General features: G+C 65.0%; 43 protein-coding genes and 3 pseudogenes (1 of these 46 running past the window's edge). 29 read left to right on the forward strand and 17 right to left on the reverse strand.

The window, feature by feature from the left end; translation table 11 throughout:
- The 14 genes and pseudogenes from G3N61_RS12470 to G3N61_RS12535 form a co-directional block, all read left to right on the forward strand.
- Positions 1 to 127, forward strand: a pseudogene (locus G3N61_RS12470) (GMC oxidoreductase); the annotation flags it as partial.
- A pseudogene (locus G3N61_RS12475) lies at positions 112 to 297 on the forward strand (hypothetical protein); the annotation flags it as partial. The pseudogenes G3N61_RS12470 and G3N61_RS12475, both read left to right, overlap by 16 nt.
- Before the next feature lie 25 nt (positions 298 to 322).
- Complete coding sequence (locus G3N61_RS12480) at positions 323 to 1,594, forward strand: TadE/TadG family type IV pilus assembly protein (RefSeq protein ID WP_089452635.1); 1,272 nt, start codon at positions 323 to 325, stop codon at positions 1,592 to 1,594.
- A gap of 13 nt (positions 1,595 to 1,607) precedes the next feature.
- Positions 1,608 to 2,141, forward strand: a complete 534-nt coding sequence (locus tag G3N61_RS12485; protein ID WP_089452636.1) for a TadE/TadG family type IV pilus assembly protein — start codon at positions 1,608 to 1,610, stop codon at positions 2,139 to 2,141.
- Positions 2,138 to 2,581: a TadE family protein gene (locus G3N61_RS12490; protein ID WP_043183810.1), complete on the forward strand. Its 444-nt coding sequence runs from the start codon at positions 2,138 to 2,140 to the stop codon at positions 2,579 to 2,581. The genes G3N61_RS12485 and G3N61_RS12490 overlap by 4 nt, the downstream gene beginning before the upstream one ends.
- A 22-nt stretch (positions 2,582 to 2,603) precedes the next feature.
- Positions 2,604 to 3,812: an AAA family ATPase gene (locus G3N61_RS12495; protein WP_043183809.1), complete on the forward strand. Its 1,209-nt coding sequence runs from the start codon at positions 2,604 to 2,606 to the stop codon at positions 3,810 to 3,812.
- 19 nt (positions 3,813 to 3,831) lie between these two features.
- On the forward strand, positions 3,832 to 5,199 hold the full coding sequence (locus tag G3N61_RS12500; RefSeq protein WP_043183808.1) for a CpaF family protein: 1,368 nt from the start codon (positions 3,832 to 3,834) through the stop codon (positions 5,197 to 5,199).
- A gap of 33 nt (positions 5,200 to 5,232) precedes the next feature.
- Entirely contained in the window at positions 5,233 to 6,210 is a 978-nt protein-coding gene (locus G3N61_RS12505) for a type II secretion system F family protein (protein WP_043183807.1), read from the forward strand.
- A 36-nt stretch (positions 6,211 to 6,246) separates the two neighbouring features.
- Complete coding sequence (locus G3N61_RS12510; protein ID WP_043183806.1) at positions 6,247 to 7,215, forward strand: type II secretion system F family protein; 969 nt, start codon at positions 6,247 to 6,249, stop codon at positions 7,213 to 7,215.
- Positions 7,216 to 7,630: 415 nt separating this feature from the next.
- The gene (locus G3N61_RS12515; protein WP_205822536.1) at positions 7,631 to 8,128 is read left to right on the forward strand and encodes a hypothetical protein; all 498 of its coding nucleotides are present in this window, start codon (positions 7,631 to 7,633) and stop codon (positions 8,126 to 8,128) included.
- A gap of 202 nt (positions 8,129 to 8,330) precedes the next feature.
- Complete coding sequence (locus G3N61_RS12520) at positions 8,331 to 10,226, forward strand: protease modulator HflK (protein WP_205822537.1); 1,896 nt, start codon at positions 8,331 to 8,333, stop codon at positions 10,224 to 10,226.
- Positions 10,227 to 10,319: 93 nt separating this feature from the next.
- Positions 10,320 to 11,357, forward strand: coding sequence for a protease modulator HflC (locus G3N61_RS12525; RefSeq protein WP_205822538.1), 1,038 nt, complete (start codon positions 10,320 to 10,322; stop codon positions 11,355 to 11,357).
- The gene (locus G3N61_RS12530; protein WP_205822539.1) at positions 11,354 to 12,397 is read left to right on the forward strand and encodes a protease modulator HflK; all 1,044 of its coding nucleotides are present in this window, start codon (positions 11,354 to 11,356) and stop codon (positions 12,395 to 12,397) included. Before G3N61_RS12525 ends, G3N61_RS12530 begins: the two co-directional genes overlap by 4 nt.
- Positions 12,394 to 14,337 (forward strand): cation-translocating P-type ATPase, encoded by a 1,944-nt coding sequence (locus G3N61_RS12535; RefSeq protein WP_205822540.1) that lies wholly within the window; start codon positions 12,394 to 12,396, stop codon positions 14,335 to 14,337. The genes G3N61_RS12530 and G3N61_RS12535 overlap by 4 nt, the downstream gene beginning before the upstream one ends.
- Before the next feature lie 64 nt (positions 14,338 to 14,401).
- Here G3N61_RS12535 and G3N61_RS12540 read toward each other — a convergent pair whose 3' ends face one another.
- The 6 genes from G3N61_RS12540 to G3N61_RS12565 form a co-directional block, all read right to left on the reverse strand.
- Positions 14,402 to 15,664 carry a serine hydrolase domain-containing protein gene (locus G3N61_RS12540; protein ID WP_205822541.1) on the reverse strand — a complete coding sequence of 421 codons (1,263 nt, stop codon included), beginning with the start codon at positions 15,662 to 15,664 and terminating at the stop codon, positions 14,402 to 14,404.
- Between the two features lie 135 nt (positions 15,665 to 15,799).
- On the reverse strand, positions 15,800 to 16,756 hold the full coding sequence (locus G3N61_RS12545) for a transporter (protein ID WP_043183951.1): 957 nt from the start codon (positions 16,754 to 16,756) through the stop codon (positions 15,800 to 15,802).
- 36 nt (positions 16,757 to 16,792) lie between these two features.
- Positions 16,793 to 17,320, reverse strand: a complete 528-nt coding sequence (locus G3N61_RS12550; protein ID WP_205822542.1) for a flavin reductase family protein — start codon at positions 17,318 to 17,320, stop codon at positions 16,793 to 16,795.
- Between the two features lie 5 nt (positions 17,321 to 17,325).
- Entirely contained in the window at positions 17,326 to 18,564 is a 1,239-nt protein-coding gene (locus G3N61_RS12555) for a styrene monooxygenase/indole monooxygenase family protein (protein ID WP_205822543.1), read from the reverse strand.
- Positions 18,565 to 18,630: 66 nt separating this feature from the next.
- On the reverse strand, positions 18,631 to 19,419 hold the full coding sequence (locus G3N61_RS12560; RefSeq protein WP_205822544.1) for an SDR family oxidoreductase: 789 nt from the start codon (positions 19,417 to 19,419) through the stop codon (positions 18,631 to 18,633).
- Positions 19,420 to 19,459: 40 nt separating this feature from the next.
- Positions 19,460 to 20,707 (reverse strand): dienelactone hydrolase family protein, encoded by a 1,248-nt coding sequence (locus G3N61_RS12565; RefSeq protein WP_205822546.1) that lies wholly within the window; start codon positions 20,705 to 20,707, stop codon positions 19,460 to 19,462.
- 352 nt (positions 20,708 to 21,059) lie between these two features.
- Here G3N61_RS12565 and G3N61_RS12570 point away from each other — a divergent pair, with 352 nt between their 5' ends.
- Positions 21,060 to 22,085 (forward strand): AraC family transcriptional regulator, encoded by a 1,026-nt coding sequence (locus tag G3N61_RS12570; protein ID WP_205822548.1) that lies wholly within the window; start codon positions 21,060 to 21,062, stop codon positions 22,083 to 22,085.
- Here the strand turns inward: G3N61_RS12570 and G3N61_RS12575 are convergent.
- Entirely contained in the window at positions 22,082 to 22,486 is a 405-nt protein-coding gene (locus tag G3N61_RS12575; RefSeq protein ID WP_241017715.1) for a hypothetical protein, read from the reverse strand. The two genes, G3N61_RS12570 and G3N61_RS12575, sit on opposite strands and share 4 nt — an antisense overlap.
- A 125-nt stretch (positions 22,487 to 22,611) precedes the next feature.
- On the opposite strand from G3N61_RS12575, the gene G3N61_RS12580 reads away from it, so the two are divergent.
- Positions 22,612 to 24,774, forward strand: coding sequence for a TonB-dependent siderophore receptor (locus G3N61_RS12580; protein ID WP_205822550.1), 2,163 nt, complete (start codon positions 22,612 to 22,614; stop codon positions 24,772 to 24,774).
- A 22-nt stretch (positions 24,775 to 24,796) separates the two neighbouring features.
- Here the strand turns inward: G3N61_RS12580 and G3N61_RS12585 are convergent, their stop codons facing one another.
- A complete protein-coding gene (locus G3N61_RS12585) occupies positions 24,797 to 25,603 on the reverse strand; it encodes a response regulator (RefSeq protein WP_043183789.1) in 807 nt (268 codons plus the stop codon).
- Here G3N61_RS12585 and G3N61_RS12590 point away from each other — a divergent pair.
- From G3N61_RS12590 to G3N61_RS12615, 7 genes are all read left to right on the forward strand, one after another.
- Entirely contained in the window at positions 25,598 to 25,864 is a 267-nt protein-coding gene (locus G3N61_RS12590; protein WP_205822552.1) for a hypothetical protein, read from the forward strand. The genes G3N61_RS12585 and G3N61_RS12590 overlap by 6 nt on opposite strands.
- Positions 25,865 to 26,737: 873 nt before the next feature.
- Positions 26,738 to 31,813 (forward strand): YadA-like family protein, encoded by a 5,076-nt coding sequence (locus G3N61_RS12595; RefSeq protein WP_205822554.1) that lies wholly within the window; start codon positions 26,738 to 26,740, stop codon positions 31,811 to 31,813.
- A gap of 529 nt (positions 31,814 to 32,342) precedes the next feature.
- Positions 32,343 to 32,474 (forward strand): hypothetical protein, encoded by a 132-nt coding sequence (locus G3N61_RS40070; protein WP_277405094.1) that lies wholly within the window; start codon positions 32,343 to 32,345, stop codon positions 32,472 to 32,474.
- Between the two features lie 284 nt (positions 32,475 to 32,758).
- Positions 32,759 to 33,559, forward strand: coding sequence for a hypothetical protein (locus tag G3N61_RS12600; protein ID WP_205822555.1), 801 nt, complete (start codon positions 32,759 to 32,761; stop codon positions 33,557 to 33,559).
- An 85-nt stretch (positions 33,560 to 33,644) separates the two neighbouring features.
- Positions 33,645 to 34,139, forward strand: coding sequence for a hypothetical protein (locus G3N61_RS12605; RefSeq protein ID WP_205822556.1), 495 nt, complete (start codon positions 33,645 to 33,647; stop codon positions 34,137 to 34,139).
- Between the two features lie 209 nt (positions 34,140 to 34,348).
- Positions 34,349 to 34,756, forward strand: coding sequence for a VOC family protein (locus G3N61_RS12610; protein ID WP_179258790.1), 408 nt, complete (start codon positions 34,349 to 34,351; stop codon positions 34,754 to 34,756).
- A 195-nt stretch (positions 34,757 to 34,951) separates the two neighbouring features.
- Positions 34,952 to 35,701, forward strand: coding sequence for an SDR family oxidoreductase (locus G3N61_RS12615; RefSeq protein ID WP_205822557.1), 750 nt, complete (start codon positions 34,952 to 34,954; stop codon positions 35,699 to 35,701).
- A gap of 18 nt (positions 35,702 to 35,719) precedes the next feature.
- Here the strand turns inward: G3N61_RS12615 and G3N61_RS12620 are convergent, their stop codons facing one another.
- Positions 35,720 to 36,250, reverse strand: coding sequence for a toxin (locus tag G3N61_RS12620; protein WP_089452651.1), 531 nt, complete (start codon positions 36,248 to 36,250; stop codon positions 35,720 to 35,722).
- A gap of 460 nt (positions 36,251 to 36,710) precedes the next feature.
- Here G3N61_RS12620 and G3N61_RS12625 point away from each other — a divergent pair, with 460 nt between their 5' ends.
- Complete coding sequence (locus G3N61_RS12625; protein WP_241017716.1) at positions 36,711 to 37,925, forward strand: MFS transporter; 1,215 nt, start codon at positions 36,711 to 36,713, stop codon at positions 37,923 to 37,925.
- A 256-nt stretch (positions 37,926 to 38,181) separates the two neighbouring features.
- Here G3N61_RS12625 and G3N61_RS12630 read toward each other — a convergent pair whose 3' ends face one another.
- Positions 38,182 to 38,340: a hypothetical protein gene (locus tag G3N61_RS12630; protein WP_205822558.1), complete on the reverse strand. Its 159-nt coding sequence runs from the start codon at positions 38,338 to 38,340 to the stop codon at positions 38,182 to 38,184.
- Between the two features lie 273 nt (positions 38,341 to 38,613).
- Between G3N61_RS12630 and G3N61_RS12635 the strand changes: the two genes are divergently transcribed.
- The 3 genes from G3N61_RS12635 (at position 38,614) to G3N61_RS12645 (ending at position 45,565) form a co-directional block, all read left to right on the forward strand.
- On the forward strand, positions 38,614 to 40,311 hold the full coding sequence (locus G3N61_RS12635; RefSeq protein WP_205822559.1) for a M4 family metallopeptidase: 1,698 nt from the start codon (positions 38,614 to 38,616) through the stop codon (positions 40,309 to 40,311).
- A gap of 779 nt (positions 40,312 to 41,090) precedes the next feature.
- Positions 41,091 to 43,181 carry an EAL domain-containing protein gene (locus G3N61_RS12640; RefSeq protein ID WP_241017717.1) on the forward strand — a complete coding sequence of 697 codons (2,091 nt, stop codon included), beginning with the start codon at positions 41,091 to 41,093 and terminating at the stop codon, positions 43,179 to 43,181.
- A 53-nt stretch (positions 43,182 to 43,234) separates the two neighbouring features.
- Entirely contained in the window at positions 43,235 to 45,565 is a 2,331-nt protein-coding gene (locus G3N61_RS12645; protein WP_241017718.1) for an EAL domain-containing protein, read from the forward strand.
- Between the two features lie 203 nt (positions 45,566 to 45,768).
- Here G3N61_RS12645 and G3N61_RS12650 read toward each other — a convergent pair whose 3' ends face one another.
- Positions 45,769 to 46,308 (reverse strand): DUF4303 domain-containing protein, encoded by a 540-nt coding sequence (locus G3N61_RS12650; protein ID WP_205822562.1) that lies wholly within the window; start codon positions 46,306 to 46,308, stop codon positions 45,769 to 45,771.
- Positions 46,309 to 46,416: 108 nt separating this feature from the next.
- Positions 46,417 to 48,528: a radical SAM protein gene (locus G3N61_RS12655; RefSeq protein ID WP_205822563.1), complete on the reverse strand. Its 2,112-nt coding sequence runs from the start codon at positions 48,526 to 48,528 to the stop codon at positions 46,417 to 46,419.
- Positions 48,529 to 48,647: 119 nt separating this feature from the next.
- On the opposite strand from G3N61_RS12655, the gene G3N61_RS39535 reads away from it, so the two are divergent.
- Entirely contained in the window at positions 48,648 to 48,779 is a 132-nt protein-coding gene (locus tag G3N61_RS39535) for a hypothetical protein (protein ID WP_205822565.1), read from the forward strand.
- Between the two features lie 135 nt (positions 48,780 to 48,914).
- Positions 48,915 to 49,103, forward strand: coding sequence for a hypothetical protein (locus G3N61_RS12665; protein WP_043183775.1), 189 nt, complete (start codon positions 48,915 to 48,917; stop codon positions 49,101 to 49,103).
- Between the two features lie 309 nt (positions 49,104 to 49,412).
- On the opposite strand, the gene G3N61_RS12670 is transcribed toward G3N61_RS12665, so the two are convergent.
- From G3N61_RS12670 to G3N61_RS12690, 5 genes and pseudogenes are all read right to left on the reverse strand, one after another.
- The gene (locus tag G3N61_RS12670) at positions 49,413 to 50,783 is read right to left on the reverse strand and encodes an MFS transporter (RefSeq protein WP_043183772.1); all 1,371 of its coding nucleotides are present in this window, start codon (positions 50,781 to 50,783) and stop codon (positions 49,413 to 49,415) included.
- A gap of 558 nt (positions 50,784 to 51,341) precedes the next feature.
- On the reverse strand, positions 51,342 to 51,656 hold the full coding sequence (locus G3N61_RS12675) for a hypothetical protein (RefSeq protein ID WP_043183771.1): 315 nt from the start codon (positions 51,654 to 51,656) through the stop codon (positions 51,342 to 51,344).
- A gap of 447 nt (positions 51,657 to 52,103) precedes the next feature.
- A pseudogene (locus tag G3N61_RS12680) lies at positions 52,104 to 52,727 on the reverse strand (ISNCY family transposase); the annotation flags it as partial.
- A gap of 314 nt (positions 52,728 to 53,041) precedes the next feature.
- Positions 53,042 to 53,782 (reverse strand): hypothetical protein, encoded by a 741-nt coding sequence (locus tag G3N61_RS12685; RefSeq protein WP_205822567.1) that lies wholly within the window; start codon positions 53,780 to 53,782, stop codon positions 53,042 to 53,044.
- On the reverse strand, positions 53,724 to 57,671 hold the 3' portion of the coding sequence (locus tag G3N61_RS12690) for an RHS repeat-associated core domain-containing protein (protein WP_205822569.1). It continues 675 nt past the right edge of the window; the window shows 3,948 of its 4,623 coding nt (coding positions 676–4,623); its start codon lies beyond the right edge, outside the window — the gene reads right to left on this strand; it ends in the stop codon at positions 53,724 to 53,726. The genes G3N61_RS12685 and G3N61_RS12690 overlap by 59 nt, the downstream gene beginning before the upstream one ends.

Raw genomic sequence — 57,671 nt, forward strand, 5'->3', positions numbered from 1 at the left:
CGTGCATATCGCGAGCGCCGATCCGGGCGCCGCACCCGCGATCGCGCCGAACTATCTGTCGACCGAGCACGATCGCCACGTCGCCGCGAATGCGCTGCGCCTCACGCGCCGGATCGCGTCCGCGCCGTGACACAAGCCCAGATCATCGATCCGCATGCCGCCGAACACGCGGCCGCGACGACGGTGGTCAACGGCAACGCGGCCGCGTCGGCGCTCGACAACTACGACAAGTCGTTCAAGCAGATCGATCCGCCCACCAATGCGTTCGTGATCGGCATCGGCAAGGCCAACCAGTAACGACGGCACGCTCAGGGAGAACGCCATGAACAGCGCAGCTCGCTATCCGAAAGTCATGCGTCGCAGCCTGCATCGCCAGCGCGGTGCCGTCGCGATCATCGTCGGTCTCGCACTGGCGGTGATGATCGGGTTCGTCGGCCTCGCGCTGGATCTTGGCAAGCTGTACGTCACGCGCAGCGAACTGCAGAACAGCGCCGATGCGTGCGCGCTGTCCGCTGCGCGTGACCTGACCGGGGCCATCAGCCTCTCCGTGGCCGAGGCGGACGGCATCGCCGCCGGCCACCTGAATTTCGTGTTCTTCCAGAACAAGTCGGTGCAGTTGTCGACGAACGCGAACGTCACGTTCAGCGATTCGCTGACCAATGCGTTCCTGACGAAGAACTCGGTCACGACGCCGGCCAACATCAAGTACGTGCAGTGCACGACGTCGCTGAGCAACATCGCGCACTGGTTCATCGAGGTGCTGAACGTGTTGCCGGGCGCGAAGCTGGCGAACGCGGCGACCGTGTCGGCCAGCGCGATCGCGACGGTGGGCGGTGGCCAGACGACCTGCGCGATCCCGGTGTTCGTGTGCCGCGCAACCGGCGCGCCGTCCTACAACGTCGGCGACTGGATCACGTCGCCGTCCGGGTCGTCGTCGACCTACGGGCCCGGCAACTTCGGCTGGGCGGCGCTCGACGGCTCGACGAACGAACCCACCCTGGCCGGCGAGCTGTCGGGCAACACCTGCAACATCACGAGCCCGCCGGACCTCAGCACCACGGGCTTGAAGTCGGCGTCGCTGCGTGCCTGGAATACGCGCTTCGGCATCTATACGAACGGCGCGAACGGGTCGAGCGGCCAGCCCGATTTCACCGGTTACGCGTATGTCGGCCCGAACTACGGGCCGCCCGGAACGGCCGGCATCAAGGGCGACGCCTACACGCAGTTCGTGACCGACCGCACGACCTTCAAGGTCTACCAGGGCGACGGCGCGCCGCCGTCGGGCAGCGGGGTCGCGACCAACGGCACGTGGTCGCAGGCCAATTACCAGACCAACGGTGGCGACCGCCGCGTCGCGCTTGCCCCGGAAGGCGACTGCTCGACGCTGAACGGCAACAGCGGCAAGGTGCACGTCACGCAATGGGATTGCGTGCTGATGCTCGATCCGCTGCCGTTCAGCCCCGGCAGCGGCGGTGTCGTCGCGCACCTCGAATATCTCGGCTCGTCGGTTTCCGGCAACAACCCGTGCGCGACGCACGGGATGCCGGGCAGCGGCAGCGCGTCCGGAACCCAGGTTCCGATGCTCGTTCAATAGCGGAGAGACGATCATGAAAACCCGTCCGTTTCGCCGTTCGCGCACCCGTGGCGTCGTCGCCGTCGAGTTCGCGATCGTGCTGATGCCGATGATCCTGCTCGCGACCGGCGTGGCCGAGTTCGGCCGCGCGATCTACCAGTACGAGACGCTGACCAAGGCGACGCGGGATGCGGCGCGCTACCTGTCGGTCTGGCTGCCGACCGACAGCGCGTATCCGGTGTCGGCGGCGCAGTGCCTCGTCGTCTACGGCAGCACGACGTGCGGTGCGTCCGGCACCGAGCTGGTGCCGGGGCTCACGACCTCGATGGTGACGATCTGCGATGCGCAGCACACGACCGGCTGCAGCGACTCGTCCGACCCGTCGCAATTCGCGAACCTGCCGACTTACGACGCGAACAACAACGCGGCGAGCGGCTCGGCGTCGGGCGCGATCAACGTCGTCGAAGTGAAGATCAAGGGCTACAAGTACCAGCCGATCCCCGTGTATCCGGGGCTCACGTCGATCACGTTCGGCAACATCGTCACCGTGATGAGGCAAGTGTCATGAACGCGCGCCATTTCCCGCTATCGCGCCGGCGCGGCCAGCGCGGCGCGGCACTCGTCGAGTTCGGGCTGATCGCATCGGTCCTGATCATGCTGCTGATCGGCATCTTCGAATTCGGCCGCGTGCTGTTCTACTGGAACACCGCGAGCGAAGCCGTGCGCCTCGGCGCGCGCACGGCGGTGGTCTGCGATGTCAATGCCGCCGGGGTCGCGAAGCGCGTGACCGCGATGTTGCCGCTGCTGTCGAGCGCGAACGTGTCGGTGAACTACTCGCCGGCCAACTGCGACGTGACCTCGTGCTCGTTCGTGACGGTGAGCGTCACGAACGTCACGGTCAAGACGATGATTCCGTTCGTGAACGTCACGGTGAAGATGCCGCCGTTCACGACGACGCTGCCGCGCGAGAGCCTGACTTCCGCGACCGGCGGCGCCAACTGCAACTGATCGAACAGGCGAGGCACACGACATGATCAACATCCTCGTAGCTTCCGACGACACCGCGCGACTCACGCAGATCGCGCGCCTCGTGGCCGACTGCGGACGCTATCGCGCGACGCGCGCGACCGGCCGCCCGTCGCAGATCGAACATCGCACCGACGGGCTCGACGCGTTCGACATCCTGCTGGTCGACGGCACGTCGCTCGACGCCTCCGAGCTGTCGGCGATCGAGCGGATCTGCCGGGCTCACGCCGGGCTGACCTGCATCCTCGTGACCGCGGACGCGTCGCCGCACGTGCTGCTCGACGCGATGCGCGCAGGCGCCCGCGACGTGCTGCAGTGGCCGCTCGACCCGCAGGCGCTCGGCAACGCGCTCGAACGCGCGGCCGCGCAAAGCACGCGGCGCGACACCGACGATACGCGGATCGTGTCGTTCATGTCGTGCAAGGGCGGGGCCGGCACGAGCTTTGCGGCCAGCAACGTCGCATTCGAGATCGCGGAAGGCTTCAAGCGCCGTGTGCTGCTGATCGACCTGAACCAGCAGTTCGCCGACGCGGCCTTTCTCGTCAGCGACGAAACCCCGCCGTCGACGCTGCCGCAGCTGTGCACACAGATCGAGCGGCTCGACAGCGCGTTTCTCGACGCGAGCGTCGCGCACGTGACGGAAAACTTCCACGTGCTCGCGGGCGCCGGCGACCCGGTCAAGGCCGCCGAGATGCGCGAGGACGCGCTCGAATGGATCCTGGGCGTCGCCGCGCCGCGTTACGACTTCGTGATCTTCGACATCGGCGTCGGCATCAATCCGCTGTCGATGGTCGCGCTGGATCGCAGCGACCAGATCCAGCTCGTGATGCAGCCGACGATGCCGCACGTGCGCGCCGGCCGCCGGCTGCTGGAGATTCTCGTGTCGCTCGGCTACTCGACCGACCAGATGCGGCTCATCCTGAACCGCGCGACGCGCGCGAGCGACCGGACCCGCACCGCGCTCGAGGAAGTGCTCGGCCTGAAGGCCGCCTGCACGATTCCCGACGACGCCGACACCGTGCTCGAAGCGATCAACCAGGGCCATCCGGTATCGCGGCTCGCACGCGGCACGGCGGTCACGCGTGCGCTGCAGGGTTACGCGAAACAGCTGGTCGAAGGGGAGGTGCGCGCGGGACACGGCGCCACGCGCAGCGAACCGCTGATGTCCAGGTTCTTCGGCCGCAAGGCCACGCCGAAGCTCAAGTCCATGTAATTCTTTCGGGGAATCGATCATGTCATTGCGCGAACAGATGTCGTTGCACCGGACCCCGCCGCTGGCGGCGGGCAGCGAACCGGGCGGCCCGGCTCATTCGTCGGTACGCGACGCGTACCAGAAGCTGCGCCGTGAAATTCACCTGGCCGTGCTCGAGCGCGTCGAGCTTGAGCGTCTGTCGCGGCTGCAGCAGGATCAGGTCCGGCAGGAAATCGCCGCGCTGATCTCGCGCATCCTCGACGACGAACGGATGCCCGCGAACGACATCGAGCGCCGGCAGCTCGCGATCGACGTGTATGACGAGATGTTCGGCTTCGGCCCGCTCGAAGCGCTGCTGCGCGACCCCGGCATTTCCGACATCCTCGTGAACACGTACCGGCAGGTCTATGTCGAACGCAGCGGCCAGCTCGAACTGACCGACGTGACGTTCTACGACGACGCGCACCTGATGAAGGTGATCGAGAAGATCGTGTCGCGCGTCGGGCGCCGCATCGACGAATCGAGCCCGATGGTCGACGCGCGGCTGCCGGATGGTTCGCGCGTGAACGCGATCATCCCGCCGTCCGCGATCGACGGGCCGCTGATGTCGATCCGGCGTTTCGCGGTGAACCCGCTGAAGATGGACGACCTCGTGCGCTACCACAGCCTGACGCCGCCGATGGCCGAGCTGCTCGACGCGCTGTCGCGCGCGAAGGTGAACGTGCTGGTGTCGGGCGGCACCGGCAGCGGCAAGACGACGCTGCTCAACATCCTGTCCGGGTACATTCCGCGCAACGAGCGGATCGTGACGATCGAGGACGCCGCCGAGCTGCAACTGCAGCAGCCGCACGTGCTGCGGCTCGAAACGCGCCCGCCGAACATCGAGGGCAAGGGCGAGATCACGCAGCGCACGCTGGTGCGCAACGCGCTGCGGATGCGCCCGGACCGGATCATCCTCGGTGAAGTGCGCGGCGCGGAAGCGCTCGACATGCTCAACGCGATGAACACCGGCCACGAAGGCTCGCTCGCGACGATCCACGCGAACACGCCGCGCGATGCGCTGACGCGGCTCGAGAACATGATCAGCGTCTCCGGCCTGACGCTGCCGCCGAAGACGATGCGCCAGCAGATCGCGTCGGCGATCTCGGTGGTCGTGCAGGCCGCGCGGCTGACCGACGGCAAGCGCAAGATCGTCAGCATCCAGGAACTGACCGGGATGGAAGGCGACATCATCAACATGCAGGAGATCTTCACGTTCAAACGCACGGGCGTGGACCGCGACGGCTCGGTACGCGGCCACTTCTGCGCGACCGGCGTGCGGCCGAAGTTCGTCGAGCGGTTGCAGGCATTCGGCATCAACCTGCCGGATTCGCTCTACGACCCGTCGCAGCGTTACGAGACGAACTGACGACAGGGCGCCGTTGGCTGCCGGGGAGGCCTCATGAACACGATCTTTTACGCCTTTGTGATTCTCACCTTCGTCGCCGTCGTGTTGACGATCGAAGGCGCCTATCAATGGTGGAACGCACGGCATGGCACCGCCGTGCGCCGGATCGAGTCGCGCATCCGCGCGATGTCGGCCGGCGGCAACGTGCAGCAGGAGCGGCTGTCGATCCTGAAGAAGCGGATGCTCGACGAGTCGAAGCCGTTCGACCGGTTGCTGCTGCGCATGCCGCGCGTGCAGACGCTCGATCTCCTGATCCAGCAATCGGGCCTCGACTGGACGCTGTCGAAGCTGGTCGTGCTCAGCGCGGTGTTCCCGGCGCTCGCCTGGCTGGCGCTGAGCTTCGCCACGTTGCCGCAACTGGCCGTGCTGCCGATCGCGCTGTTTGCCGGATGCTGGCCGACGTTGTACGTGATGCGCTGCCGCCGGCGGCGCATGCGCAAGCTCGAACGGCAGTTGCCGGACATCTGCGACATGATCGCGCGCGCACTGCGTTCCGGTCATTCGTTCACGAGCACGCTCGGGATGGTGAGCGAAGAGTTTCCCGATCCGATGGGCGGCGAGTTCCGGATCACGTTCGACGAGGTCAACTACGGCGTGTCGTTGCACGACGCACTGACGAACCTCGCGACGCGCGTGCCGGTGCAGGACCTGCGCTATTTCGTGATCGCGGTGCTGATCCAGCGCGAGACCGGCGGCAACCTGGCCGAGCTGCTCGACAGCATCTCCGGGCTGATCCGCGAGCGCTTCAAGCTGTTCGACAAGGTGCGCGTGCTGTCGGCGGAAGGGCGGCTGTCGGCGTGGATTCTCGGGCTGCTGCCGTTCGGTACCGCCGGCGCGATCGCGCTGCTGAACCGCGAGTTCCTGTCGGTGCTCTGGGAGGATCCGGCCGGGATCAGGATGGTCGGCGTGATGCTGGTGTCGATGCTCTTTGGCCTGTTGTGGATCCGCCGCATTGTCCGGATTCGCGTCTGACGCGCGAGCCGAATAACGAACCGTTGCGAGGCTGTCATGCAAAACCTGAGCGTAGTCCACGCCGTCATGCTGGGTGGCTTGTTCCTCTTCGTGGCCGGCGGCGCACTTGCCGCGATGCTGCTGTTCGCGCCGCGTAACATCCAGCGCCGGATTCAGCAGGCCGGTGGCGCCGTCGTCGGCGCGGGCTCCGGCGACGGCGACGATACGACGTCGCGCTGGGTCGCGAAGCTGGTGGAACTGTCGACCCCGATCTCGAGGCTGTCGGTGCCGAAGGAGGGCTGGGAGAGTTCGCCGCTGCGCATCCGGCTGATGAATGCCGGCTGGCGCAACCAGAGCGCGGCCGCGCTGTATTTCACCGCGAAGACGTTGCTCGCGCTCTTGTTGCCGTGCGCGGCGCTGCTGGTGCTGGTCACGACCCGGCTCGGGAACGAGCGCGAGATCCTGTCGGTCATCCTCGTCGTGCTCGCCGGGATCGGCTACTACATCCCGAACATCGTGCTGTCGCAGCGGGTCAAGGTGCGCCAGCAGAAGATCTTCGAGGATTTCCCGGACGCGCTCGACCTGCTGACGGTGTGCGTCGAAGCGGGCCTGGGGCTCGACGCGGCGCTGATGAAGGTGAGCGAGGAGCTGCGGTTCAGCAGCGAGGTGGTCTCGAGCGAACTCGACCTGCTGCTGCTCGAGATGCGCTCCGGCTTCACGAAGGAGACGGCGCTGCGCAATCTCGCGCTGCGCACCGGTGTGGAGGATATCGAATCGTTCTGCACGATGCTGATCCAGGCCGATCGCTTCGGCACGAGCATCAGCGAATCGCTGCGCGTGCTGTCGGACATGCTGCGCACGCGGCGCCGCATGCGCGCGGAGGAGCGGGCCGCGAAGATCGCGCTGAAGCTGCTGTTCCCGCTGATCTTCTGCATCTTCCCCGCGCTGATGCTGGTGCTGCTCGGGCCGGCGATGATTCACGTGTATCGCGTGCTGCTGCCGACGTTCGTCGGGATGTCGCATTGAGCGATGAGCCGGCGTCACGCCGGGATCGACGGAATCGTCGATAAAGGTTTTGCGTGCCGGACGGCCACCCCCGCCGGCCGGCACGGCAACAGGCTTCATGGAGGCTCCCTCCCCAGGCGGCGCCGCGAGACAGGTTGACCATAGCGGCGTCAATGCATCCTGGACCCATGGTCGGCCATGGAACAAGCCGTAGTCCACCGCCTTACCGGCTGCCCCCTACTGCTAACCTGAATGCCGGCGAAGTTTGCCGGCATCGCGTTGTGCGCGATGACGCGGCGGTCGCGGATCGTGACCGGCGTGTCAGCGGCATCCCGGACGCAATCGCGGCGATGACAGGAGCGGCGCCGCGCGATAGCATGGTCGGCAATCGCGGCGCTGCACGCGCCATTTCCGGTCGAGACGCGCCAGGAGAACCATGCCGACTTTGACGACCGAACCGCTGGAGCCCGACGAGCGCGCCCGCTTGCGCAGCATGAAAGGCGGCGGCCTGCTGGTCGTCGTGGTGGCGCTCGTGTTTACCGCGGTGCCCGTCGGCCTCGCCTTCCTCACGGAGCGAATCAAATCTCCGCTGCTGACGTTCCAGTGGATCGCGGGGATTATCGTGCTGACCAGCCTGAGCATGTATCTGATGGGCAAGTGGTACGAGCGCAAAGTCTCGCTCGACCTGAAAGCCAACCGGAAGTTCGTGCTCGACACCACGGTGGCCCGGCTTGACGTGCGCCATGTCAGCGGCGTGGCGAGCTACTACCTGCTGATTGCCGACAAGGGCCCCGACGTGCCGCGCCGGCGCTTTGACGTCGACCAGGACACCTTTGACAACTTGCGTAGCGGCGAGCGTGTCCGTATCGCGTTCTTGCCGCATTCCGGCCGGGTGCTGGAGATCGAGACGGCGAAGTACCGGCACCGGATCTGAATCCCGGATGCTCGCCGTGCGGAAGGTCGGCGATCGCCGTTGGCCGCAAGGCGGCGGAAAGGTTCGATCCCGGCGACTGTTTCGTCCTTCGTACCCATCGCATCGATGCCTTGAGTTTCATCATCCGCCGCGCTACATTGCCGCTCGCAGCAATCCGCACGGACTCCTGCGCACCCTGTAACGCGTACGTAAGGAACCCCCGATGGGGCAACAGGCGGAAGGCAACGACGACATTCCCGGCAGCCCGTCCGGCCGCGACGCACTCGCGCCGGTCGCAGGCGCCGCCGCGTTGCTGGTCGCCGCGCTCGGCACGCTGAGCGCGGTCGACGTCCTGCCCGCCGACCTGCGCTGGTGCGCGCCGCTCGCCAGCGCGTGGTGCAACGTGCTCGTCGTCGCGATCGGCGTGCTGCTCGCCGGACGTGCGCGCCGCCATCCTCCGCAAGGATCGGCCGCCACGCTGCTCGCCGACTGGCTGCGCCATGCGTTCAGCCGCAAGCAGGAACCGGAGCACGACGACAACCTGTGGCCGGCGATCGCCGCTGCGATCGACTGGCGGCCGTGGGCCGTCACCGCCGGCGGTGCGCTCTCCGTCGCGCTTGCCGCACTTGCGTGGCAGCCGCCGTCGCCCGTCATGCTGATTCGCGCGATGGCCGCGCCCGAACCCACGCTCGCGGCCGGCGCGGCAGGCATCGTCCTCGCGTTTCTGACACTCGTCGCCGAACGCCATCATGCGGGGGCCGCCGGCAGTTCGGCGGTGTCCGCGTCGCTCACGCGGGTGCTGCGCGTCGCGCTCGTCACCGCGCTAGCGGGGGCGCTGGCCGCCGCCTGGTTCGCGTTCCGGCACCGCACGGCGGACTGGCTCGTGCATGCGGTGGCGCTGCTCAACGCCGCCGTCGCCGCGGAACTGGCGCTGCGCGGCGTGCTGTCGTGGTTTGCGGTGCCGCGCGGCGCGGTCGTGCCGACCAGCGCGATCGCCGGGCTGCTGAGCCGGCGCCCGTCGCCGTTCGCGTCGCTCGGCGCCGAACTGCGCCATCGTTACGGGATCGACCTGCGGCAGAGCTGGGGCTGGCGCAGCTTCGTGCGGCTGCTGCCGGGCGCGTTCGCCGCCACCGTCGCGTGCGCGTGGCTGCTGACCGCCATCGTCGTGCTGAACCCGGAGCAGCGCGCGGTGTATGAACGGTTCGGCGCGCCGGTCGCGGTCTGGCAGCCGGGCCTGCACGTCGGTTTGCCCTGGCCGTTCGGGCGCGCGCGCATCGTCGACAACGGCGCGGTGCACCAGGTCGCGATCGCGGGCAGCGCGAACGACGGCAGCGCCGATCCGACGCCCGTGCTGGCCGACGACCCGACGCCCGAACGCCTCGATCGTCTGTGGGACGCGCCGCATCCGTGGGAAACCACCCAGGTGATCGCCGGTGCGAACGGCGACCGCCAGAACTTCCAGATCGTCAACGCCGACGTGCGGGTCGACTACCGGCTCGGCCCGACCGACGCCGACGCGCGTGCGGCGCTCTATCGCACGATCGACCCGGAAAGCACGGTACGCACGAGCGCCAATCGCGCACTCGTGCACTACCTCGCGTCGCATACGCTCGAGTCGCTGCTGGAAACGAATCAGGCTGCGATGGCCGACCAGTTGAAGCGCGCGATCCAGCAGCAGCTCGACCGGCTGCAAAGCGGTGTCGACGTGATCGCGGTCGTGATCGAGAGCGTGCATCCGCCGACCGGCGCGGCGGCCGCGTTCCACGACGTGCAGGCCGCGCAGATCCGCGCGCAGGGCAGCGTCGCGCAGGCGCGCGGCTTCGCGGCCGGCCTGCTCGGCAACGCGCAGCAGCAGGCGCTCGAACGGGTCGCGCACGCCGAAGCGCAGGCCGGCGACACGGTGTCGTCGGCGCGCGTGCAGCAGATCGATTTCGATGCCGACGTGGTCGCGTACCGGCTCGGCGGCCCCGCGTTCCCGTTCGAGTACTACCTCGACCGGCTGCAACGCGGCCTGCGCAACGCGCGCATGACGATCATCGACGACCGGCTTGCCGACGGCACGCGGGCGACCGTCGATCTTCGCAATACTCCCGCCGGCGATCTGGCCGGCATCCATTGACATGTCGCGGCGTGATCCGCGCGGGCGGCGCACCACGGCGGCAGGCCGTGCCGCCGCTCAGCACGCGGGCGACGCCACACCCGGGGCGATATCGTGAGTCTGTTTCATTCGCACGCGCATGATCATGCGCACCACGGCCATGGCCACGACCACCACGCGCATCGCGGTGCGCCGCAGCCGCCCGGCGCGTTCCGCCTGCGCGTCGCCGTCGCGCTGCTGTGCGTGCTCGTCGCGCTCGCGGTCGCGAGCTTCGTGCAGGTGCGGGCCGGCGAGGCGTCGGTGATCACGCGCTTCGGGCGGCCGGTGCGCGTGCTGCTCGAAGCCGGGCTCGCGTGGCGCCTGCCCGCGCCGATCGATGCGGTGACGCCGGTCGACCTGCGCCTGCACACCACGTCGAGCGGCCTGCAGGATGTCGGTACCCGCGACGGGCTGCGCATCATCGTCGAGGCCTACGTCGCGTGGCGCGTGCCAGCCGATGCGCGCGACATCGGGCGTTTCATGCGTGCGGTCGGCAACGAGCCGGACGAAGCGGCGCGGCAGATCCGCTCGCTCGTCGGCTCCGCGCTGCAGACGACCTCCGCCGGATACGATCTCGCGTCGCTCGTGAACACCGATCCGGCCCAGGTGAAGATCGGCGAATTCGAAGATGTGTTGCGCCGGCAGATCGACGCGCAGCTCTATGCGGCTTACGGCGTGCGGGTCGCCCAGGTCGGGCTCGAACGGCTCACGCTGCCGGCCGTCACGCTCGCCGCGACGGTCGACCGGATGAGCGCGGAACGCGAGACGGTGGCCGCGCAGCGCACCGCGGACGGCAATCGCGAGGCCGCGCAGATCCGCTCGGACGCCGAGCGCGACGCGCGCATCGCGCTGGCCGATGCGAACGTGAAAGCCGCCGGCATCGAAGCGCAATCGCGCAAGGACGCGGCCGACATCTACGGCAAGAGCTATGCGGGCAACCCGCACCTGTACACGATGCTGCGTTCGCTCGACACGCTGAACACGGTGGTCGGCACCAATACGAACCTGATCCTGCGCACCGACGCCGCACCGTTCCGCGTGCTCGTGCAGGGCCCGGGCGATGCGTCGGGGCAGGCTGCGCCGGCGCCCAAGGCGCACAAGGCCGCGCGATGAGCGACCCGTCCGCACCGCCGCTCGGGCCGGGCGCGCAGGCCGTGCGCCTGTCGTTCTGGTTCGTCGCCGCGCTCGCGGTGCTCGCCGCGTGCGCGTGGGCCGGCTCGAACATCCGGCGGATTCCGGCAGACAGCCGTGCGGTCGTGATGCGTTTCGGCGCGCTCGTGCGCACCCAGGACGCCGGGCTCGTGATCGCATGGCCGCAGCCGTTCGAATCGGTCCTGCTCGTGCCGGGCGCCGCGCGCGTGCTCGAACAGCGGATCCGCTCGCTCGACCGCGATCCGCGGGCGCTCGCGCCGTCCGTGCAGGGCGTCGCGCGGTTGCCCGACGCGCTTGCCGGGTCCGGCTACGTGTTGACGGGCGACGGCGGCGCGGTCGCGTTGAGCGCGGTGTTCTATTACCGCGTCAGCGATCCGTACGCATATGTGCTGCAGCGGGACCGTCTCGACGCCGCGCTCGAGCGGATCGTGTCCGCGTCGGCGGTCGAGGTCGCGGCGACCCGCGATCTCGACGCGATCCTGGTCGCCCGGCCCGAGCAACTGGCCGCCGACCGGCAGATGGCCGCACGCCGCGAACGGTTGCGTGGCGATCTCGCCGATGCGATCGCGCGGCACCTGCGCGCGCTCGACGCGGCGCATGCGGGGCTCGGCGTCGAAGTCGCGCGCGTCGACGTGCAGCCCGCGTTTCCCGGTGCGGCCGCCGACGCGTTCAACGCGGTGCTGACGTCGCTGCAGGTTGCCGAGCGGACCATCGCCGAAGCACGCACCGCCGCCGAACAGCGGCGCCAGGACGCGCAGCAGGATGCCGACCGGATCGTCCAGGACGCGCAGGCCCACGCGGCCGAACGCGTCGCCACCGCGCAGACCGACACGCTCGACATCAGGCAGCTCGACGCGACGCTCCGCGAGAACGGCGATCCGGGGCTGCTGGCGCGGCTGCATCGCGATCGCGTGCAGCGCGTGCTGTCGAAAGCCGGGCGCGTGACGACGATCGATCCGCACGACACCTCGAACCTGATCCTGCCCGGAAACGCCCGATGAATTCGCTCGCCGAACCGGCCACGCAGCCGGACGCCGCGCCCGCCGGCACGACGGCTTACGCGCTGTCCTCCGACGAACGCCGCACGATCACGCGGCAGATCGCGCTGGCGCTGCTCGCGGGCGGCCTGCTCGTGCTGTCGTTCGCATGGCGCATGCTGTCGGCCGGCGGCGACACGCTTGCACAATTGCTTGCCGCGCTCGCGTCGCTGATCGTCGCGGGGCCGGTGTTTGCGAGTGCATGGCACAGCCTGCGCTCACCGAGCCTGCACGGCGTGACCGATCGCCTGATCGCGCTCGCGATGCTGGCCGCGTGGGCGATCGGCGACATGACGACGGCCGCGCTGCTGCCGATCGTGATGACGTTTGGCCATGCGCTCGAAGAGCGCAGCGTGCTCGGTTCGCAGGAGGCGATCCGCGCGCTCGGCCGGTTGACGGCCGGCCGCGTGCGCCGCATCGGCCCTGACGGCAGTGTGGTCGAAGTCGCCTATGACGCGCTGCGGACGGGCGATCGCATCGAAGTGGTGGCCGGCGCGCGCATTCCGGTCGACGGCATCGTGGTGGCGGGCACGTCGAGCGTCGACAACGGGCCGATCACCGGCGAATCCGTGCCGCTCGACGTCGATACGGGCAGCGTCGTGTATGGCGGCGCGCTGAATCTCGACGGCGTGCTGCGCATCGAGGTCACTCACACCGGCAAGGATTCGACGCTCGGCAAGATCATCGCGCTGATGCAGCACGCCGAGCAGGCGAAGCCGCCCGTCACGCAGGTGCTCGAGCGGCACATGGGCGAGTATCTCGCGCTCGTCCTGCTGATCGCGGCGATCGTCTGGTTCACGTCCGCGAATGCGTCGGCGATGCTCGCCGTCATCGTGGCCGCGTGCCCGTGCGCGCTGGTGCTCGCCGCGCCGTCCACGGCGATTGCCGGGATCGCGGTCGGCGCGCGGCACGGCATCCTGTTTCGCAATGCCGCGTTCCTCGACAAGATCGCCGAAGTCGATTCGCTCGTGATCGACAAGACCGGCACGCTCACCCGCGGGGAATTGCAGGTCCGGCAGATGTGGTTGCAGCCTGGCGTCGACGGCGCGCAGGCGCGTGCGCTGGCCGCGCGGCTCGGCGAAAGCAGCGCACACCCGGCGAGCCGTGCGCTGGTTCGCGATGCCGCCGCGTCCGGTCTCACCGGCGCCGCCGTTGCGCCATTCGAACGCACGCGGGAATTGCGCGGCCTCGGTGTCGTCGCCGATACGCCGGACGGCACGGCCGTGCTGGGTCGGCCCGCGCTGCTGGCCGACCACGTCGATGCGTTGCCGCCGGCCCCGGACGGTTTCGACGGGCCGCTCGTCGGCCTCGTGCTCGGCGGGCGGCTGCTCGCGTGGTTCGGTTTCGCGGATACGCTGCGGCCCGACGCGCGCGAGGCGCTTGCCGAACTGCGGACGCTGGGCCTTGCGCGGCAGACGCTGTTGACGGGCGACCTCGAGCGCGTCGCGAGCAAGGTCGCGGCCGAGACGGGCATCGAGACGGTGGTCGCGCAGGCGCTGCCGCACGACAAGCTCGACTACGTGATGCGCGAGATCGGCGCGGGCCTGCATCCGCTCGTCGTCGGCGACGGGCTGAACGACGTGCTGGCGATCAAGGCCGGCTCGACGAGCATCGCGATGGGCGAGCGCGGCGTCGACATCGCAATCGCGTCGGCCGACGTCGTGCTGCTGGGCGACGACCTGCGGCGGATTCCGACCTGCATCCGCCTGGGACGGCACTGCCGGCGCACGGCGACGAGCAATGCGGCGATCGGCCTCGCATGGACGCTCGCGGTGATCGCGCTGGCCGCGACCGGCATGCTCGGCGCCGTGTGGGCGGCGATCCTGCATAACGTCGGCACGTTCATCGTGATCGCGAACGCCGGCCGGCTGCTGCGGATCGACGAGGACGATCGCGGCGCGTGAGCGGAGGAGGGCGATCGTTCAGCGGCGCACCTCGTGCAACTTCGCGAAATTCGCCTTCACCCCATCACGGCCGACCTTCGCTCGGCACCTCGGCCGCCTTGCTGAGTTCCCCCATGATGATCCGCGCGATTTCGTTGGCCGGTGCGCGTCCATCGGGCGCGGCAGCCGTGTTCGACCACGTGACGATCGTCGTTTGCGTGACCGGGTCGTAGCCCATGAAGGTGTTGAAGCCGGGTATCTCGCCCGTATGTCCGTAGAACGTGCCGAACTTGGCCAGGCCCAGGCAGTAGCTCGCCGACATCGGGTCGGTCGCATCGATCGGCGTGCAACTGGCGAGCCGTTGCGCCTGCAGGTCGGCGTTCAGGTAGCCGCCGCCGACCATCCGCTGCACGTAGGCGGCCAGTTCCGTGACGGTTGAAATACCGGAGCCGGCCGTCCACGCCCACGACGTATTGACGCTGGTCACGTTCGTCGGTTGCAGCGCGCCGCTTTTCGCGTCAGCCTGGCGCTGGGGCGACAGTGCGTCGCTGTCGGTCGTCTCGGTATTGGTGCCCCATTGATAGCCCTGCGGTGCCGGCGCCGGCAGCGACGTATCCTGCTGCGGCGGGAGCAAGGTATTGGCCAGGCCGAGCGGCGCAAACAGGCGCGCGTTCATCGCATCGGCCGCGCTCATGCCGGTCAGCTGCTCGATGATGAGCCCTAGCAGTATCGTGTTCGTATTCGAGTAGCGAAAATCCGTGCCGGGCGGGAAATAGACCGGCTGGCTTTCGGCGATGCTCAGCAAATCGGACGTGGTCCACACCTTGTCCGGCTGCGCATCGAGTGTCTGGTTGAACGCGAGATTCGTCGAATAGTTGTAGAGGCCGCTACGCATCGTCAGCAACTGTTCGATCGTGATCGTATTGCCGTTGGGCACGTTCGGGACGAACTTGCTGACGGTGTCGCCGAGACTCAGCCGGCCTTCCTGGACGAGTTGCAGAATCACCGTGCCGGTCCAGGTCTTCGTCACGCTGCCGACTCGAAAGTGCGCATTCGTCGGGATCGGCGTATTCGTGCCTCGCACGGCCGTGCCGAACGATTCGAGCCAGTTGCCCTGCGGCGATTGCACATAGACGACCGCGCCGGGCGTCAGCGTGTCCGCGAGCAGCGCATTGATCTGCGGGCGCGCCGCGTTCGCGAACGCGGGCGTGCTCGAGGCCGGCGAGCTGTCGCCGCCGCACGCGGAAACGGCGAGGCCGATGACCACGGCCGGTGCGACGGCAACCATGCCGCGCACCAGCCGCCGCGATACGTTCGACAAAAACCGGGAGGTTGCTGAAGTCGCCATGGCGCGGACCCTCCGTGGTCGTGACGTATTGCCTGCGTTGCCTTCTCCAAAACTATAGGACAGGCGCGCGGCTGCCTGCAGTCCGCATTTTTCGTCTGACGATAGCGATCGGGCGCGTTCACCCGGTCGCGGCCGTCACTGAAAGTGATGCACGTACCGCAGCACCATCCGCGTGCCTTGCGGCCGGTTCCGCGCATAGGTCTCGAAGTACGCGTTGAACATCAGATGATCGTGCGGCGAGAAGCTAACCATGGCCCCCGGGCCGATCGCGAACACGGCCTCGCGCGTGCCGGGCACGTCCTGCCCGTTTTCCTTCATGTCGGTGGTCTGCCGCAGCCAGTAGCCGTTGAGCCCCAGCCGCAGGCCGGGGCGCACTTCATACTCGGTCGCGAAGTTCGCGTGGATGGCCTGCCCGGCCTGCGTCGACGTCACGTCCGGGCCGAGCGACGTGGCCGGCTGATGGTTGGTCGCGTTCCACAAATAATGCAGCCGCCACGACACGGTCCACTTGGGCGTGAGCCATAGCGTCGCCGCCCAGTACGGATCGAACGACCAGAAATGGCTGCCGGGGTTGATCGCGCGCGACGGATCGTAGGCGCCGGTCGGCGCGATGAACTGGAATTCCACGCGCTGCGCGAAGCGCGGGCCCTGTGCGCCCATCACCGGGTCGAACTGGATGAACGGGCCGATCAGCAGGTCGCCGAAGCCGGCACGCGCATTCAGCGCGACGTTGCCGATGCCGTCGTCGGTCCGCGCCGACGCGATCCACGGCAGGATCACGTCGAGGCCGGGATGCATGCCCGCGAACGTCAGCGGCGACTGATAGACGAGCTGGCTCAGCCCCGCGAACAGGTCGATGTCCTGCTTCGGCAGCCCGACCTTGTTGCCCGCATTGTCGTTGACGCGGCCGGCCGTGTAGTACTGCAGGTACTGCGTGCCGTACCAGCCGGAGCCGGCCGGCGGCATGCCGTCGAGGAAGCTGGTCATGCCGAGGTTGACCGCCGGCAGGTCGGCCGCGCTGGCCGGCGCGCTTGCGGCCATGCCGGCAATCGTGAGGCCTGCGACGACGAGCAGGCGAGAGCCGAATGTCATGTTCACCACCTCCTTTATGTTTATTTGCATAACTAATCAAATGGTGCGAAAAAGATCGGGATGATCGGCGATCGCGCGATACTGACCGGCATGGAACACCAGCGGGGCTTTGCCGAACGCGTCGAACTGTTCGATCTGGCCGATGAAGAGCAGGTGATCGCCGCCTTCGTAGTGGCCGACGTTGCGGCACACGAAGCGCGCACTCGCGCCGTCGAGGCAGGGCACGCCGCCCGCCTGCGAATCGACGTGCAGCACGCCGTCGAACTTGTCCGCGCTGGGCGTCGCGAAACGGCGCGACAGGTCGATCTGGTCGTGCGCGAGGATGTTGATCGCGAAATGGGTAGCCGCGACGAAATCCGGGCGGCTCGGCGCGAGCTTGCGCAGGCTCCACAGCACGAGCGGCGGATCGAGCGACAGCGACGAGAACGAATTGGCGGTGAGGCCCACTTTGCGTCCGTCGGCCGCGCACGTGGTGATCACGGTCACGCCGGTCGGGAATTGCCCGAACGCGGCGCGCAACTGCATCGGGTCGAGGGCCGGGCGATCAGTGGCGGTCGTTTCCATGGCGGTTACTCCGCACGCAGGCTGTGTTCGCGGATCATCGCCGCGCAGGCCGACGGCTCGAACCACCACGGCGAGAACCGGCGCGGATCGTCGAAGCCGTCGACGATCGCCGCGGCGAGCGAGGGCAACTGACCGGCCGCGCCGAGCAGTTCGAGGATGTGCGGCGGTGGCGGGGTGAGCAGCGAGTTGGTCCAGCGCACGACATGCTGCGCATAGGCCCAGTAGCCTTCGAACGTCTGCTGCATCCAGTCTTCGCCGAACGGTGCGGCATCGCGCGCGACGATCGCGTCGAAATAGGCCTTCGCGCATTTCGCGGCATTGTTCGATCCCTGGCCGGTGATCGGATCGTTGACGACCACCGCATCGGCCATCCCGAACACCGTGCGGCCCGACGGCAGCCGGAAGAACGGCTTGCGCACCGTCGGCGCGAAACGTCCGGCCAGCGTGCCGTTCGGATCGGTGAGCTCGACGTCGCGGCAGCGCTCGAATTCCCACGGCACGTAGTGCTGCAGGAACGACAGGCTGCGGTCCAGATGCTGCTCGGGCGTCTTCACGTCGGCCCAGCAGTCGAGCGGGCCGCCCGGAATGCCTTCGAACACCATGATTTCGCACGGGCCCGTCGTGGTCAGCGCGGGGAACACGAAATACTCGCCGATGCCTGGCAGCAGGTTGAAGCGCACCCGCGAATACGGCTGGCTCGGCGTCATCCCTTTCACATAGGTGAGGGCCAGCGCGCGTTGCGGGCGGTCGAACGCACTGCGCGCGTCGTCGCGGCCGAGCAGGTTGACGATCTCGCCCTTGCCGGCCGCGAGCAGCACGAGGTCGTGGCTGCGCGTCAGTTCCTCGAGCTCGGGCACGCCGATGTCGCCGATGCGCACGTCCGCACCACGGCGCCGCACGCCATCGAGCCAGTCGGCCATTTTCACGCGCTGGTCGACCGACTGCGCATAGCGGGTCAGCCGCGACGACCAGTCGAGCACCTTGCGGCCGTTGCCGTCCGGATGCGGCACCGCGATGCCGATGCCTTCGACGGACGGGCACGCTTCCTCCCACGTGTTCAGGCCGAGGTCGCGCTCGATCTGCAATGACGTGTGGAACATGCACTGGCTCGACATGACCTTGCCGGTGCGGATCTGTTCGGCGTCGCGATTGGTCGCGAGCGTGACGTGGTAGCCCTGGTCGAGCAGGGCGAAGGCGAGTTGCAGGCCGGACTGGCCGGCGCCGACGATAGCGATGCGTCTCATGGGAATGTCCTTGGTTGGCCGGATGCCGGCTGGCGTGATAGTGCGGGAAGCGGTGGCGACGATTGGTTATTCCGCGAGGCGCGGAATGGCCGGCACCGCCTGTTCGGGGCCCATCGCGGAATAGCCGCCGTCCACCGCGTAGTCGGCGCCCGTGACGAAGCTCGCTGCGTCGCTGCACAGGAACGTCACGACCTGCGCGACCTCGGACGGATCGCCGACGCGGCCGAGCAGGTGGAACGGCGCGGCGACGCGATCGGTCTTCGCCCGGTCGCCGTGCGTCAGCTCGTCCATCACGCGCGACCACGTCCATCCCGGCGACACCGAGTTGACGCGAATGCGATCGGGCGCGAGATCCATCGCCATGCTGCGCGTGAGCTGGCGGATCGCCGCCTTCGACGTCGGGTACAGCCAGCGGCCGGTCTGCGCGCACCGGGCCGAGATCGAGCTGAAGTTCACGATCGCGCCGCCGCCGCGCCGGATCATGTGCGGATGCACGGCCTTGGCGAGCATCGCCGCCGACACGACGTTGACGTCCATCGCGGCGAGCCAGTCGTTGCGGGTCGCCTGGATGCCGTTGTCGACGTAGCTGCACGCGAGGTTGACGAGCACGTCGATCGCACCGAACCGTTCGACGATGGCCGATATCGCACGCTCGATCGCACGATCGTCGGTGATGTCGAGCGCGACGAACATCGCCCGTTCGCCGAGCGAATCGGCGACGCGCGTGCCGTTCTCAGCATCGAGATCGAGGATCGCGACGCACGCACCGGCGCGGCTCAGGTCCTGCGCGACCGCGGCGCCGATCAGCGTGGCGCCGCCGGTGACGATCGCGACTTTGCCAGCAAGGGCAGTCATGGGGTGTCTCCGAACATGGTTGTGTGAGGGAAGGGCTGCGTCAATGCGCATCCGTCGGCGGCGCGCTGTCCTGCCAGCGGCGCATCAGGCCGTTCGACGGCACGGTTACGTCGAGCAGCTTGCGGGCCGTTTCGACGCCCGCGACCGGCAGGCCGTCCGGATCGAGCAGCCCGATCTGCACGAGCACGCTGGCCTGGTCCCAGTAGATGTGCTCGTGATAGAGCTTGTCGCCGCGAAACTTGACGATCGCGACGAGCGGAATCTCGACGCGCTTGCCGGTCGGCGCGACACCCGGCAGCATCCAGTCGATCTCGGTGGTGTGCGTGAAGCAGAACAGCAGTTCGTCGACGATCTGGCTCGCGCCGATCGTGCGCGAGATCGGCGTGATCGACGTGTCGGGCGGATTCGCATGCACGAAGTGATGCGTGTAGAAGCGCTTGAGCTCGTCGTAGCCGACGCCGCCCGTCAGCGTCGGAATATGGTTGACGTAGGGCTCGGCGACCATCGTCGCCATCGTCGCGTCGACGTTGCGCGTGTCGAACTCGTGCTTGAGATGCGCTTCCCACAGCGTGGACAGGTCGTAATGCGGACCGAGCGCGGCACGGAATGCGGCGATCGCGCGCTGGTGGGCCATCACCGCGGCGGCCGGGTCGAAATGATCGCCGCCGACGCGCGCGAACGCGTGATCGACGCCCGGATACACGTACACGTCGACGCCGTCGCGCCCGGACAGCGCTGCGGCAATGCGCTGCTGCGCATCGGGCGGGCAGAAGCGGTCCTGCCCCGCAATCTGCAGCACGAGCCGGCCGCGCAGGTGCGCCGCCTCGTCCAGCGTGTGTTCGATGCCCACGCCGTAGTAGCTGACCGCCGCGGCCACGCCGGGCAGCCGGCACGCGGCGAGATACGCGAGCTTGCCGCCGAGGCAGTAGCCGAGCACGCCGGCTTCGCCCGTGCATGCCGGCAACTGCTTGAGTGCGTCAAGCGCGGCACCGACGTCCTCGACGCCCTTGTTCTCGTCGTATTCGCGGTAAAGGGCCATCGCGCGCTCGACGTCGGCGGCCGCATAACCGAGTTCGATGCCCGGCGCCTGGCGCCAGAACAGGTCGGGCACGAGCACCGTATAGCCTTCCTCCGCGTAGTAGTCGGCCACCTCACGCATCGTCGCGTTCGCGCCGAAGATCTCGTGGCACAGCACGATGCCCGGCCCCGTGCCGCCGGCCGGCGTGCTCAGGTACGCGCGAAACGTGCCGCCATCCGGCGACGGAATCTCGATGTGACGTCCTTTCATGTGTCCCTCCATTCGTTTCATTGCTGCGACGAGCCCAGTATTGGCGGACGAAATGGGCACTTCTATCCGCTTTCTTCGGCCGGTATCCGCGAATTCCGGAAACCTGACGGTCCGGCCGCCGCGCGTGGGCAGGCGCACGGCCAACTGCGGGTATGTGCGGATGCGGAAGTCCCGCACAGTTTTCTACGATGCGCGAACGGTCCGCTTCTTGCGTCGTTTGCGCGGGACTTGCGTGCTTTGGCGGCCGGACTGTCCGGATACTCCGGGCGCTATCCGGATCGTGCGGCGGATGCCCCCATACCGGGAACGCATGCACGGCGCGAGTGCAATCGAGCATGACGGGAGAACATCGATGGCGCAATTTTCCGAAACAGGCTGGCTGGCCGACGCCGCCTGTTTCAATCACGACAACCTGCTGCTGCAGTCCAACGATGTCGACGAGGTTCGTGCGCGCGTCGCCGACGTGTTCAAGCCGCACCGGCTCACGCCGACCGGCGAATCGCGCGCGCTGCGCAGCTGCATGCATCATGCGCGCTGGGGCAACCTGTCGTTGAACCTGCTCGATTACGGCGGTGGCGTCAGCATCGAGCCCGGGCCGCTGGAACACTTCTTCCTGTTGCAGATCCCGCTGCGCGGTGACGCGGAGATCGAGTGCGGCGCGGCGAGTTTCGTGTCGTCGCCGGGCACCGCGTCGTTGATCTCGCCGACGCTGTCGCTGAAGATGCGCTGGGGCGATGCGTGCCCGCAAGTCATTCTGCGCATCGAGCGCGAAGTGATGGAGCGCCACGCGCAGCGGCATTTCGGCGACGACCGGCGCGCGCCGGTCGAATTCGAACCGGAATTCAGCCTGTCATCGTCGCAGGGGACGTGCCTCGCGCAGATGCTGCCGATCCTCGCCGGCGCGATCGCGACGGACGCGCATCCGCTGCGTCACCCACTCGCCTTCGAGCAGCTCGAATCGACGCTGCTCAACCTGCTGCTGCATGGCCACCCGAACAGCGCGCGCAACGGCACGCGGCACCTGCCGGTGGCGCTCGCGCCGTTCTACGTGCGGCGCGTCGAGGACTACATCCGCGCGCATCTCGACGAGCCGCTGACGATCGAACGGCTCGCCGAACTCGCCGGCGTCAGCCCGAGCACGCTGTTCGCCGGCTTTCGCCATCGCCACGGGATCACGCCGATGGGCTTCGTGCGGCAGTTGCGTCTGCAACATGTGCGCGAGGAACTGCTGGCCGACGCGTCGCCGGGGCTCGCATCGGTGACGGACATCGCGCTGAAATGGGGCTTCGCGCACCTCGGGCGGTTCGCGATCGAGTACAAGCGGGCGTTCGGGGAATCGCCTTCGGCGACGCTCAGGATGCGGCGCGTGCGCGGTTAGCGTCGCAGGCGGCAGCCCGCCCGCGGATCGCCGACGGCAGCGGCACGTTCCAGACTGCCGTCACACCCCCGCCGAGCCGCCATTCGATGAACGGGCGGCGCGGTGCGATGATCGTCGTGAAAGCGCGCGCAGGACGACTCGACCCGGCGCAGTTCATCGCGGAACGTCCACGGAAACAGGTTTTGCCTGACCGGCGTGAGTGCCGCGAAGCTTGCGGGATGCCCGACGGCCTCGATGACGAGGTTCGCCAGGCGGCCGATCGCGCCGTCGTTTTCCCGATCGGGATCGATCCCGAACCAACCCCCCCACGTGCCGGATGCCGGCTTGACCCGCGCGCGCACTTTTTTGAAGACCGCGCCACGTTCGCCCGGTATGATCGCTGCGCTCGCGAACGGCACCACGGGGCCAGCGCATGCCGACTCGCGCGCCACCCGTATCGCAAGCACGACAACACAGGGCGGGCGCCGGCGGTGCGTCGCGCCGCGATCGGCTCGAATCGGCCAGCAGCACGACGGAGCACAGAACGATGGTAGCGGGGACGGGGGCGGCGCGACGCGCGAGGGCGATCGCAGCCGGGGGCGCGTTGTACGTGGCGGCTGCGGGCGGCGCGCATGCGCAGGCATCGGCGGCGGCCGCGCTGCCGGAGATCGATGTGACAGGGAAGGCCGACGGCGCGTCGAGCGGGCTCGTCGGGCGGCGCACCACGGCCGGCACGAAGACCGACACGCCGGTGGCGGAGATCCCGCAAACGATCAATCTCGTGACCGCGCAGCAGATCGAGATGACCGGCGCGACCGATCTGAACCAGGCGCTGCGCTACGTGCCGGGATTCGCGACGTTCGGCGCCGACAGCCGCACCGACTGGTATGCGGCATTGCGCGGTTTCACGCCGACGCTGTACGTCGACGGCGTGGCCGCGCCGAACACCGCCGTGATCGCGAACTGGCGCGTCGACCCGTACACGATCGACTCGATCGCCGTGCTGCGCGGGCCGACGTCGGTGCTGTACGGCGCGGGCGAGCCCGGCGCGATCGTCGACGCACACACGAAGCTCGCCGACGGCGAACGCGTCCGCGAAGCCGGCGTGCAGATCGGCAATGACGCGCGCAAGCAATTCATGGTCGATGTCGGCGACGCGCTCGATCCGGACGGCCGATATGCGTATCGCTTCGTCGGCGTGGCGCGCGACGGCAACGCGGTGACCGGCCCGAACGGCGACCGGCGTGTCGCACTGGCGCCGTCGTTCCGATGGCGGCCGAACGCCGACACGTCGCTGACGCTCTCGGCGACGTTCCTGCAGGACAGCGGCGATATCTCGTCGAACTTCCTGCCCGCGTCGGGCACGGTGTTGCCGAACCCGAACGGCCGCCTGTCGCAGGACATCTACATGGGCGACCCCGCCTTCAACGACTACCGGAAGAAGCAGTGGTCGCTCGGCTACACGCTGGCGCACCGCGTGAATGCAATCTGGTCGCTGCACCAGGACGTGCGCTGGTCGCACCTGTCGCTCGACGACGCGACGGTGTTCGGCAACGGCCTCGTGCCCCGCAGCACCACCAACATGATCCGTTTCGCGGGGCTGTTCCAGCTCAACTACAGCCGGCTCGATATCGACCATTACGCGCAGGCGCGCTTCGGCACGGGGCCGCTCGACCATACGCTCTTGCTCGGCTTGCAATACGACCGGCAGACCACGACCCACAGCGCGTGGCTCGCGCTGGCGCCGTCGCTCAACCTGTACCAACCCGTCTACCGGCCCGTCACGGCTGCGATCTTCTCCGGCCCGACGTCGCTCGGCCACGTCGACCAGTACACGGCGATGAACGCGTTCGGCGTGTACGCGCAGGACCAGATCCGCTGGAAGCGCTGGACGCTGACGCTCGGCGGCCGCGAGGACTTCGTCAATGCGCGGTTCGACGACCGGACGGCCGGCACGCAGGCGCGGCAGGACGTCAGTGCGTTCTCCGGGCGCGTCGGCCTGACCTATCAGGGGGACGCCGGACTGTCGCCGTACGTCAGCTATTCGACGTCGTTCGATCCCGTCATCGGCGTGCGGATGTTTGGCGGCGGCCTGCCTGAACCTACGCGCGGCACGCAGACGGAAGCCGGGCTGCGCTGGCAGCCGCCCGGCCGGAACCTGATGCTGAGTGCGGCCATCTACCAGATCGACCAGACCAACGTCGTGACGCCGACACCGGTGCAGCTCGACCCGACCGGCACGACGTCCGTGCAGACCGGCAAGGTGCGCTCACGCGGGATCGAGCTGAGCGCGGTCGGCAAAGTCACGCGCGAGCTGTCGGTCGTCGCGTCGTATGTCTATCAGGACGTCAAGAACGTGCAGGCGAACGACGCGTCGCTGAACCACTGGCCGGTGGCCGTGCCGCTGCCACGGCAGATGGCGTCGATGTGGGCCGACTGGACCTGGCGCACGGGCGCACTGTCGGGCGTCGGGATCGGCGGCGGCGTGCGCTACCAGAGCGCGTCGGCCGGCGCGCCCGACAACTCGCTGACCGTGCCGAGCGTGACGCTGGTCGATCTGGCGTTGCACTACGAGATGTCGCACTGGCGGTTCGCGCTGAACGTCGCGAACCTGTTCGACCGGCGCTATGTCAGCGGCTGCCAGTCGTACGCCGTCTGCGTGTTCGGCAACGAGCGAACCGTGCTGGCCAGCGCGAAATACAACTGGTAATCGCGAATGCGCGAAACGCGTCTCAAGCGTCGCGTTGCGGTTCCCGCCGCACGGCACGTTCGCCGGCGTGGCGCTGGCGCCGCCACTCGGTCGGCGTGAGGCCGAAACGTTCGCGGAATGCGGTCGCGAAATTCGCCGGCGTGGAAAAACCGATTTCCTGCGCGATGCTGGCAATGCTGAGCGACGTCGAATCCAGCAGATCCTGCGCGATCCGCAGCCGCTCGTGCCGCAGATACTCGAACACCGTCTGGCCGAGATTGTCGCGAAACGCGCGCGACAGCCGTTTTTCATGGGTGCCGACCGCGCGGGCCAGTTGCTCCACCGTCGGCGGATCGTTCAGCGTTCGCGCGAGGTGGCGGATCGCCGCGCGCACGATGATGTCGTCTTCCTTGCCGGCCACGAACGGGCTTTCCGTGTCGACGGGCCGGGCGCGCTTCGCCCGCGCGAGCTGCACGCGAATCCGCGCGAGCACTTCGGCCGGCTCGAACGGCTTGACGACATAGTCGACGCAGCCGATTTCGAACCCCTCGAGGCGTTCGTGCAAGGCACCGGCCACGGTCAGGAAGATGACCGGAATCGCGCACGTCTGCGGATCGGCGGCAAGCAGCCGGCACGCAGTGAAGCCGTCCATGCGCGGCATGCGGACATCCATCAGGATCAGGTCCGGCATGAGCGCCTGCGCACGCTGGCACGCTTGCGCCCCGTCGGATGCAATGCTGATCCGGCACCCCGTGTCGCGCAGGATGTCGATCAGCAAGCGAAGCTGGTCGGGCTGATCGTCGACGATCAGGATATGGACGTCGCCCAATGCGGAGATCGATGGATGCATCGTGCACCTGTTCTGGAATGGCTGCTGGCTGCGTTCCTGCGGGTGGCCGGCCCGGTTCGAAATAATCGTCGGAAGCCGCTCTATGGCGACGCTCAAGTGCATCGGTATTCGGATTTCGTCCAACTACGCGACCCACAACCCGTCGGTGGAATACCCGGCATGGGTTGTTTTGATCGCTGCTCCGGTAAAGACGCGGAGCATTACCGTCGTCGTCCCCTGAAAAAAGTGTGGCTGCCGGTATCGATGCGGGCCGCATTGTAGGGGGTTATTTCAATTCTGACCAGAACCATCGACTCAATTCGGCTCATTCCGTCTTTCGGGTTTTTCAATGCGCGTCGAGGCGTGCGCTTGCTGCGTGGAACGGGAGGGGATCTCTGTCCATTTCCGCCATTCCCATTCTCGTCCCATGCGCAATCACGTAGTCCAGCGGATTTTGCATAAAAACTTTTTCCGGCATTTATCTTTAATCCGCTTCAGCAAAGTATTTGTCCGCTCAGCAAAACATTTCGATTAAATCCGGCGGCTGTAAATCGTTTGCGAGACGGAAAATGTTAATGTAACGCGTTGAATATATTGAATTTTACAATCTATAAAGAATGTCGCCTTCAATAATTTTAGATCGTGTCTCATAATTCGTCCGAACTTTGAATGCAGGGTTGCACAAGGTAACGCAAGGCGCGGCGGGTTGTGACGGACGTTGTGCGATTCGGATCCGGGGCATCAATTGATGTGTATCCGAACGCAGGTTCGTTGCGTGCAGGCGAAAATCCGGTTGCCGCGGATGAAATAAAAGAAGCGGGGTGGGTCGCGGTCGGCGCGACATCAAATCAGGGGTATCCATAACGGCGGGTTGAATCTCCGGATTCAGTCGCTGGGCGAATTCGTCCATACAAACCAATATGCATTCCTAATGCATTAGCCGGATTAACGGAACGGGCCGTAACACGAACGGCGTGCCCGGGCTTTCGAACGTCCCGTCGCCACGGGCGGACGATACGTGTCGCCTTCGACACGCTCGGGCCGGCACGGGAATCGGGTTCCGCACTGAAGTCGTAATCGCAATCGCAGCTGAAGCCTTCAATAAAAGTAAGTAGTCCGTATTCAAACCAAACGCTAAAAACGGAGCAGAAGACCATGAAGAGGAAGCAGATTTCGGCGCTGGCCGCCGCCATGTTCACGGGGGCAGGTGTCCTGATCGCGGGCGCCGCGCAGGCGGACAATTTCGTCGACCGCGGCAACCCGGACAACGCGCTGAGCGGTCAGTGCATCGACGGGACCAACCCGCAGTGCGTGTCGACCAAGAGCGGGAGCTACGCGGCGGTGAGCACCAACAACGTCACGATGGGAACGAACGCCAAGGCGAATGCCAGCGGGATCGCGATCGGCGACCAGTCGAATGCGGCCAGCAAGAGCGGTACCACCAGCGGCGGCGCGATTGCGGTCGGCGTCGGTGCGCAGGCGCTGGCGAACTCGGCCACGGCGATCGGCACGGTCGCCGTCGCGCAAGGGAATACGGCGCTCGCCATCGGCCGCCAGTCGGCCGCGGTCGGCGACTACTCGATGGCGCTCGGCAACGTCGCCGATGCGCACGGCACGAGCTCGATCGCGCTCGGCCACTCGGCGCTGGCGAGCGGCGATCGTTCGGTGGCGATCGGCGGCGCCAACCCGACGACGAGCGACGGCGTGTCGGCCGGCGCGACATATGACGCGGCCACCCAAACGCGCGCCGGCGGCACGCAATCCGTGGCAATCGGTGCGGGCGCGCAGACGAACGACAACAACCAGGTGGCGATCGGCTCGGGCAGCACCGGCGCGAACAACGGCGGCACGCCGGTGTTCGGCGGCACGGCCGCGCCGGTCGGCGGCGCGGTATCGTTCGGCGCGGTCGGCAAGGAGCGCCAGCTCAAGAACGTCGCGGCGGGCGCGGCCGATACGGACGCCGTCAACGTCCAGCAGCTGAAGAACGTGAACGGCACGCTCAGCACGAGCATTGCCACCGTCGACGCGCGTGTGACGTCGGTTGGCAATTCGCTGTCGACCACGATCTCGAACGTCGACCAGCGCGTGACCAACGTGGGCAACAGCCTCAGCACCAGCATCGTGACGGCGACGAAGAACGTCGTGAAATACACCGACGATTCGCACGCAGCGATCGCGCTCGACGGCAGCAACGGCACCAAGATCGGCGGTGTCGCGACCGGCGTCGCCGACACCGATGCGGTCAACGTGGGTCAGTTGAAGGGCACCGTCGCACCGTTGCAGACGTCGATCTCGACGGCAGCGTCGAACATCACGAACCTGCAGACCAGCGTTACCGGCATCAACACATCGCTGAGCACGGCGACCACCAGCATCACCAACCTGCAGGCGGCCGACGCCCGTAACGTGAAGTACGACGGCCAGAGCGGATTCGACTCGGTGACGTTCGCCGGCACGAACGGCACGACGCTGCACAACGTCGCAGCAGGTGTCGCGAACACCGACGCGGTGAACGTCGGGCAGTTGAACGGTGGCCTGTCGTCGCTCAGCACGAGCGTGACGAACAACCTCAGCACGACGCTCGGCAACCTGAGCACGTCGGTCACCAACCAGATCGGCAACGCGACGAAGAACGCCGTGCAGTACGACGATGACGCACACAGCGGCGTCACGCTGGGCGGCAAGGGGGCACAGTCGCCGGTCGGCGTGCACAACGTGGCGGATGGCATTGCCGCGAGCGACGCGGTGAACGTCGGCCAGCTCGGCAAGGCAACCGACACGCTGAATCAGTCGATTACGAATGTCGGCAACCAGGTGACGACGAATACGGGCAACATCGCTGCGCTCCAGCAGGACGCGCTGCTGTGGAACGCGAACCTCGGCGCATATGATGCGAGCCACGGCGGCAACGGCCCGCAGCGCATCGGCAATGTCGCGGCCGGCGTCGCCAATACCGATGCGGTCAACGTCGGTCAGCTGACGGGCACCGTCGCGCCGTTGCAATCGTCGATCTCGACGGCGGCGTCGAACATCACGAACCTGCAGAGCAACGTCACCGGCATCAACACATCGCTGAGCACGGCGACCACGAATATCAGCAACCTGCAGGCGGCCGACGCCCGCAACGTGAAGTACGACGGCCAGAGCGGATTCGACTCGGTGACGTTCGCCGGCACGAACGGCACGACGCTGCACAACGTCGCGGCGGGTGTCGCGAATACCGACGCGGTGAACGTCGGGCAGTTGAACGGTGGCCTGTCGTCGCTCAGCACGAGCGTAACGAGCAACATCAATACGACGCTCGGCAACCTGAGCACGTCGATCACCAACCAGATTGGCAACGCGACGAAGAATGCCGTGCAGTACGACGATGACGCACACAGTGGCGTGACGCTCGGCGGCAAGGGGGCACAGTCGCCAGTCGGTGTGCACAACGTGGCGGACGGCGTTGCCGCGAGCGACGCGGTGAATGTCGGCCAGCTCGGCAAGACAGCCGACTCGCTGAATCAGTCGATCACGACCGTCAGCAACAGCGTGACGACGCTCGGCAACCAGGTGACGACGAATACGGGCAACATCGCTGCGCTTCAGCAGGATGCGCTGCTGTGGAATGCGAACCTCGGTGCGTACGATGCGAGCCACGGCGGCAACGGCCCGCAACGCATCGGCAACGTCGCGGCCGGCGTCGCCAATACCGATGCGGTCAACGTCGGCCAGCTGACGGGCACCGTCGCACCGTTGCAATCGTCGATCTCGACGGCAGCGTCGAACATCACGAACCTGCAGAGCAACGTCACCGGCATCAACGCATCGCTGAGCACGGCAACCACCAGTATCACCAACCTGCAGGCGGCCGACGCCCGCAACGTGAAGTACGACGGCCAGAGCGGATTCGACTCGGTGACGTTCGCCGGCACGAACGGCACGACGCTGCACAACGTCGCAGCCGGTGTCGCGAATACCGACGCGGTGAACGTCGGGCAGTTGAACGGTGGCCTGTCGTCGCTCAGCACGAGCGTAACGAGCAACATCAATACGACACTCGGCAACCTGAGCACGTCGATCACCAACCAGATCGGCAACGCGACGAAGAATGCCGTGCAGTACGACGATGACGCACACAGCGGTGTCACGCTCGGCGGCAAGGGTGCACAGTCGCCGGTCGGCGTGCACAACGTGGCGGACGGCACTGCCGTGAGCGACGCGGTGAATGTCGGCCAGCTCGGCAAGGCAACCGACACGCTGAATCAGTCGATCACGAATGTCGGCAACAGCGTGACCACGCTCGGCAACCAGGTGACGACGAATACGGGCAACATCGCTGCGCTCCAGCAGGACGCGCTGCTGTGGAACGCGAACCTCGGCGCATATGATGCGAGCCACGGCGGCAACGGTCCGCAACGCATCGGCAATGTCGCGGCCGGCAAGAACGGCACGGACGCAGTCAACGTCGACCAGTTGAATGCGGCGATCCAGGACGGCACGAGCCAGCTCGATGCGCTCGCCGTGAAGTACGACGACGCGAACAAGAAACAGGTTTCGCTCGGCGCCGGCAACGGCGGGAGCCCGGTGCGCCTGACCAACGTCGCGGAAGGCAACGTCGCGGCCGGCAGCACGGACGCGGTGAACGGCGCGCAGCTGCGCCGCGCGACCGACGGTACGGCGGCTGCACTGGGCGGCGGTGCGACCGCGAAACCGGACGGCACGATCAGCGCGCCGGACTATAAAGTCGGTGGCGGCTCGTTCAACAATGTCGGCGACGCGCTTACCAACCTCGACACCCGCGTCGGCAGCAACACGACGACGCTCCAGAATCACGAAACGCGTATCGACACTGCCGAAACGAACATCGCCGGCAACACGGCCGCGATCGCCGGGCTGCAGCAGGACGCGCTGCAGTTCGACCCGAAGGCAGGCGCATACAACGCGGCGCGCGGTGGCGCCCCGACGAAGCTGACCAACGTGGCCGACGGCAACGTCGCCGCTGGCAGCACGGATGCGGTGAACGGCGGCCAGTTGTCGGGCGTGAAATCGTCGCTCGAACAGCAGATCACGCAGGTGTCCAATCAGGCGGGCGAGGCGGTGAAGAACGTCGTCAAGTACGATGTCGACGCGAACGGCAACCGGTTGAATTCGGTATCGCTCATCGGCGGCGACACGAATGCGGCGGTCGTGCTGAAGAACGTCGCCGCGGGCACCGACGATACGGACGCGGTGAACGTGAAGCAGCTGAAGAGCGTGCAGTCGAATCTCAACCAGCTCGGCGCGCTCGCGGTGCAGTACGACGACAGCTCGAAGAGCTCGATCACCCTCGGCGGCGCCGGTGGCACGCGCATCACCAACGTGCAGGCCGGCACGCTCAGCGCAACCAGCACGGACGCGGTGAACGGCTCGCAGCTCTACGCAACCAACCAGCAGGTCGCGAAGAACACGACCGATATCACGAACCTGCAGGGGAACGTCACCAACATCGCGAACGGCAAGGCCGGCCTTGTGCAGCAGCAGGATCCGAATGGCGCGATCACGGTCGGGAAGGACTCCGGCGGCACCAGCGTGAACTTCTCCGGCACGGCGGGCGACCGCGTGCTGACCGGGGTCGCGGCGGGCGTGAAGGACAACGACGCGGTCAACATGGGCCAGTTCAACAACGCGCTGAAGAACGCGGCGGCCAACGACCAGATCCGCGCGGCGGCGACCGATGCGAATACCACGTGGATCACGCGTGCCGATGCGGGTTCGATCGGGTCGACGGCAACCGCAACCGGCAAGAACGCGGTAGCAGTCGGCCAGGGCTCCGTCGCCGATCGCGACAATTCGTTCTCGGTCGGTGCGAAGGGCAGCGAACGTCAGGTCACGAACGTCGCGGCCGGCACGGCGCCGACCGACGCGGTGAACGTGCAGCAGTTGAACGACAACCTGTCGACCGCCACGACGCAGGCGAAGGGCTACACCGACCAGCGCATCGGCCAGGTGTACAACTCGTTCAACGACCTGAAGAAGGACATGTACGGCGGCGTGGCATCGGCAATGGCCGTCGCCGGCCTGCCGCAACCGACGGGCGCGGGCCGCTCGATGGTCTCGGCGGCGACGTCGAACTATCACGGCCAGCAGGGTTTCGCCGCCGGGTACTCGTACGTGACGGAAAGCAACCGCTGGGTCGTCAAGGCGTCGGTGACGGGCAACACGCGTTCGGACTTCGGCGCGGTGGTGGGTGCCGGTTACCAGTTCTGACGTCGTTCGCGCAGTATCGATCGACCAATGGTGCCGGGCAGCGGTTGTGATGCCCGGCACCGGCGGGAAATCCGGGGCCCGGGGTCTGTCTGTCGACCCCGGGCCATCGGCGCTTGAGGCGTCGCGACGATCGACAGGGCTGCGCCGGGCGTGTCCGGCACGCGATATCGCTTGCCTCACGCCCGAGTCTCACGCGACAAACACCGGAAAAATGGCATCGGCAGGATGCCGACATCGATCCGGGCAACCGGCTGCGCCCAATCGGTGAGCAAGATTTGCGACCCGGCAGATTGTGTCAGTCGTATGAAAGCAAGCGTTTGCCGGTGCCAAGTGCCAGCGCATTTCACGCGTTATCGTCAAATGCGGTCGACATTTCTCTGCGAGAAACAACGCCCGCGAATGCCGTCGATGGATGATTTATTTGCCGATAGTGGTGATAATCGTCGACTGGTGCAACGCAACCCGCGTTGAGCGTGTCCGAGCACGTCTTCCAATCCCGTATTGGCGCCGACAACGACAAACGAAAACGATGAAACCCGTCAACAAGATGCTTCCCGAGCAGCGCTTCGCGTTGCCGCGTCAAATTCGGCTGCCTGCCTATGCAGCGCCAGCCTTCATGGCCTTCGCTTTTCCCGCCGGTTACGCCGCCCGGCGGCGCTGAACGCCCAGACAATCCGCTCCATTTGTTCAACACGGCCCGGCGCTTGAATCGGTCGGCCGGGCAATCGGTATCGAACAGCAATATCAGTTAATGCATCCCGTGAGATCGCATCGGGTCACATCAAAGACGCATCACGGGACCGCATACAGGGGTAAAGGCACATGATCGGGAAGTTTGCGTGGCTGTCCGTCGTTTCGCTTGTGGTCGCGGCATGCGGGGATAAATCCGGGCATGCGGATACGGCATCGAATGCGCAATCGGCCGCTGCGTCGGCGACGCAGGACGTGGCCGCGCAAGGCGAGGGCAGCGAGAAGCGCCCGGCACCCGTGCCGCCGAGGCCCGGCCAGGTGCTCGAGGGCATTTACCAGAAGGACGCGCACGGCGAGGACATGATGGAGATCGCCAACGGAAGCCAGGCGTCGTACTGGTATGGCTACGCGTTCGATCTGAACGGCAACCACTACTTCACCGGCTTCGCTTACGACACGCCGAACAAGTATGCCGAACAGGAGAAAACCGCCGCCCCGGCGCCCGATGCCCGGGTGACGATCACCGAGGCCACCTTCGAATGGACCACGGACGGTGGCGTGGCCGGCTGGAACATGGTCGAGTCGGAGCGCTCCATCGGCGAGTTTGGCGGCTATGAGAAGGCCGACACGATCGACGACAAGGAACCCGCCGTGAGCACGACAACGCCGGACGGGCAGATCGTGCTGGCGGTCCCGACCTGGCATCTGGCTTCCGGTACCCGGATCAAGTCGTTCAGCATGTTCGTCTATCAGCGCACCAGTGCGTCAAGTAATCCTGACGATACCGACTGGACCTATGCCGGCAACGTGTTTCGCGGCGACGACAACGGCGCAGCGTGCGATGCCGACGGTACCGGCAATCACATCCCGTGTGTGGCCGGCTCGTCGACCCTGACCTTCCTGTCGACCGACGGTCGCGATTGGCCGCGCCTTCGTGTCGCGATGAAGGGGACGGGCGTCGACAACGCCGGTCGGAAGAAGACTTATGGCGCCGCGGACGTCGTCGAATACAGGTTCAATCCAAAGACGAGGGTTTACGAAGCGGCGAAGACGTAGGGCGGCGCGCGGCAGGTCGCGTCCAACGAGGGTTCCACTTGTGCACGGGGAGGATCGAATGGCGATGTCTATCTCGAGAAACAGTATGTCGATGGTGTGGGCGTGTGCGGCGATCCCGTTCGTTGCCGGTTGCGCGAATGTCTGCTCCGTCCTGGATTCCAGCCCGGTGTGCGCGACCCTGTATCCCGGCCCGGTTCAGAAGGCGGCCAAAGCCATGGTCGGACAGCCGATATCGGTGGCGTTCAAGGCGTTCGGCCGTCCGTTCATCAATCAGCCGCCGCTAGGGCAGTCGCCGGAGTCGGCAAGCTATACCGGGAACTACTTTTGGGACACGTCGCGGGTTCACGTGAGCCCGAACCTGACGTTCGTCCAGACCGGCAGCCGGTACGTCGGCAGTCATGTTGCCGGGGTGAATCCCGCAGGAAATGGCGTGGCGGAGATCCCGCTGTACCAGGACGACTATGAAGCCACCGGGTATTACGGCCACGAAACCGTCCTCGATTATGTGTGCATGATCACCATCAAGACCAACCATGCCGACATCATCACGAAGGTGGAGGTGGGCGGGTGCCGGAAATGATGTCGTTGCGGCGAATCGCGGCCGAATGCGAGTAGCGCGATCCGCGGCGATCGCATCCGCGCCCCGGCCCGCGGTGCCACGCGGGTTCGCGCCCGGTCGAAGCAGGCGTCCAATGCGAGTTGTCGAATGTGTGCGTCGGCTCGTATTCTGAATTCGTCGGGCGGAACGGCATGGTGCCTCCGCCGATCGACGCACGACAGAGACTCGCAATGACTGCCACTACGCAAACCATGAAGCTCAATCACCTGAGCTTCCCGTCGGCCGACACGCTGGCGACGGCCCGCTTCTTCGAGCGGCACCTCGGCTTCACGATCGCGGGAAGCTGGGAAAAATCCTGGATCCTCAAGCGCGCGGGCTTCGACGTGGTGATCGACCACGTCAGCGACGACGTGCCGGCATGGCCGACGAATTTCCACGTCGGGTTCGAGCTGCCGAGCCTCGATGCCGTTCGCGCGTTGTTCGAGCGCTTCAGGGAAGAGGGCGTCGAGATGGTGACGGACGTCTTCAACAACGGGCGCGGTTCGCGTTTCTTCTGCCGCGCACCGGGCGGCGTGATGTTCGAACTGAACACGCGTGCGGATGCTGCGCCGGAATATCGCGGCACGTTCGACGACTGATGCGGGTACGCGAAGGCCTGGCGATTTCCGTCCAGTGCAGATCGCTGCAGTGCGCGACAGGGCCGATCCGCGCCACCCGCAACCCACCGCGCGATTTGCCGTCGAGCAGGACTTGAAAAGCAAGAAACGGAGTGTCCGCCTGCGTGCGGTCACCTACATTGCCGTGACGAACCTCACTCACGGGATGTGAAAAAAATGACCTTACTCGAAGGGAAAGTCGCCATCGTCACCGGCGCTTCTGCCGGCATCGGCCGCGCGATCGCGTTGATGTTCGCAGAGCACGGTGCGTCAGTCGTATTGGGCGCGCGAAACGAAGCCACGCTGAATCAGGTTGCCGACGAGATCCGTCGTCAGGGCGGGCAGGCGTGCGCATGCGCCGGTGACGTCGGGCACGCCGATACGCATCGAAGGCTCGTTGCGACGGCCCTGCGCGAGTTCGGCGGCCTCGACATCGCGATCAACAACGCGGGGACGGTCGGACCGCTCAAGCCGCTCGCGGACCTCTCGCTCGACGACTGGCAGCACACGCTGTCCATCAATCTGACGGCGGCCTTCCTGGGCGCAAGCAACCAGATTCCCGCGATGCTCGAACGCGGGGGCGGTTCGATCGTCTTCACGTCCAGCTTCGTCGGAACCAGCGTCGGGCTTCCCGGGATGGCCGCGTATGGCGCGTCCAAGGCCGGCTTGATGGGATTGGTGAAGGGCATCACCGCGGACTACGCGGCACGGGGCATTCGGGCAAACGCACTGTTGCCGGGCGGGGTGGATACCGCGATGGGGGGAGACCGGGAGCAGAAGGAATGGGCGGCCGGGCTCCACGCGATGAAGCGCATCGCCCGCCCCGACGAGATCGCGTCCGCGGCGCTGTTTCTGGCGAGCCCGATGGCCAGTTTCGTGACCGGCTCGGCCCTGTTCGCCGACGGCGGCAATGCGGCGGTGAAGTGATGCCCCGTTGGGGCAAGCTCAACTGCCCGCGCGGGCCAGCATGGCGATGACCGCGCGGGTGCGCGAAGGCTCGGTGATTTCCGTCCAGTGCAAATGCGCGTATTTCGGGTCGTCGCGCAGGGCGGCGAACTTGACACGGTTCTTCGCGAACGTGGTGTACGACCACAGCAGCACCGACTCTCGGGAAAATGCCATCCGCAGCGACTCACGGTTGCCGTGCGAAAGCTCGGTGCGCATGAGCCCGCGGCTCAACGTGCGCCACAGCACCCGGGAGAATACGGTCCGACGCCCGAAGTTGAGCCAGATCACGTGCGTGGCTCTCGACCAGAGCAGGTCGCGCACGGCGCTGTAGTTCCCGTCGGCGACCCATCGGTCGCCGGCTGTCGCCGCCTGCACGGCGTTCTCGAACTGTTCCGGCGGCACGGCTGTCCAGCCCGGGCCCCAGTAGAGTCGATCCAGCTCGACGTACGGGCAGCCTGCTGCCGTGGCCAATGCGCTCGAAAAGGTGGATTTCCCCGCTCCGCTGGTTCCAACGACGATGAAGCGCATGGGTTTGGCCGCGGTTGATTTTGGAAGCCGGGTATTGTGCCTCATGCGCCGATGCGATGCTGGGTCTTCGATCGGGTTCAGGCAACTGGCACACGGGTCGTCATGCGCGTCCCGGGGCCTCGATGCATTGGCGCATGCCGTTCCGGACAGGTTCCAATTTCCCCGGAACCGGTTGCAAGAGACATCGTTCCGACACCGCTCCCGGAGGTTCGCCGTTGCGACGGCCACGACAGGCGTGGGGTCTCGTGCAGGCACGTTCCGCGTTTTGTACAATCTCGCGCGAGGGTCGGGCAGCACACGGCCGCAACGAACGTCAACAAGAGCGAAAGAGAGAAACGATGGCGACCGAACTCGGGGTGCGGGAGAGCATGCAAGCGGGCGGCGCGTGCGACAGGATCCCGCGATGTGTGCGCGAATGGGTAAAGACGGCGTGCGCATCTCGATCGGATCGGGACCGCGCATGAGCGACAAACCCGTTCTTGCCGCCGGCGCGCCGTGCGAACCTGCCGCGTCGACTGTTCCCCTGATGGCGCTGGCGTGCCTGATCGTCTTCATGGCGCAAATGGCGACGACCGTGTACTTGCCGTCGCTGCCTGTCGTCATGCGCGAATTGAAGATGACGCAAGGCGGCGCCGAATTCTCCATCTCCGCCTATGTGATCGGCGCGGCGCTGCCGGTGCCATTCTGGGGCGCCGCTGCGGAACGCTGGGGCAGGCGTGGCCCGCTGTTGATTTCGCTGCTGTTGTTCGTCGCCAGCAGCCTGTTGCTCGCCAGCTGCACGGTTGCACCGGCACTGCTCGCGTTGCGCGCCATCCAGGGCATCGGGGGCGGCGGCGCAGCGATCATCGCCAGAATCATCGTCCGCGACAACTGGCGCGGTGACGAACTGGCGCGACGGCTCTCCGTGTTGTCGATCGCCTTCATCACGGCGCTGGGCGGCGGCCAGTTCGTCGGCGGGCTGATCGGCCGATACAGTCATTGGCAAACGGGTTTCGTGCTGATGGCCGTCATCGCCGCGCTGGCGATCGGTCTCTCGTCCATGTTGCCGTTGAAGGCGGGGAGCCGCACCGCGGTCACGTCGGGCATGGCCGGCACGTACTGGATCCTGCTGCGGCGCCCGGGCTTCCTGTGGCCAGCCTGCGCAGGCGGGTTGGGGTTCGCGACGACCGTGACCTTGCAGGAAGTGAGTCCGTTCGTGTTCCAGGAGCATTTCAAGCTGGCCGTAACGAGCTTCGGCAGTATCGGCCTGTTGCTCGGCGTCGCCTATTTCAGCGGCGCGATGCTGGTCAATCGCCTCGTGAGACGGCTCGGCGGCGTGCGGCTGATGCATGGCGGCGCCGCGCTGGTTGCGTTGGCAACCACGTTGATGCTGGCGTCGTGGCACGGCGGCCTGCTGACCCACTTTACCGGCCTGTGGATCTTCATCGCGCTGTATTGCCTGGCGATTTTCGGCCAGGCCGTGCTGTTTCCGAACAGCATGGCCACCGCCGTCAGCGATGCGCACGACCATGGCGCGCATGCGATGGCCTTGTGCGGCTTCCTGCAGCAAGGACTGGCGGGTGTCGCCGCGACAGCCGCGGTGCTGCAGCACCATGGCGGCACGTGGACGCTCGCCGTGTTCGTGCTGGGCGCGCTGACGTGGCTGGTGGTGCGGTTGAAGGTGAGGGGCGGGTAGGCGGCCGATCGTCGACGGAGGGTTCGTCGACCGCATGCGTCTCCGTCGGAAATAGCTGCGCGCCACGGTACATCCGCTTCACGTACGACAAGCGCGACAGGTGGTCAGAACCGTGCGCAGCCGGTGTCCGAGCGCGGGCCTTCCGATGCAGGAGAAAGGGTGACGCGTACATGCGATGAGTTGCGCCGCGCCGCTCAAGCGAGAGATTCGTAGAAAGCATTATCTCGTGCGTCGGTCGTCCTGCTTTCACTACGAATTAAAAGGTATCGCCGTCAAAAGCGCGAATCGTATCGCCGAGAAAAATCGCACTGACGCGCCCGGAATGGCAACAATCAAAATCAATATTTAATAAAGCAAATAGCATCTGCCGCTTTACTCCGGTTTCACATCGTCCGTCCTGATCGACCCGCGTCACACGCTGCCTCCCCTAGGTAGCACGGGGCTCGCCCCGCAAATCCAGCCAATGCAAGGCTGCCGATTCCGCCACCTCAGCCGACGAGATCATTTCAAATTCATCACCAAAACATGACTCGATTAACTTCGATGAAGGTAAAAATTAATCAGATAGAAAATATCTTGTAATTATAAAAATGACCTTCTAGGATCCCTCTGCTGTTCGTGACATGTCTTGAAAGTCTGACGTTGATGCATTCCTCGAACATCACCCACTTATAACCCGGGGGATTACATGAAGAAACTGTCTCGTCTGCTGTCCATCACCGCGATTACCGTCGCGAGTCTCAGTGCTTTTGCCCAAGCCGGCGACCAGTCGGCCACGGTTGACAAGGCACTGCAACTGATCCAGCAGAACCCGTCCGCCTTCAGTCTCGCAGTCGGTGGCGCAGCCCGCACGTTGAAGTTCGCGGGGCCACAGGCCGGCGCGCCGACGGACGGCGATCAGTTCCAGGTACGCGACGTGATCGTCGATCCCGACGGCACCGAGCACGTGCGTTTCGACCGCTTTTACGCGGGGCTGCCGGTAATCGGCGGCGACGTTGTCGTCCATTCGAGCAAGGGGCAGTTGAAGCAGGCGAGCGTGACCCAGCTCGCGCCGATCAATCTCTCCGGCACGATCGGCAAGGTCGGAAACCGCTCCGTGGTACGCAACGCACCCGACATCGGTGCGGCCAGGGTCAAGCGCATCGCGGCCGCGCGGTTCAACTCGGACGTGCGCCGCGTCGATGACGCGGAACTTGTCGTGTTCGCACGCGACGTCAACCCGACGCTGGCCTACGCCGTGCGTGTATACGGCAAGGCAACCGATGCGCACGGCGATGCGGTGCTGTACTACGTCGACGCGCGCACCGGCACCGTGCTCGACGCACAGGACCTGATCAAGACCGCCGCCGCGACCGGCACCGGCCGCTCGCTGTACTACGGCGACCTGACGCTCACCACGGACCAGACGGGCATGAACGCGTACCGGATGCTCGATCCGAGTCGTGGCGCCGGCTCGGTCTACGACGGCCGCGGCCTGACCTCGGACGACGTCGAGCAGGCGACCGACCTGCCGATCTTCACGAGCAGCACGAACGTGTGGGGCAACAACACGACCACCGACCGGCAGACGGTCGCCGCCGACATCGATTATGGGCTCGCGCTCACTTGGGACTACTACAAGACGGCGCACAACCGCAACGGCATCTTCAACGACGGCCGCGGTGTGAAGAGCTATGCACACGTTGTATTCAATACCGGCAGCGGCACGACCGGCGCGAACGCGGCATGGCTCTCGTCGCACGTGATGGTGTACGGTGACGGCCAACCCGGCACCAGCCTGCCGAAACCTGTCGTGTCGGTCGACGTCGCCGGGCACGAGATGAGCCACGGCGTGACCGAGGCCACGGCCAACCTGAACTATTCGGGCGACGCCGGTGGCCTGAACGAGTCGACGTCGGACATCTTCGGCACGCTCGTGAAGTACTACGCCAACAATCCAAACGATCCCGGCAACTACGTGATCGGTGCGCGCGTGGTGAGCGGCGGCCTGCGCAAGATGTACAAGCAGGATCTCGATGGCCGGTCGTTCAGCTGTTACCCGTCCGGCGGATTCTCGTGGTCGAATCCACGCCACGATCCGCATTTCACGTCGGGCGTCGGCAACCGCCTGTTCTACCTGCTGGCGGAAGGCCCGACGGTGCCGTCGACCGATACCGGTCTGACGAAGGCGCAACTGGTCTGCAACGGCGACACGACCTTCAGCGGCCTGGGCCGCGAAAAGGCCGGCAAGATCTGGTACCGGACGCTGACCGTGTATCTGAACGCCAACTCCAGCTACCCGAACGCACGACGTGCATCGATCCAGGCGGCGAACGACCTGTACGGCGTGAACTCGGCCGAAAGCGCAACGGTCGCTCGCGCGTGGAGTGCGGTCGGGGTGAATTGATCGCGTCGGTGTGAGTGCGTTGAGCGCTTGATGATCGCGTGGCGGTATTTCGTGTCGGAGCAAGGCGTGCCGATCGAGGCCACGCGATATTCAGGCGAATGACGGGCAGATGTGGATCGACCGCCTGCGATTGCAGGCGGTCGACCTTTGGAACGCTGCTTTCATTACGTCCGCCACTTATCCCGTTCATCGGCGCTGCATGCCGACACGGTCGCGCCGGCAGCCATCCGCGCGCCGATGCGCGCCCATTACCGGTCGCGCTTATCCGGAATCGGTCGATGATGCGCCGAAGCACGGGCATGCCAAATTCGCCGCCGTCATCAATCTCATCCCGGGATTCAGACGTCGCATGTTTCATTGATTTGCCGTCACTCGGCGTAGAAGTTCGGAAGAGAAGCAGCAGGGCGCTGGCGTTGCGACGAGAAACACATCTTCTTCAAGATCCGCGTCGCGCTTCCCGGTCATTCGCGATGCCCCCCAAAAGCTGACGGTAAACCAAGGCGGAACTCCGCCGCACGCCCCATCGCCTACACCACCCGGGCGAGCGGCAAGCCCTCAGCCGATCCGTCGATGTCCCATCCAGCCGCGTTCCGGCACTTTTTCCACAAAAAATATCTTCCAGGAAATCGTTTGCGCGCAGTCGCGCGGCGTTCAGTTTATTCATCACATGCCGATATCTGGAAGGCGCGCCCGATCGAAGCGGCATCGCCTCGCGGCTTCGATCGGGAACAGCATCAGCCCATGCGACGGATAGGGGAAGGAAGGTTTTGGCGACAGTTTTGGGGTGCATCGTTTATCGGCACAATCACTGGCTGGTATTGCTTGCTGCACTGTTGTGCGGATCCGGCTCGTGGGTCACCGCGCGCCTGTTCCAGCGCACGGTGAACACGTCCGGCACGCAGCGGCTCGGCTGGCAGGTGCTGACGGCCATTTCGGCCGGCGTGGCGATCTGGTGTACGCACTTCATCGCGATGCTCGGCTTCGACGCCGGCGCGCCCGTGCACTTCAACCTGCCGCTTACGCTCGTGTCGCTGTTCATCGCGGTCGGCGGCAGCACGATCGGCTTCGCGCTGACGACCTGTCGCACCGTCAAGGCCGCGCCCGCGCTCGGCGGCGCGATCGTCGGCGTGGCGATCGTGCTGATGCACTACACCGGCATGCTCGCGTGGCGAGTCGAGGGCATCGTGTCGTGGGACGTCGGCTACCTGATCGCGTCGGTGCTCCTGGCGATGACGCTCGCGGCGCTCGCGCTGCACCTCGCGATGCGGCCGTCGCCGCACGCGGTCAACCAGATGGCCGGCGTGCTGTCGCTCGCGATTCTCGCGCTGCATTTCACCGGGATGACCGCGCTACGCATCACGCCGCTGACGCTCGACGGCACCTGGACCGACATGAGCGCGCTGCGTCCGCTGGCGCTGGCGGTCGCGGGCATGTCGCTCGTGATCGTCTGCACGGGGCTCGTGAGCTACGTGATCGACAGCAACGTGCGGGCCGAATCGCTCGAACACCTGCGCCGGCTGGCGCTGAGCGACATGCTGACCGGCCTGCCGAACCGGGCCAGCTTCAACGAACGGCTGGACCTCGAAATCGGGCTCGCGCAGGAACACGGCACGAAGCTCGCGCTGATCGGCATCGACCTGAACCGCTTCAAGGAAATCAACGACCTGCGCGGCCACCACGCCGGCGACGAGGTGCTGCGCATCCTCGCGCGGCGCATGACGAACCTGCTGCGCGACGGCGAATTCGTCGCGCGCATCGGCGGCGACGAATTCGCGGCGCTTTGCCGGATGGACGACGGCACGCGCCTGATGGATCTGCTCGAGCGGCTCGAGCCGGCGCTCTACAAGCCGGTCCGGCTGGACGACTACGAGGTCGTGCCGGGCGCGAGCTTCGGCGTTGCGATCTTCCCGGACGACGCCGCCACCCAGGCCATCCTCATCAACAACGCGGACCTCGCGATGTACCGCGCCAAGGGCAGCATCGCGCAAACGATCTGCTTCTACGAGCCGGCGATGGACCTGATCGTCCGCGCGCGCCGCAGCCTCGCGGCCGACCTGCGCCGCGCGGTGGCCGACAACCAGCTGAGCATTCACTACCAGGTGCAGACTTCGCTCACGACCGGCGAGATCCGCGGCTACGAAGCGCTGCTGCGCTGGCAGCACGCGACGCTCGGCACGATTCCGCCCGCCGAGTTCATTCCGCTCGCCGAGGAGAACGGCGTGATCCTGGACATCGGCGAATGGGTGCTACGCGAGGCATGCGCGCGAGCGGCCACGTGGGAGCCGCCCTATGCCGTCGCGGTGAACGTATCGGCGGTGCAGTTCATGCACGCGGACCTGACGGCGCTCGTGGCCAACGTGCTCGCAGAAACCGACCTGCCGGCGTCGCGCCTGCAGCTGGAGCTGACCGAATCGACGATCTTCGCCGGCCGCGAGCGCGCGCTGGACACGCTGCGGCAGATCAAGGCGCTGGGCGTGAGCATCGCGCTCGACGATTTCGGTACCGGCTATTCGTCGCTCGACACGCTGCGCTCGTTCCCGTTCGACCGCATCAAGCTCGACCAGTCGTTCGTCGCGGACGCGGAGGCGAAACCGCAGGATCGCGCGATCATCCGCGCTGTGCTCGCGCTCGGCAAGAGCCTGGGCATTCCGATCCTGGCCGAAGGCATCGAAACGCGCGACCAGCTGGCGCTGCTGGCGAACGAAGGCTGCGACGAAGCGCAGGGTTTCCTGCTCGGCAGGCCCGCGCCACTCAATGAGATCGTCGGCAGCGGGCAGCTCGCGCTGACCGGCGGCAACCGTGCCGGTGCGCCGGCTGCCGCGGCTGAATCGGCCGTCAAGGCCGATATGGAGCCGGACCCGTGCGGGTAACCGGCGGCGCCGGACACGACAACCCGAACCCGGGTTGCAGCATGCAGGCTCACATGAAAACCCACTACGCACGGATCGCAAGACTGGCAAGCATCGCAGCGCCGGCCCGCAACCCGGACCTGCTCGCGGCGCAGTTCCGGGTATTCGCCGGCCAGCTTCCGGTGATGTACCTGATCCTCATCTCGAGCACCTGGAGCCTCGCCGTCACGCACCTGGGCAGCACGCCGTGGTGGCTGTCGGTCGCGATGCCGGCCGCGATGACGCTCGCGTCGCTCGCGCGGCTGTTGCACTGGCGCCGCGCCCGGCTACTGGAACCGACGCCGGACGCCGTGCTGCGCGCGCTCACGGTCACCAACTGGCTGGTGATCCCGATCGCGGTGACGTTCACCGCCTGGGCGCTGCTGCTGTTCCCGTACGGCGACGCGTGGCAAAAGGCCCAGGTCGCGTTCTACATGGCGATCACGGTGATCGGCTGCATCTTCAGCCTGATGTACCTGCGCACGGCCGCGCTGAGCGTGGCCGTGATCGTCAACGTCGCGTTCATCGCGTTCTTCCTCTCGACGCGCCAGCCGACGCTCGTCGCCACCGCGGTCAACATGGCCTTCGTGTCGGCGGCGCTGATCGCCGTGATCTCGGTCAACTACCGGGGCTTCCTGCGTACCGTCGATGCCCAGGCCGAATCGCGGATGCGCGAGCAGGCGCAGATGCGGCTGATGCGGATGATCGACGACATGCCGGTGGCCGTGATGACGGCCGACCCGGAGACGTTCCGCATCAACTACCTGAACGCGACGTCGCGCAACCTGCTGCGCTCGATCGAGCACCTGCTGCCGATCCGTGCGGACGATGCGCTCGGCGCGCCGATCGACTTCTTCCACCCGCACCCGCAGCACCAGCGCCGCCTGCTTGCCGATCCGGCGAACCTGCCGCATCGCGCCCGCATCGCGCTCGGGCCGGAAGTGCTCGACATCCAGGTCTCGGCCGTGCGCGACGCCCAGGGGCGCTACATCGGCCCGATGCTGTCGTGGTCGATCGTCACGCAGCAGGCCGAAGCGGAGGCGCGCATCCACCAGCTCGCGCATCACGATTCGCTCACCGGCCTGCCGAACCGCGCGACCTTCCTGGCCGAATTCGACGCGAGCCTGCGCCGCTCGGACAAGGTGCTCGGGCTGCTCTTCATCGACCTCGACGGCTTCAAGCTGATCAACGACGCCCGCGGGCATTCGGCGGGCGACGAGGTGCTGCGCCAGGTCGCGGAACGCCTGCGCGGGCAGTGCCCCGAGCCGGGGATGATGCTCGGGCGCATCGGCGGCGACGAATTCGCGGTGCTGCTGCGCGACACCGACGCGGACGGCGCGATGGGCACGGCCGCGCGGCTCGTCGACGCGCTCGCCGCCCCCTATGCGCCGTCGCCCGACCGGCAGTTCCGCATCGGCGCGTCGATCGGCTGCGTGCTGGCGCCGCATCACGGCAACGATGCGGGCGTGCTGCTGTCACGCGCGGACATGGCGCTCTATGCGGCCAAGAAGGCCGGGAAGGGCACGTACCGGATGTTCTCGCCGGACATGGAAACGAGCGCGCAGGAGCGGATCGCGCTCGAATCGAAGCTGCGCTTCGCGCTGGACGAGAACCAGGGGCTGTACGTGTTCTACCAGCCGATCGTCGATGCCCGGACGCGCCGCATTACCGCCCGCGAGGCGCTGCTGCGCTGGCATCACCCGCACGCCGGGTGGATTTCGCCGGGCCGCTTCATTCCGGTGGCCGAGCGCGGCGGCCTGATCGACCGGCTCGGCCGATTCGTGCTCGACCAGGCCTGCCGGGAGGCGGCGCGCTGGCCGGATGGCGCGCGCGTCGCCGTCAACGTGTCGGCGGGGCAGCTCGGCCACGGCACGATCGTGCCGGCCTTCGCGGCGGCGCTGGCCGGCGCGGGCCTCGCGCCCGACCGGCTGGAAATCGAGGTGACGGAAACCGCGCTGCTGCATGACGAGGGCAAGGCGATCGCGGACCTGCGCGCGCTGCGTTCGATGGGCGTGCGCGTCGCCCTCGATGACTTCGGCACCGGCTTCTCGTCGCTCGCGCATCTGCGCGCGTTTCCGTTCGACAAGATCAAGATCGACGGCAGCTTCGTGCGCGATGCGGTCACGCGCCCGGACTGTGCGGCCGTCGTGCGCGCGGTGGCCGATCTCGGCAAGCGCCTCGGCGTGACGACCGTCGCGGAAGGCGTCGAGACGGAGGAGCAACTGGCGTGCATCACGGATGCCGGCTGCCGCGAAGTGCAGGGCTTCCTGATCGGCCGGCCCGTGCCGGGCGAGCACGATGCGCCGGCCATCCACTGGATCGAGCGGGCCGCGCTGGCCGAGCAGGCCGCGACCACGCGGGCGTGAGCGTGGCATGGGCGCCATGCGCGCCCGCTGAAGCGGGTAGGGCACTCGCCCGAGCGTGCAGTGGATCGACCGGCGCCATCGCCACGTGTTCGACGAGATGTCTTCGGTGAAACCGACGAACTCGCGCAGTCTGCCGATCAGTGAACGACCCTTGGCATCGGCGCATGCCGCGCCTCGAACGCTCGGTGTCGGCTTTTTCGCCGCTACGCGTACCGGTTGATGAAACGATCGAAGACGGCGGGCGGGTTCAGGATCCTGGCGGATTCGTTCTCCAGTGCCTCGGCCCCGTTGTCGTCACTGATCGTGACGAACAGCGTGATCTTCTCGCGCGCCGCGCCCGTTCCGAATAATCCTTCCTGGTCGAGCAACCTGAGCGCCTCGATCATGTCGCGCTGAAGATCCCTGAAAAATTCGCCGAACTTCGCTTCGGGAATCTCCGGGCCCAGTACCGTTTCGGCCAACCGCTCGCAGAGCGGATTGAACGAATCGGCCTCGGCGGATTCATACGCCCATTCGCCGGTTGCCCAGGTGAACTCCGGCGCCTTCTCGTCGTCGCCGACCTCCATCCGTTCGCGAACCCGCTTCAGTCCTTCCTCGGAATTGGCGGCCGGTACGACGGTCATCGCGCCACTGTCGGTGTAGAGGGCGAACGCATAAAAATGTTCGTCCGGATGGGCAGCAAGAAGCGCTCGATAGGTCACGCTCGCCGCGTCGGCAATCTCGCGCGCGAATTCAGGATGCATGTTCTTCTTGACCTCGCCGTATCGTTACGTGTTTAGCCGGGGACATCGCATGGGCATGTTCAATCTGCAGGACATCGGTTCGGCCGACCCGCCATGTTGCACGGCAGATCAGGCACGGACGTCCGCGATCACGCGTCGAACCGCAAATGCCAGCGGATCGACCTCGTGAACCCAGAGGGAGAGCGTGGCATCGAACAACGCGGCAAGCTGCTCGAGTTGCGCGAAAGCGTATGCAGGGTCCGCGGTGACGATGTCCACGAACGCCATGCCTCGGCGATATCCCGCCTTGACATCGATGCGTATACCGCCCGGGAACCGTTGGCGGAGCGCTTCGCGAACCCGGCCAATATCAATCTCACCGGGTATTGCGCGCCGGCCGGGTTGAGGCCTGACATCAGGCACGGAAAGATAGGCGCTGACACGCACTTCCGATCCGTCGATGGCGCTGACATGCGCACCCTGCCGATAGGCGAGCACAGCGAGCCGCTTTCGCCGCGCGAGGCCCGATACCAAGACACATTTGCCTGCGATGCTGGTCTGGCCGTCTTCGATCATTTGCGCGAATCGAGCCGCTTTCTCGCCGGATTGATCACGCCATCCGAAATGCAACGCAAGCCTGGGCGTTTTGCCGATCTCCGTACCGAGCCGCTTCAACACGGACAGCATGGCCGCATCATCCATGTCCTCAAACACGAGCTCGGCGGCGAGCGGCCGGCCGGCCGCAAAGGCGGTGAGCCATTGCCGAGTCTCGACAAGCTCACCCGGCACGCTATCCCCCTGCAATTCGAGCGTGACGAGGATGACATCGCCATGCAGCCAGGTCCTGGCGGCCGGATGGGGCGTCAGGCTGGCCAGGGTGCGGGCGTCATCTGCGCTTGACGCACGCACCGCCGCCAGCAGGAATACGTGATGCGCGTGGACGCCGTCAGGCACCACGTATGCGCCTTTCTTCCAGGCCAGGGCGCGCAACTCCGGAAACAGGTCTTCTGCGTCGTATCCCGTCGCGATCACCGAGCGACCGATCGCCGCCAGCTCGCGAGGCGATCCTCCACCCGACAATTGCGGGCCCGCCACCGCTTCTTCGTTGAACAGGCGCTTCCACTCGGATGTGTACGCGGCATCGGGTGCCCATGACGGCAGCAGTTGCGCGAGGTAGGCATCCGCATCCGCGATGGTCTCGAACTTCGCGACCATTACGCACTCGCCGCTGTTGTTGCCGGAGAATGCCTGCCACACGCTGACCGATGGCGTGGATCGGGTTCGACTGGCGCTTGCGTTGCGACGTGCGCAACCGCGCCGTGCGCTTGGCTGCGCGAGGCGCACGCGCTCATTCCGCCACCCGTGCAGGATTTCCTCCGCACTGGTCGCGGGCAGGCCGCCGTCATGGAACGAACAGCCCTGCATGCGTTGGTCAGGCGTGATGGAAACGAAGTCCAGACCGGCGCCGCAGTCGCCACTTCCATCGGCACCATCGAACAATCTGGGTACCGGAACCGCGTCGCCAAAGCACACGGACAGTCGGCACGCAAGCGGCGAATCCTGAACGATCGCCGCAAGCTGCGCCCGTCCCCGTGGCGAAAGGTGCCTGCGCAGATCGGGGCCGATGTAAGACAACAACGAGACATCCTCGCAACCCAGCGCGGCCAGTTCGGCCAACCGCGCGGGAAGCCCCGGCAGCACGGCGTCGTCGACGATCAGGTTGGCCCCCCATCTTTGTCCGAATTCCGACAGGACCGTGCCCGCGTCGCGCCAGCGCACCTCGTCGTAGAGCGAGACGCGGACCTGGCCGAAACGGCCGGCGTAGGGCGCAAACGTGTTGCGCCGGATCAGCGTTCCGTTGGTCGTGACGTTCAGTGCAAGCGGCGTGGTGTCATGGAGGATGTCGATCAACTCGGCGAATCCGCGGAACGCGAACGGCTCTCCGCCGCCAAAGGCGACTTCCAGCGTTCCTGCTGCGCTCAGGCCGCGAAGGACGTCGGCGGCCGACTGGACGGACCAGGCGCTATCGCGTTGAACGTCACGCGAGCAAAAATCGCAAGACAGATTGCACTTGTTCGTTATCCCAAACATGGCGACTCGAGGGGCGAGGCGCCGCAAGTGGCGGGTCGCCGGATGCTCGATCCGGATGTGCGTTCCTGTCGCGGGGTGAAAGCGCAGCAGTGCGCCATCCAGTGGATATTCCCTGAATGCATTGCGATCAAAACCAGTGGAATCCGGCATCGGCGAGGCCCTCAATTATTTTTGTCCACGGTCAACGTGAATCCGGTGTCGATGTGGGAAACTGCTGTATTGTCCTTGAGCGCATTATGCGCGAAAAGGAAATTATCACGGCGTAGTCGGTGGCCGACAAGCGCGGCCGCTGTAGGGGCGCTTCGACCCAGCGATTGACTCAGCAGGGCGTGGGCGGGAAGTCGTTGCGGCGGCTTACCGGTGCGTATCACAACCTGTTGAGGATGTGGGTGGATGCTTGAGGGGGATTGCCGGAGGAAAGAGGTGAGGGCGAGGGATTTGCGTTGCGCACCGCGTCATCGCAGCGACATCTTTCTCACGTAAATCTATGGCACTTCGCCAGTTGGCGAGAGCTGTTTTTTCAAGGAATACCGACCATGGCGGCAAAACGTCTTCGCATCAACATGATTTCTCGTCGCCAGTCGACGTTCGACGGCCGGCATCTCGACACCGAGGCGGCACGCCGCTTCGACGCGCACGTTCAGGACGCGACTCCCGCCCATCTGAAGGGCACGCAAGGCGCCGTGGCGGAATGGCTGCCGCGCGCGAAGGTCAGCGAGCGATAAGCCGATTACGCCGGGCGAACCGCTGCGCGACAGCAGCGCTCTCACCGTCCGGCGGCTCTCCCTATTTCGAGCCATGTGAAACGCGCCCGCCGGACGGCGAGCGCCGAATCACGAACGGCGCAGCACGCATATCGCGCCCCGTCGTCGGACCTGTTCCGGGCTGGGCTGCTCGATGTTCTGCGTCGCCCGGCGCCGTCTCGCGGCGCGGCCCAGCCCTGCGTATCGGCCTACCCAAGGCGCCTCGATGCGCCCGTGACGCGATGGGATCGCGGCTGCGGTCGTCATCGCCTGCCTGAGCCGGCGAATGCGTCAAGTCACCGGCGGCGCGTGCCCATGATCCCCCAAGCCCCGAGCGTCGTCGTATTCCCGCGAAATATCCTTGTTCGTATAGTCGCCGAGCTTCGATGCGGCGACCACGCTCAGCACCGCACACACCAGCACGTACGCCGCGATCGCATACCCCGAGTGGTAGTAGGCAAACAGCGCCGTTGCGATCAGCGGTGCCGGGCCACCGGCAATGACCGACGCGAGCTGATAACCCATCGACGCGCCGCTATACCGCAACCGCCCTGTGAATGACTCGGCAATCAATGCGGCCTGCGGCCCATACATCATCGAATGCGGGACCAGCGACAACACGATGGCCGCGAAGATCCATACCGGATTCCGGCTATCGACCATCGCGAAGTAGATGAATCCGAACACGCCGACGGCAGCCGCACCGATGATGTACATCTTGCGCCGCCCGATCAGATCCGACACGTGCCCGAACAGCGGAATCGTGAAGAACTCGACCACGGATGCGACCAGCACCGCCGCCAGCAGCAGTTCGCGCGTGACGCCCAGCGCCGTGATCCCGTAAGTGAACACGAACGCCGTATAGATATAGAACGGTGCCTGTTCGGCCATCCGCGCAAACGCCGACAGCAGGATATCCCTCGGCTGCTTGCGCAGCACTTCGAGCATCGGCGTCCTCTCGATCCGATGCTCGGCCAGCAGCTTCGCGAAGATCGGCGTCTCGAGAATATTCAGGCGGATATAGAGCCCGATCGCAACCAGCACGATGCTGAGGAAAAACGGCACGCGCCAGCCCCACGTGAGGAACGCGTTGCCGGAAAGCCAGCTCATGGCCAGCACGGCAAGGTTGGCGAGGAACAATCCCGCAGGCACGCCGAACTGCGGCCACGACGCGACGAAGCCGCGATGCGTATTGGTGCGCGCCCACTCCATCGACATCAGGACCGAGCCGCCCCATTCGCCACCCACGCCGACGCCCTGGATGAAGCGCAGGATCGTGAGGATAACGGCGCCCCAGATGCCGATTGCGGCGTAGGTCGGAACGAAGGCCACGGCGAACGTGGCGAGCCCCATCAGCAACAGGGTCACGATCAGGGTGGCCTTGCGTCCGATGCGATCGCCGTAATGGCCGAAGATCGCCGCGCCGACCGGCCGTGCGACAAAGCCGACGGCATAGATCAGGAACGCCTGGAGCGTGCCGACAAGAGGGTGGGATTGCGGGAAATACAGCTTTGCGAAGACCAGGCCGGTGACCGTGCTGTAGAGGAAGAAGTCATACCATTCGATCGTGGTGCCAATCGTGCTGGCGATGACGGCGCGGTGTAACTGGCGCCGGGCTTCCTCGTCGGAGAGGGGCGTGGCCGCGGATTGCATGGCAGCCATTTTGATATCTCCCGAAAAAGGGCGATAGAGAAATCAACCATACGCCCCGCGACTGGTTCCGGCAAGCGGGCGCTGAGCATGGCTGCCATGACGGCTGGCGGATATATTCAGCGATCCTTATATATCATAATATGATATTTGATTGTCATTCGACGCGGAAAAGATCGGGTTGGCGTGATGTTCGAGCTGGACGCATGCAGATGCCGAGCCGGGGTTTCGCGGATCGTTCGACGACTGCACCTGACGCCGTTACGGCTCGCGCTGCGCTCAGACGGCCCGAACCGCTGCCAGCATGTACTCAAACCCTCGGGCTACGACAATTTCAACTTCGCTCGTAAAACGTAACCTGGATGCAACTTGTAGGGAAAGATGGCGAACGCGTCTCGGTACCCCGCGAGATCCACGGCAGCCGCCCCTGTTTTAACAGCCTTGCAGCTTGATTCAGTCCGACGCGCGGTTCCAACGCGACGCATGTATATCCGAAAGCGTCCACTGGATATTCGGACCCGGCTCCAGGCCAGGAACAACTTTCCCGTCGGCTTCCGCACCGACCACCATTTACGCGTCTTTGAGCCAGGGCATTTCCACGGGTGACACGACCAGTTGCCGGAATTCGCGTTTCAGATCGAAGATGAACCCAACCAGGATCATGGATTCGGCGTAAGGAATCGGAAAAACATGCGGATTTTCCGGACTACGCAGCGGGCGCTCGGGCGTGTCCGCAGTCGCCGCGGCGTTCTCGCGAACGCTTTCCAGTTCGTCGGCCATGGCCGGGTCGCCGGCTTTCAGCACGCGGCTACGCAGGTCGCTGAAGGGCTCGATGCGCGCAGCGTCTTCGTGGTATTCAGGTACTTCGTAAACGAACCAGGACATTTTCGTCTCCTGTGAGAAGGGGCGCTATTCTAACGCCACGCGAGGATCCACCGAAAATCGGCCATGGGGTGCGATGGCCGCGGTCGCTGCGAGGCAGTCTACCAGCGGCGATCCTCGTAGATCTCCGGACCACGAGTCTGACTCGTTCGCTTCAGAGTTAAGTCTGGTGCGACGCAGGAGTGATAGGTATCAACCCTGTTAAATGTCATACCCGGATTCAGATGTCCACCTTCCAGCCATTTAAAAATGTCCGGTTTTAAGGTTGGTTTGCTGCTTCTGTTTCCTCGTTTTGACCGTTACGCAGTGTCGAAGGTCGGCGCCTGAACGGGCAGGGCGCTCACGTTTGTTTCTCCTGCTTTTGCGGACCGACGGCCAGGTTTATCCGAGGGCTTTGCGGTCTGCCTACGTTGCGCCAGATCCAAGATCGCGTGCTCGACGTCGGCCTGCGTAAGCCACCGGCTTGCCGTAGCGCTCCAGATACGTTCGCGTGGCCTCGAAGTAGCTGAAGGTCGATTCGGTCTGCGTGAAGTGCAGCATCATCAGCCGGCTCGTCGCGTCGTCCACGTACGCCAGCAGCGTGCAGGCCGGCGCCCGTTCCTCGAACCACCGATGATCGCAGCCGTCGATCTGGATCAGTTCACCCAGGCACGCCCGTCGCGCTCGCGGCTGGTAGACCTTCGGCGGTCGTTGTTTGCGTGGAATCCATAGGCCGGAAGCCCTCATCAGCGTACGAACCGTTTCGACAGCCAGGTCAATGCCATGACATTCACGCAGCTTCTCGCAGGCCAGCGTCGGGCCAAAATCGGCGTAGCGCTCACGAATCAATGCCAACGCCCGTTGCGCCTTGCCCGCGGGCAATTGATGGTTGCTCGGGTGCCCACGCTTGCCTGACACCAATCCTGCGACGCCGGCCGCTCGATAGCGCAGCACAAGGCGTTCGACCTGCCGCACGCTCAGTTCCAGCCGTTCGGCGGCCTGGCCCGGCTTGAGTCGACAATCGGCTACCTCCTCAATGACCTTCAGTCGATCGACTTCGCGCATCGTCATGGTGATCGTCCCAGTCGCGTTCATCGCCGGTGCTCCTTGAGGGGGCTGGCGATCAACCTACATACCAAAACACGACATTTTTATTTAGCGGAAACACGACATCTGAACTTGGGACCTACACCAACAGTGTCGATAATTCACGTTATGTAAAATTATGGGGAGCCCAACACGAACGTGCGTCCCCGTGCTGTCCGAAGCCGACCACTGCCCTCAATTCTGGATGTGGGCAGCGCAGTGAGCGCGTGCACGATCAAGGCTGGCGCGCAATTGAACCGAATCCGCGTGCCTGGATTAGTTCGACGCATCGTCGGTAACACTTATGGTCCGGACTATCAAGATCACGCTTTTTTGGACATCCAAATTAGACTTTCACCTGACTTGATCGTCGTTAGTATCCCGTCGTCGTAGTGAAAATCATAATTCGACTGTACCTGAACGCCTTTTGTCCAAAGATGCACCGATCGAATTAACCCGTGATCGTCATGGCAATACAGATATATACTTTCCGCATCATTTCGGCCGACCACAATAAATGCCGTCGTTTTGTTGCCCAGGTCGAATATTTCCCCCAGGCCGTTGAGTTTTGGTGGCTTTAGAACATTAAACTTAGAGTCGACGTAATGATATGCGTACGCGATGTGTGTTTCGCCATTCTCTTGATTGAATCTGGATGCGTTTACGGGAGTGTTTTGTGGTTTGGAAGGAGACACCGTAACCAAGTGTCGATCGCTCGCAAAGCCGGAGCTATACGCACCAAGAAGACGAGCCTCAAAAAAATCTTTATATTTCTTTTTTAATAGTCTTCCACTTGAGAACCCCATGAGTTCCATCTGATATGGCGGCTCATCAAAAATTGGACCAGTGGAATATTTCCATTCGCACGTCTTCGATAGCGCAAGAAGAAATTCTTCCATATATCTAGGGTCGCAGCTATAGCTCTCAAATTTCTCTTTGATTTTCGCCGACCTTGCTTGGATGATTTCAATATTAATGATGTCAATTGATACCATATATCCCCCTTTAACCTCCGCATCCTCTAAACGTACGCTCCCACGATCCGCTCTCCATTCTTCTGCCAATACCCTCGAGAAGTTCTGAAATATCAACACCTCTTTTTTCTGCGCGGCTTAGTATTCTATACAAAAATTTTTGTTGCTTCGGGCCGTGGAGATGATCGCCCCCATGATAATTTCCTTTCGCTCTCGCAAGCGCCCTGTTAGGGTTTCCATTGTTATACGCAGGATGGGATGGGACTGCAACTTGAGTTACCCCGGTTCCCCAAAGCCGTGCCCCGTTTTCAGCAGCATCTATGTCAATGCCATTTCTCTCCAGAATTTTTCGATTTCTTCGTGCATATTTTGATTTCGTACTGTTTTCCTCAACAATGTGATGTGGAGTTTGTCCCGCCGCGACGGCTCGACCGGCTGCCAGAAGATTTCTGCCCAACTTGTCAGCTGTTAGTCCGAGCGGATCGATCCACCCAAGCGTGTTGGGCGAAAATTGATAAGGATTGATGCCGCCATATAAGCCAATGGGATCTTGGGAAGTAAATCCCCCAGTTTTAGAATCGAAGTATCTATATCGATTATAATTCAGCCCACTTTCATCGTCGTGATACTGTCCCTGCAATCTGATTGGTTGACCAACCCATTCGTTACGCGAATTCTCAACACCTCCAGTCGGATTGTAATTGGCCTCCCAAACGACATTTCCCCTTATATCATGCATGCGCATGGGCGCCCCGTTTCGGTCGTTTTGAAGGTAATGTACCGTCTGCAGGGAATGATCCGTTTGCTTAATCGCCTCCGCCAATAAATCGCCAGTTACCACTTGGCGGCGCACAACTGCAAAGGGCTCGAACGTTTCCGGATAGTAGACCCATTCGAATAAAATATCAGTGGCGGCGCGTTCCCTGTTGTTAAAATCTATTTCGGGGCCTGAGCTCGCCCACATAATTTCCGTACTGCTGCACTCTCCCACGAGAGCATCACCATCCCAGAAGAACCGGCTAACGCGAGAGGGAGTGTCTCCGTCTGATTTATCTGTATGCACGCTCTTGCGAACTCGTCTCAGGAATGGGTCATATTCATACTGGGCATGGATATGAGCTTGCCCGTTGTCCGTTTCATTCGCGGCCTTCCGTATCGCTACGGTTTCCACCAGTTGTCCAAGCGCATCCCAGCTCAGTGTCAGGTCCTGCGCAGGCTCCAGCCGACTCGTCAGACTGCCCGCGCGGTCATACGCGTAATAGCAACCGTCATATTCCCCCTCGCGTACCCAAACATCATCGGCCGTATGAACCGGGCGACGTTCGTAGGTTTTAAGCAGATCGCCGGCCGTATCATGAAGGAACTGACGCAGTCGCCCTGCGGGATCGGTGTACGCGGCAACCCGCCCCGCGGCGTCGTACTGAAAGCGCTCGATACCGCGATGTGAATCACGCTTTTCGATCAGTTCGCCGTTTGCGTTATACGCATACTCACTCGCAAAAAGAGCACCGGTGTTCGTAAGCAGGGTTTGCTGCGAGGCGAGCTGTCCACTCGCTTCGTACGATAGCTCTCGCCACAAATCCGCGCTCAATTGCTCGATGCGGACTCGCCCAATCGCATCGCGCTCGAGGAGGACCGGCGCAGTATCGTCTATCTGGATTGACGTCACGGCATCCAGGGCGTCGTACTGATAGTGCACCGTGTGCTCGACTGTGTCACCTCGCACAACGAGTCGTGTTCTACGTTCGGTCCTGTTGCCGGCTGCGTCGTAATTGCTCGCAATCGTAAAGTCGTTGCCCTGCCGTTCCACGATCACTCGACCGTCTGCGTCGTAGAGAAACTCAACGCGGCAAGACGAGTTCTCCGCGAGCACTAGGTCACCGTGTTGATCGTATTCAAAGCGGTCGATGTGCTCAGCATCCGCGCGTGCTGCGTCGGGCGCACGCTTCTCCGTCAGTCGGCCGAGCTTGTCGTAGCGATACTGTATAGTCCGCCCCAGCGGATCGGTACTGGCGAGTAATTCGCCTGTTGCGCCGTACCGGTAGCATCGCTTTTGCCCCCAATAGTCCGTCTCGCCAATGATGCGCCCCAATGCATCCCGATCCAACGCATACAACTCACCGCGTTCGTTGACGAGGCCGATCAGTTGCGATTCCGTGTCGTAGAGATATTCGACGATGGCACCATCTGGCGCGATGCGCCGAGTGATTTGGCCAAGCGCCGAGTAGATCATTCGCGTCACATGCCCTGCAGCATCACGATATTGAATCAGGTTTCCATCCCCGTCGTATACGCAATACACTTCACTTCCGCCCGGTTCAATGGCCCGTATCAGGTTGCCGTTGCGGTCATACTCATAGCGGCTAGGCTGCCCAAGTGCGTCGACGACTTCGACGACATTACCGCGGGCATCGTACCGGTAGAGCGTGCGATGGCCGAGCGCATCCGTCAGTACGGCAAGATTGCCGTCTCGATCGTATTCCAGGCTTGTGAGCGTGCCGCGCGGCCCTGCATACTCGACGGGCTGTCCATCGCTGTCGTACGTGTAGCGCTCCATTGCACCCAACGGTGTAGTCCGTGTGAGCAAATTGCCACGTGTATCCCACTCGTAGCGCCACTGTCGGCCTCCGGAAAACGTTACGCAGACGGGCCGGTGATCAGCGTTGTATTGTGTATGGATCGAGCTGCTATCGGGCAGTGTCTGCGTAATGAGATTACCGTGCTGGTCGTAGCTCCAAGCGGTTACACGGCCTGTAGGATCTGTCTGCGTGTTCGTACGCCCCTGCGGGTCATACCGGTAACTGGTCACACCGCCCAGCGCATCGATCTCGGCAACAGGCATGCCACGCTCATTCAATTGCAGTACCGAGGTATGTCCGCGCGAATCAACGATGCGCGTTTCCATCCGCTCGCGGTCGTACGCAAAGTGATAGTCGAACAGTCCATCACTACCCCACGCATGATCGACGCGCCAAACACCGTCGTCGCCCACATCGTGATGATAAAAAAACGATATGCCTTGCGCGCTCGTATGGCTGATCATTCTGTGACCAGAGTCATAGTCGAAACTGTACGGTTGCGCCATCGCGTCAATTGCCGCGCGTAGGTTTCGTTCGCGATCGTACTCATACGTGACCAGTGGATGTGTCCGGCCCTTGCCATCGACAAGTGATAGCCCGGTCAGAAAACTCATGTTCTTTCGGTCACTTGCCTCCAGATGTGCAGAGCTTCGTAGGTCGCATTGGATTGCACGCTGCGTCGCCCTGTCATGCAGCCACTCCACAATACGTACGACGCTTCCACGTTCGTCTCGTTCGAACACCCATGCGTTTCCGTTGAAATCGGAAATACGTTCGAGCGGTAGCGTAAGCCGGGCATCGCCTTGTAGCGCCTCGATCAACTGTGTCCAATGTCGCGGCAACGCAAATTCATATTCGATGGCCTCTCGTGTACGCAGCATCAATCGATCGTCACGTCTGCATAGGGCATCTCCATACTGCCAGTCATAGACACGGGCTAGCCAACCCTCCGCTTCAGGCAGCGTATCGAATGCAGTTGCATGGTCCGGAAAGTAAATTGCCGCACCCACCGCACTGTCATGTCGCATGCATTCCAGTCGAATGTCAGCCGGCGTTTGCCATCCGACGCCGACCACTCCGTCATAAGAACTGTGACTCCCGTAATATCTGTCCCAAATAAGTGGAAGCCGTCCCGATATGGTGAAATCCCGTTGTTGAACAACCACCTCCCCGGTTGTAGCGTCGACCGGCTCCGCCTTCAGCACATTGCACCGCAAGAACCCCGGCTTCAAATTCAACTTGTCCGCCAGCGTCTTCGCCCACTTCGATCCCCGAAACGCCTTGAACAACCCCTTCGCCGCCGCAGCCATGTTCATGATCGGCGGCCCGCCCACCAACACCGGCCGCCCCGCCGGAATCGGCAACATCACCGAACTCGGCATCGACGGGTAAGTTCGATC

Origin of the sequence: Burkholderia sp. Ac-20349, assembly GCF_017104865.1 — a bacterium.
GTDB lineage: Bacteria > Pseudomonadota > Gammaproteobacteria > Burkholderiales > Burkholderiaceae > Burkholderia > Burkholderia aenigmatica.

Coding starts and splice junctions, on each gene's coding strand:
- G3N61_RS12585 (WP_043183789.1), bottom strand. CDS start 25,603: ATGCATCCATCGATCTCCGCATTGGGCGACGTCCATATCCTGATCGTC.
- G3N61_RS12650 (WP_205822562.1), bottom strand. CDS start 46,308: ATGCATCCTGAATTCGCGCGCGAGATTGCCGACGCGGCGAGCGTGACC.
- G3N61_RS12520 (WP_205822537.1), top strand. CDS start 8,331: ATGGGGCAACAGGCGGAAGGCAACGACGACATTCCCGGCAGCCCGTCC.
- G3N61_RS12570 (WP_205822548.1), top strand. CDS start 21,060: ATGGCGCAATTTTCCGAAACAGGCTGGCTGGCCGACGCCGCCTGTTTC.
- G3N61_RS12615 (WP_205822557.1), top strand. CDS start 34,952: ATGACCTTACTCGAAGGGAAAGTCGCCATCGTCACCGGCGCTTCTGCC.
- G3N61_RS12545 (WP_043183951.1), bottom strand. CDS start 16,756: ATGACATTCGGCTCTCGCCTGCTCGTCGTCGCAGGCCTCACGATTGCC.
- G3N61_RS12610 (WP_179258790.1), top strand. CDS start 34,349: ATGACTGCCACTACGCAAACCATGAAGCTCAATCACCTGAGCTTCCCG.
- G3N61_RS12540 (WP_205822541.1), bottom strand. CDS start 15,664: ATGGCGACTTCAGCAACCTCCCGGTTTTTGTCGAACGTATCGCGGCGG.
- G3N61_RS12625 (WP_241017716.1), top strand. CDS start 36,711: ATGAGCGACAAACCCGTTCTTGCCGCCGGCGCGCCGTGCGAACCTGCC.
- G3N61_RS12665 (WP_043183775.1), top strand. CDS start 48,915: ATGGCGGCAAAACGTCTTCGCATCAACATGATTTCTCGTCGCCAGTCG.
- G3N61_RS12480 (WP_089452635.1), top strand. CDS start 323: ATGAACAGCGCAGCTCGCTATCCGAAAGTCATGCGTCGCAGCCTGCAT.
- G3N61_RS12670 (WP_043183772.1), bottom strand. CDS start 50,783: ATGGCTGCCATGCAATCCGCGGCCACGCCCCTCTCCGACGAGGAAGCC.
- G3N61_RS12500 (WP_043183808.1), top strand. CDS start 3,832: ATGTCATTGCGCGAACAGATGTCGTTGCACCGGACCCCGCCGCTGGCG.
- G3N61_RS12515 (WP_205822536.1), top strand. CDS start 7,631: ATGCCGACTTTGACGACCGAACCGCTGGAGCCCGACGAGCGCGCCCGC.
- G3N61_RS12495 (WP_043183809.1), top strand. CDS start 2,604: ATGATCAACATCCTCGTAGCTTCCGACGACACCGCGCGACTCACGCAG.
- G3N61_RS12590 (WP_205822552.1), top strand. CDS start 25,598: ATGCATCGTGCACCTGTTCTGGAATGGCTGCTGGCTGCGTTCCTGCGG.
- G3N61_RS12675 (WP_043183771.1), bottom strand. CDS start 51,656: ATGTCCTGGTTCGTTTACGAAGTACCTGAATACCACGAAGACGCTGCG.
- G3N61_RS12510 (WP_043183806.1), top strand. CDS start 6,247: ATGCAAAACCTGAGCGTAGTCCACGCCGTCATGCTGGGTGGCTTGTTC.
- G3N61_RS12560 (WP_205822544.1), bottom strand. CDS start 19,419: ATGACTGCCCTTGCTGGCAAAGTCGCGATCGTCACCGGCGGCGCCACG.
- G3N61_RS12555 (WP_205822543.1), bottom strand. CDS start 18,564: ATGAGACGCATCGCTATCGTCGGCGCCGGCCAGTCCGGCCTGCAACTC.
- G3N61_RS12530 (WP_205822539.1), top strand. CDS start 11,354: ATGAGCGACCCGTCCGCACCGCCGCTCGGGCCGGGCGCGCAGGCCGTG.
- G3N61_RS12485 (WP_089452636.1), top strand. CDS start 1,608: ATGAAAACCCGTCCGTTTCGCCGTTCGCGCACCCGTGGCGTCGTCGCC.
- G3N61_RS12605 (WP_205822556.1), top strand. CDS start 33,645: ATGTCGATGGTGTGGGCGTGTGCGGCGATCCCGTTCGTTGCCGGTTGC.
- G3N61_RS40070 (WP_277405094.1), top strand. CDS start 32,343: ATGAAACCCGTCAACAAGATGCTTCCCGAGCAGCGCTTCGCGTTGCCG.
- G3N61_RS12505 (WP_043183807.1), top strand. CDS start 5,233: ATGAACACGATCTTTTACGCCTTTGTGATTCTCACCTTCGTCGCCGTC.
- G3N61_RS12635 (WP_205822559.1), top strand. CDS start 38,614: ATGAAGAAACTGTCTCGTCTGCTGTCCATCACCGCGATTACCGTCGCG.
- G3N61_RS12645 (WP_241017718.1), top strand. CDS start 43,235: ATGAAAACCCACTACGCACGGATCGCAAGACTGGCAAGCATCGCAGCG.
- G3N61_RS12550 (WP_205822542.1), bottom strand. CDS start 17,320: ATGGAAACGACCGCCACTGATCGCCCGGCCCTCGACCCGATGCAGTTG.
- G3N61_RS12580 (WP_205822550.1), top strand. CDS start 22,612: ATGGTAGCGGGGACGGGGGCGGCGCGACGCGCGAGGGCGATCGCAGCC.
- G3N61_RS12620 (WP_089452651.1), bottom strand. CDS start 36,250: ATGCGCTTCATCGTCGTTGGAACCAGCGGAGCGGGGAAATCCACCTTT.
- G3N61_RS12595 (WP_205822554.1), top strand. CDS start 26,738: ATGAAGAGGAAGCAGATTTCGGCGCTGGCCGCCGCCATGTTCACGGGG.
- G3N61_RS12490 (WP_043183810.1), top strand. CDS start 2,138: ATGAACGCGCGCCATTTCCCGCTATCGCGCCGGCGCGGCCAGCGCGGC.
- G3N61_RS12565 (WP_205822546.1), bottom strand. CDS start 20,707: ATGAAAGGACGTCACATCGAGATTCCGTCGCCGGATGGCGGCACGTTT.
- G3N61_RS12535 (WP_205822540.1), top strand. CDS start 12,394: ATGAATTCGCTCGCCGAACCGGCCACGCAGCCGGACGCCGCGCCCGCC.
- G3N61_RS12655 (WP_205822563.1), bottom strand. CDS start 48,528: ATGCCGGATTCCACTGGTTTTGATCGCAATGCATTCAGGGAATATCCA.